We start from the raw sequence: 54,638 nt of genomic DNA on the forward strand, positions 1-54,638 counted from the left end.
GAGCGTGACCTGGCGCTGGTCCTTGTAGTTGAAGTAGGTCAGTTCGGTGTTGAGGTTGAGCTCCACCGTGCTGCCGTCGCTCAGCTGCACGGTCCGCGCCTGGTCGCCTGCTTCAACGTGCTGGTAGTGGTTGGGCAGCCAGCCCTGCTCCCAGCCAACCCAGCCCGCTAGCGGCAACACCAGCAGGGCGATGGCTGCTGCCGAGGCCATGGGCCGCCAGTGGCGGCGTTGCCGCGCCATAGTGCGTACAGGTGGGTTGAAATCGATGACCGTGGCGTTGCGCGGCAGCAGGTCGGCGGTCTGCCAGATTTCCAGCATCGCCTGGTATTCATCGGCGTGGCGCGGGTCCGCTGCCAACCAGCGTGCGAATGTTTCACGCTCGGCCTGGGTGCAATCGTCGGCGTGCAGGCGCATGCACCACTGCGCGGCGGCGTCGGTGATGGCATCGTCTGGGCTGGGATTGAGGCGGTCTTGGTTCATTGCGGCTCCGGGTTTTGCGCATTCTACCCCTGCGAGGGGCCTCCCGAGAACCAAGGTAATGGCGAATGACTATCAGTTATGTGTGTTTTGATCGGTTTCGCCCGGATTTTCCAGCGTTTGAGAACCCTTCCCGGCACCCACCTGGCGTATGGCCCTGGGCTATTCCCATAGCCCCCTAACGAAAGCTTTGACATTTGCTGCCTAGGCAGTAATATTTTTACACAATTGCCCGAGCTGCTGCCGATGTCCCATTTCACCCCGCAAAACTTCCAGTCCTGCGCCATCGGCATGCTGCTGGGCCGCGCGGCGATCCTCAAGGACCGCATTCTCGACTGGCACCTCGAATCAGAAGGCGTTACCGCCGCGCAGTTCAAAGTGTTGATCATCGTCACCCAGTACCAGGTGGATACGCCGGCCGAGCTGTGCCGCTACCTGGGCCTGGACAGCGGCTCGATGACCCGCATGCTCGACCGCCTCGAGCACAAGGGCCTGATCTTGCGCAACCGCTGCGCCGACGACCGTCGCCAGGTACGCCTGGCCCTGACCGCCGAAGGCCAACGCCTGGCCGACCGCTTGCCCGAGATCGGCGCGGCGGCGATGAACGAACTGGTCGGCGTGCTGCAGCCTGACGAACTCAAGACCCTTGAAGGCCTGCTGGCCAAGGTCCTGCTCGGTGCCGGCGACCCTCTGACGATCCGCCGCTTCGGCGATCGTTGATTCCTGTTTCATATTCCAAGGTATTGTCATGGCCAATAACGCAGACACCTCAACTCCCTCCGCCGCACCCGAACCGTCGCGCAAGCGCAAAGTCTGGCTGCTTGGCCTGTTGCTGGTGGTGCTGCTTGCCGGCGCTGGCGCCTGGGCCTGGTACAGCCTGATCGGGCGCTGGCACGAAAGCACCGACGACGCCTACGTCAACGGCAATGTGGTGGAGATCACCCCGCTGGTCACCGGCACCGTCACCAGCATCGGCGCCGATGACGGCGACCTGGTGCATGCTGGCCAGGTGCTGTTGCAGTTCGACCCGGCCGACAGCGAGGTGGCCCTGCAGGCCGCGCAAGCCAATTTGGCCCGTACGGTGCGCCAGGTGCGTGGCCTGTACAGCAACGTCGATTCCCTCAAGGCCCAGTTGCAGACACGCCAGGCCGAGCTGCAGAAGGCCCGGCAGAACTACAACCGGCGCAAGGTGCTGGCTGACAGCGGTGCGATCGCTGCTGAAGAAATCTCCCATGCCCGCGATGACCTGACCGTGGCCCAGGCCGCCGTCAACAGCGCGCGCCAGCAGCTCAATACCAGCACGGCGCTGGTGGACGACACGGTGGTGTCTTCGCACCCCGAGGTCATGGCCGCCGCCGCCGACCTGCGCCAGGCTTACCTGGACCACGCACGCACCACGCTGGTGGCGCCAGTCACCGGTTACGTCGCCAAACGTACCGTGCAGCTCGGCCAGCGTTTGCAGCCGGGCACCGCGACCATGGCAGTCATCCCGCTGGACGAGGTGTGGATCGACGCCAACTTCAAGGAAACCCAGCTGCGCGACATGCGTATCGGCCAACCCGTGGAAATCAGCGCCGACCTGTACGGCAGCGACGTGAAATACAGCGGCACCGTCGACAGCCTGGGCGCCGGCACCGGCAGCGCGTTCGCCTTGCTGCCGGCACAGAACGCCACCGGCAACTGGATCAAGATCGTCCAGCGTGTACCGGTGCGCATTCACCTCAGCCCGGACCAGCTCAAGGCCCACCCGCTGCGCATTGGCCTGTCCACGGTGGTCGAGGTCGACTTGCACGATCAGAGCGGCCCGGCCCTGGCCCAACAGCCGCCGCAGCAGGCCAGCTACACCACCCAGGTGTACGACCGTCAGTTGGACGAAGCTGACCATCTGATCGCTCGGCTGATCCACGACAACAGCGCCCCTGGCAAGACGGCGCAACGATGAGTAACAACGCTGCGGCGCAGTTCACCCCGCCGAGCCTGCTGCTGACCACCATAGGCCTGTCGCTGGCGACGTTCATGCAGGTGCTCGACACCACCATCGCCAACGTGGCCTTGCCGACCATTTCCGGCAACCTGGGGGTGAGTTCCGAGCAGGGTACCTGGGTGATCACCTCGTTTGCGGTGAGCAATGCCATCGCGTTGCCGCTGACCGGTTGGCTCAGCCGGCGCTTCGGTGAGGTCAAGCTGTTCATCTGGGCCACGCTGCTGTTCGTACTGGCGTCTTTCCTCTGCGGTATCTCGCAGTCGATGCCGGAGCTGGTGGGCTTTCGTGTGCTGCAGGGGGTGGTGGCCGGGCCGCTTTACCCGATGACCCAGACCTTGCTGATTGCCGTCTACCCGCCGGCCAAACGGGGGATGGCACTGGCGTTGCTGGCGATGGTCACGGTGGTGGCGCCGATTGCCGGGCCGATCCTGGGCGGGTGGATAACCGACAGTTACAGCTGGCCGTGGATCTTCTTCATCAACGTGCCGATCGGCTTGTTCGCTGCCGCAGTGGTGCGCCAGCAGATGCGAGCACGGCCGGTGGTGACCAGCCGCCAGCCCATGGACTACATCGGCCTGCTGACCTTGATTGTCGGTGTGGGCGCATTGCAGGTGGTGCTCGACAAGGGCAATGACCTGGACTGGTTCGAGTCGTCGTTCATCATCATCGGCAGCCTGATTTCGGTCGTGTTCCTGGCGATATTCATCATCTGGGAGCTGACTGACCGCCACCCGGTGGTCAACCTGCGGCTGTTCGCGCACCGTAATTTCCGCATCGGTACCATTGTGCTGGTGGGGGGCTATGCAGGCTTTTTCGGCATCAACCTGATCCTGCCCCAGTGGCTGCAGACGCAGATGGGCTACACCGCCACCTGGGCAGGCCTGGCAGTGGCACCGATCGGCCTGCTGCCGGTGATCATGTCGCCGTTCGTGGGCAAGTACGCGCAGCGTTTCGACTTGCGGGTGCTGGCGGGGTTGGCGTTCCTGGCCATCGGTGCCAGCTGCTTCATGCGCGCGGGCTTCACCAACGAGGTGGACTTCCAGCACATTGCCCTGGTGCAGCTGTTCATGGGGATTGGTGTGGCGCTGTTCTTCATGCCGACCTTGAGCATCCTGCTGTCGGACCTGCCACCGCACCAGATCGCCGACGGGTCTGGCCTGGCGACGTTCCTGCGCACGTTGGGCGGCAGCTTTGCGGCGTCGTTGACCACGTGGATCTGGATCCGCCGGGCGGACCAGCATCATGCCTACCTGAGCGAGAACATCAGCCAGTTCGACCCGGCGACGCGGCACACGCTGGAGCAACTGGGCGGGGCAAACCCGCAAAGCTATGCGCAGCTGGAGCAGATACTCAACGGGCAGGCCTACATGATGTCGACGGTGGATTACTTCACCTTGATGGGCTGGGTGTTTGCCGGGTTGATTCTGCTGGTGTGGTTGGCCAAGCCGCCGTTTGCTGCCAAGGCGGGGCCGGCTTCAGCGGGGCATTGAGCAGGCGCGGTTTTGGGGGCGGCGCTCAATTTTGCGCAAGCGGTTGGCGCACGCTCTTTCGCCGCGACGCGCTATGCTTGGCCCATGAGCACAGCACTTGCCTTACGCCAACCTTGCCCACCTGGCGCCTGTGACTGCGGCCGCGAGCACCTGGCCGCGCAGCCGCCTGCGGCCCAGCGCATCCTCCTGCTCACCCGCCAGGAGGAGAAGCGCCTGATCGAGCGGCTGGAAAACCTCAAGGACCTTGAAGACCTGCAGCGCTTGCAGGCCAGGATGTACGAGAACCTGGGCATTCGGCTGCATATCGCGCCCGGTTACAACGAGGTGCGTACCATGCGCGGGATAGTCATCGAGCTCGATGACCAGCCTGGGCTATGCCGCAAGACCCGCCAGTCGATCCCGGCGGCTATACGGCGCGGGTTGGAGCGCAATCCGCAGGTGGCTTATCGCTTGCTGGATACCCATGACTTGCTGAGGGATGCTTGAGCCCCAGAAGTTGTCATGCCCAACCGCTAATTTTTCGGATGTTTCCTACGTCTACCAGAGAGCCGCCCTACGCCAAGCGCGTACCGGCATCCATCACTCAAGGAGACAGGCAATGACTTCCGTTTTCGACCGCGACGATATCCAGTTCCAGGTAGTGGTCAACCACGAAGAGCAATATTCCATCTGGCCCGACTACAAGGCGATCCCCAACGGCTGGCGCGCTGTGGGCAAGAGCGGGCTGAAAAAGGACTGCCTGGCCTACATCGACGAAGTCTGGACCGATATGCGCCCGCTGAGCCTGCGTCAGAAGATGGCGGACGCTGCCGCACAGTGACCGCGCTCAACCTGCTGTGCCTGCCTTATTCCGGGGCCAGCGCCATGGTCTACAGCCGTTGGCGGCGCAAGCTGCCAGCCTGGCTGCAGGTACGCCCGGTCGAGTTGCCCGGGCGCGGCGCGCGCATGGGCGAGCCGCTGCACACCGACATGCAGGCCTTGGCCCGGCAACTGGCAGCCGAACAGCGCCAGGCCGCCGCCGCGCCGTATGCGCTGCTTGGCCATAGCCTGGGGGCGCTGCTGGCCTTCGAGCTGGCCCACGAGCTGCAGGCGCTGGGGTGCCCGTTACCGGTGGCGCTGTTCGCTTGCGGTACTGCGGCGCCCACCCGGCGTGAGGACTACGACGGCAAGAACTGGCGCGACCCCAAGACCGATGACGAGCTGCGCAATGAGCTGCGGGAACTCAATGGCACGCCGGAGGAGGTGCTGGCCAATGCCGAGCTGATGAGCCTGACGTTGCCGATCCTGCGGGCGGATTTCCTGCTCTGTGGCCGTTACAGCTACCGCCCAAGGCCTGCCTTGGCGTGCCCGCTGCATGTGCTGGGCGGGCAAGACGACCGCGCCAGTGAAGAGCAACTGCGGGCCTGGGGCCAGGAAACCCAGGGTGCGTTCACCTTGCACATGTTTCCGGGCAGCCACTTCTTCATCCATGAGCAGGAGGACCGTGTGCTCACGGCGCTGGCTGCAGCATTGGAGCCCCATCGGCTTTGCGCCTGATTGACGTTGCCGCTTGCCTTGGGGATGCTAGGCGTTTTCCCAGGCAAGAGGCAGACAATGCTGATCGATCCTCACCAGGCCACGTTGCTGGTCGTCGACATCCAGGAAAAGCTCATTGGCGCGATGAGCGACGCCGAGGGCACCCGCGCCCGGGCACGCTGGCTGCTGGCAGCATGCGCCGATCTCGCACTGCCGATCGTCATCAGCGAGCAATATCCCAAAGGCCTGGGGCACACCCTGCCCGAGCTTCTCGCCGCCGCCCCTGCAGCTGAAATCGTGGAAAAGACCCATTTTTCCTGCGTTGCGGCCCAGTGCCTGCCAGCCAGCCTGTTGGCGCGCGAGCAAGTAATCGTGTGCGGCATGGAAACCCACGTCTGCGTGCTGCAGACCGTGCTCGGCCTGCTGGGCCTGGGCAAGCAGGTGTTCCTGGTCGAGGATGCCTGCGACAGCCGTACCTTGGCCAACAAGGCTGCAGGGCTTGCGCGGATGCGTCAGGCCGGGGCGCAGGTAGTTACCCGCGAAATGGTGCTGTTCGAGCTCATGGGCAACGCCAGCCACCCGCAATTTCGCCACATCAGCAAGACCTATCTGGTCGGGGAGCAGCCCTGAACGGCCGGCTGCTGGCTGCCGGGTTGATGGCCCTGGCGCTGCTGCAGGGCTGCGCCGGGCGTCGTGAGGAAGAGCCTGAGGCCGACCCTGCCAAGGTGCGTGCCCAACTGGTGCGCTTGTTGCCAGCCCAGGCCAGGGACCGCGAGGGCTGGGCCAGGGATATCCAGGTGGCGTTCGAAGCCCAGCGCATCGCCCCGAGCAAGAGCAACCTGTGTGCGGTGCTGGCGGTGACCGAGCAGGAATCGACCTTCAATGCCGACCCGCAGGTCCCCAACCTTGGGCGCATAGCCCGTGCCGAGGTCGACCGCCGCGCGGCGAGCCTGCATATCCCGCGGTTGCTGGTGGACGGCGCGCTGAATACGGCTTCGGGCAATGGCCAGACGTATCAGCAGCGGCTGCTTGCGGTGCGCAGTGAGAAGCAACTGAGTGCGCTGTACGACGAGTTCATCACCGGCCTGCCGCTGGGCCGGACCTTGCTGGGCGGGCTGAACCCGGTGCACACCGGTGGGCCGATGCAGGTCAGCGTCGAGTTTGCCGAGCAGCATGCCAAGGATTACCCCTACACCTACGACGGCACCATACGCCAGGAGGTCTTCAGCCGTCGTGGCGGCATGTATTTCGGTATCGGCCATTTGCTGGGTTACCCCGCGCACTATGAGCGCCAGCTCTATCGCTTCGCCGACTTCAACGCGGGCTGGTACGCCAGCCGTAATGCCGCGTTTCAGGCGGCCCTGAGCAAGGTGACGGGCGTGCCCTTGGCCCTGGATGGTGACCTGATCGCCCCCGGCGCGATCATGCCCGGCAGCACCGAGCAGGCGGCGCGCAAGCTGGGTGTGAAGCTGGGGCTGCGTAACCCGCAGATCCGCAGCCAGCTGGAACTGGGTGACAGCCTGGCCTTCGAGGACAGCAAGCTGTACAGCGGGGTGTTCGCCCTGGCTGACGCAGCCGCAGGCAAGCCGGTGCCGCGCGCCAAGTTGCCGGGGATCGAACTGAAAAGCCCGAAAATCACCCGCAAGCTGACCACGGCGTGGTTTGCGGGGAGGGTGGATGAGCGGTATCAGCGGTGCATGAAACGCTAGGGCTGTCTGCCCTGGCCCGATCGCCGGCAAACCGGCGATCGGGCAGGTACAGGCTGCATCACCCTTTGCTCAGCGCCCCGACCACCTGATCGACACTGGCCTTGAGCCCGGCCACGGCGTCTTGCGGGTCACTTTCCACCACGAGCAACGTGGCCCCCGAGGCCTTGATCACCTCGGCCACTGCCGCATTCGGCTGCCGATGGTCCAGCACCAGCGCCACATCCTGGTTCTTGAGGTTCTCGCCCAGTGCCTTGAGCGCGGCGTTGTCCCACTTGCCCTCGGCCGGCAGTGCCTGTTCCACCACATCCAGGTTCAAGCCGCTGGCCAGGTAGCCTAGGCGCTCGGACAGGCTGACCACGCTGAGGTTATCGATTTGGGCAAGCTTGGTCTGGCTGCTGGCGGTCAATTCCAGCAACTGGCGCTTGAGCCCCGCCAGGTTGCCCTGGATCTTCGCCTTGTCGGCGGGCGCCAGGCGTTCCAGGTCGTTGGCCAGCACGTCGGCCATGCGCCCAAGGTTGGTCGGGTTCAGCCAGGGGTAGGCGTTGTAGGCGTCATCGCCACTGACCGCGATGCCCGGCAGGGCACCGTCCACCGGCCGCGCTGCATCGATTTCGACGATGCGGATATTGCTGCGCCGGGCCATGGGGTACAGCGGGTCGTCACGCCAGATCGAGCGCAGGCCAATCACCGCATCGGCCTGCTGCGCCGCTTTGGCAAGGCTCGCGCCGCCACGGCTGGTGAAGTACGAAGGCTGGCGGCTGGCCGGCAGGTTGGCCGGCGCGGCGCGCTTGAGCTGCACGGCGGTGCCATCGAGCAAGGCCGCAGCCAGGCTGTGGGTCACCGGCAGGGTGGTCAGCACCTCGGTGGCGAGGGCGAACGAGGGCAGGCCGGTGAGGGCCAGCGCCAGGGTGAGCTGTTTCAGGTTCATGCCGGGTTTCCTTGCAGGCGTGGGACGAGGGCGCGGGCCAGGGCCGCGAGGGCGAAGCAAATGCCGGCAACCAGGATGATCGCGGCACCCGACGGTACCGGCAGGTCAAAGACGATCGGCATCAGGATGCCCAGCAGCGTGCTCAGGGTGGCGATCAGAACCGAGATGAAGAAAAAGCCTTTGAGCGACTGGCTGACCAGGCGTGCGGCAGCGGCCGGAATCACCAGCAACGCACCGACCAGGATTGCCCCGATCACCTTCACCGACGCCACCGTTACCAGCGTCACCAGCACCACGAACAGGTAGTCCAGGGTCTTCACTGCCACCCCGCGTACGGCTGCCAGTTGCGGGTTGAAGCTGGCCAGGATGATGCGGTTGTACAGCGGCAGGGCCAGCGCCAGCACCAGGGCAGCGACGATGCCCAGCACCACCAGGTCCTGGGCGCTGACTGTCAGCACCGAGCCGAACAGCACGTTCTCGAGGATGTGCACGTTGATCTTGCCGGCCAGCATCAGCAGTAGGCTCGCGCCCAAAGCCAGCGACACCGAAAGGAACACCCCGATCAGCGTGTCAGGCGACAGCCCGGTGCGGTTGCGCAGGAAGTTGAGCAGGATGCCGAACAGCAGGCAGTAGCCGAGCAGGCTGCCGTAAGGCCCGGTGTAGGGTTCGCCGAGCAGGATGCCGATGGCCACCCCGGTCAGGGCGGCATGCCCGACGGCTTCGGAGAAGAAGGCGAAGCGCTTGACCACCACCAGGGTGCCCAGGCCGCCCAGTACCGGGCCGATCATCAGGCCGGCGAGCAGTGCGTTGATCACGAAACCGTAGGCCAGTGCCTCGGGCAGGTAGCCAGCGCCGGCCCATTCCTGGACCAGTTGGCGGAATGCTTCGTAGCTCATCAGGTGCGGCCCTCGCTGCGCGGGTGGACGGAGAACAGGCTCAGCAGGCGCTCCGGGGTAAGGGCTTGGGCAGGTGGGGCGTCGAACAGTACCTGGCGGCTCAGCCCGGTGACCCGGTCGGCCAGGCGCAGCACCGCTTGCAGGTCGTGTTCGATCCACAGCACGGTGGTGCCGGCCTGGCGCCAGCCCTGCAGCAAGTGCTCGAACACCCGGATGCCGGCTTCATCGAGCGCCGACATGGGCTCGTCGAGCACCAGCAACTGCGGCTCGGGGATCAAACCCTGGGCCAGCAGCACGCGCTGGCGTTCGCCGCCCGACAAAGCGCCCATGCGCCGCTTGCGTTTGTCGAGCATGCCGACCTGCGCCAGCGCTGCGTCGATGGCCGGTTGCACGCGGCGCGAAAGGCCGAGAAAGGCTGGGCGGCGTTGGCACATTGCGGCCATGAAGTCGTCCACGGTCATCGGCAGGCCACGGTCGAACTCCAGCGCCTGGGGGACGTAACCGATCACCTGCTGCTCACCCGGCCAGTGCAGGGTCAGTTGGCCCTGGTGTGGCATCTGCCCGAGCAGGGTCTTGATCAGCGAGCTTTTACCGCCGCCGTTGGGCCCGACGATGGCATGTACGCTGCCGGCGGCGACGCTGAACTGGACCTGCTCGAGGATGCGCGTGCGGCCGAGGGTCAGGTCTATACCAGCGAATTCGATGCCGGGCCCGCCGCGCACCATGAGGTTGGCGGCCGCGGTCATGCGCGGTTCTCCTGAATGGCGCGGACCACGGTGTCGAGGTTGCGCTTCATCTCTACTTCGTATTTGTCCTTGGTGTACTCGCCGTAGGAAATATGCGTCAGCGGATACAGGCGCACACCGGACTCACGCTGGATGGTCTCGACATAGGCCGACGGGAAGTCCATCTCCGAGAAGATCACCTTGACGTCCAGCGCCTTGAGCTGGTCGATGGTTTTCTTAAGCTGTGCCGGGCTCGGTTCGATGCCGTGGGCCGGCTCCACCACTGCCGTGACCTCCAGGCCGAAATCGCGCACCAGGTAGTCGTAGGCTGCATGAATGGTGGCCACACGGAAGTTGGCGCCGGGTGCCTCGGTGACCTTGGCCAGCGCCTCGGCGCGCAAGCCGCGCAGGCGCTTGGCATAGGCGCGGGCGTTCTGGGTGTAGAACCTGGCGTTGTCCGGGTCGAGCTTGCCCAGTTCACGGGCGATGTTGTTGACCTGGGCAATGGTGGTGCTGATGGACAGGAAGGTGTGCGGGTTGACCACTTTGCCGGCACCGCGGGCGGCGATGCCGGTGGCCGCCAGCAGCGGCACGTTCTGGTTGGCTTCGATGGTCTTGATGTCAGGCTTTTCACTGGCAGCGATCATGCGGTCGGCGAAATCGTCATGGCCGACGCCGTTGAGCACCACCACGTCCAGGCTGCCGATACGCTTGATGTCCTCGGCACGTGGCTCGTAGGCGTGCGGGTTGAAGCCTGCGGGAATCAGCGGCACCACTTCGGCCTTGTCGCCGACGATATTGCTCACATAGCTGTAGTACGGGTGCAGGGTAATGCCGATGCGCAAGGGCTTGCCGGTGTCGGCCAGGGCCAGGGCCGGTAACGCGAGGGCCAGGAGCAGGGTGAGGGCGGAGCGCAACATGGGGAATTCCTTGGGTTCAGTGACGGTGTTCGCGGGTGACCCCGGCGTCGTAATGGCTAGCCACTTGCTGCCAGCCAGCGGCGATCAGGGCTGCCTGGCCAAGGTCGTCCGGCATCACCGCGGCGCTGTCGCGGCGCAGCCAGACGTCAGGCTGGGCGCTGTGCTCGTGCGGCACGATCAGCAAAAAGCTGCCGGCGACCTGCGGGGCCTGGCTGCGACCCAGATAGGCGCCAGCCTCCAGCCACTGCCATTGGTGGCTGCCACGGCTCTGGCTGCCGGCGTCTACCACGAACGGTGGCAAGCCTTCCTCGGCCAACGACGCCACACTGGGTACGGCAGCGGTTTCTTCGCGCAGCAACTGAACCTCGTCGAATGCGACGCGAAGGTCGGTATAGATGCCTTGTTCGGCGGGCGTCAGGTCGCGGCGGGCGTCGATCTGGTGGCTGGCGATGGCCTGCTCGTCTTCGCGTTCACCGCGCAGCAGCACCACGCAGGCGGCGACGATGACGATCAGCAGGCTGACCAGCAGCACGTAGAGGGTTTCGTGCCCGGCGCCGGCGGGGCGCACCACCTGGGTACGGCTCAGGGTAGGGCCGCTCATGGTTGCGTGATGTCGGCGTAGTCGACTTCCACCACGTGGCCGGGGCCGGCATCGAACAGCACGTAGAACTCGCCGTCGGGGCGCTTGAAGGTAAGCGTCGAGTCATCGCCCAGCTTGCCGCCGACCAGTACCTGTTCGTCATAGCCGATCACGTCCAGGGTCACGCCCGGGGCGCCGCTGCCGTCCGAGAAGCCACCGGTGCATTTGACCTGGCCGCCATCGAGCTCTTCGCACTCGCACATCGGGTTGTGGGCCAGGGCCGGGCCTGCGGCCAGCACCAGCAGGGGCAGGGCGAGCCTGCGCATCATGTGCTTCATTTCTTGCCTCCTTGTTTTTCGAGCCAGGCCACGGTGGCTGGCGAAGCCTTGCTCAGCGGGACCGATGCCTGATGCATGCTGCCGTCCCAGCCTTCGAGGGTGATCCAGATCTGCGCGTCGGGCTTGGTGCGCGCAGGGATCGGCAGGTTGGTACCCATGCGGTAGGGCGCGCCGAAGAAGATGGTGCCGGCGGCGCGCAGGCTGCGGGGTTTGCCGATGCGCAGGTACACGGCTTTGACGTCGTTGATGCAGGCTTTGCAAAGCGCGGCGTTGAAGGGCTTGAAGTAGCCCGCCGGGCCGTCGGCGCGGGGCGCTTCGCTGCGCAGTTCGGCCAGGTCCAGGCTGTAAGGGCCGACCTGAATATCGCTGATCTGGTTCACGCCCAAGCCGGCATCACCGCGAAACAGCTTGGCGTCGGCGAAATACTTGGGCATGAAGCCCAGCGGGATGAGAATCAGCAGAATGTTCAAGTGAAAGCGCCACTTCAGCCACCACTGCTTGAGTGGGCGGGTGGGCAGGGCCTGGGCCTGGCTCATGGGCGGATCTCCACGGGGGTGTCGCTGGCGGTGGCGCGGGGCGCACGCTCGCTGCGCTTGAGGGCGGCGGCGGTCGCCTGGGCGGTACGTTTGGTCCAGATCAGCAGGCCGCTGAACACCATCAGCGTCAGGATAAGGCCGAAGAAGAACCAGATCAGTTTGACCGGCAGGCCGCCAAAGTCGCCGGTGTGCAGTGGGCGCATGGATTCGGTGACGAACTCCAGGGCGGAGCGGTCGCTGATCAGGAACTGGCTGTCGACGTTACGCGTGTAGGGGTTGATGTTGGCACTCTGGAACATCAGCGGGTACCAGCCCGGGCCGTTCAGCGTGATGTGGCTGTAGGCCGTGGCGGGCAGCGAGATGGCGTTGATTTCAAGGCCCGGAATGGCCAGGCCGGCGATGCGCGCCGCTTCATCCAGGTCGATGCGCGGGGCAGGGCTGCCATCGGCGGTTTGCGGTACATCTTCCCGGGCGATCACAGGTGTGATCGGTTGGCTGGAGATCGTGATGTGGTTATCGAACAGGATCGCCTGGATCAGGAACCAGGTGCCGGTGATGGCAATGACCGCGATGAACCAGATCGACCAGACCCCGGCCAGGCGATGCAGGTCGCCCCAGAAAATGCGCGAGCCGTGGCCGGTGCGAATGGGCTTGAAGAAGCCTTTCCAGAACTTCTTGTACACCACCAGGCCAGTCACCAGCGAAGCGAGCATCGGCAGGCCCAGCAGCGAGACCAGGTACCAGCCCCAACTGAAACCGTTGGTGAAGGGCACCAGCCACCAGCCGTGCAAGGCACGGGTGAACGCCTCGAAGTTGAAGTCCGGGACCTTGCCCTGGATGGCCCCGGTGTAGGGGTTGACGTACAGCGTCGGGCTGCTGCCGTCGGGCAGGGTAACCCCAGCGTTGAGCGCAAAGTGCGAACCGTCCGGCTGCCTCAGTGTGCGCACCACCATATCCGGTTCGGCCTTGTGCAGGGCGTCGAGCACTTGCTGGAAACTCAGGCGTTCGGCGCTGTCGTCGGGCTTGTTGGCGCGCACATCGGCGTTGGCCAGCCAGACGATTTCCTGGCTGACCACGGCGAGCATGCCGGTGAAGCAGACGATCAGCACGAAGAACCAGATCGGCAGGGCGAGCCAGCTGTGGACCAGGAACCACAGCTTGGACTTGGATTTTTTGGTTGATTTGGCCATCGGTCGGTCTTCTGAAAATGAGGGTCGAGCATATGCCCAACCACAGGGGCTGCATCTATAAAGACGAATGAGAATGGAAATCCTGCCTATTTAAATGCAAGCAAATGTTTCAGAAAAGCAAAAGCCGACAGGGCGCGGGGCGCCGTGTCGGCTTGAAGGCCGCAGAGGGTCAGGCGCTGGTGAGGGCGACCGGCGGTTGCGCTTTGCCGTGTCGGCGGGCGAGGTCCTGGTACAGCGCCTGGCCGATTTCGGCGGCACGGGACGGCAGTACCGACAGCAGGGTGTCGCTCAGGCCATGGCTGCCCTCACAGAAGCCTTGCAGGTAAACCGACGCTTCAAGGTCCGGGCTGGACAGTACCCGGTAGTTGCGGTCGACGTTGAAATCCTCGAGGTAACCGGCCAGCGGTGCCAGCAGGTCGCGATGCGAGCGGCGCTCGTAGCCGGTGGCCAGAATGACAGCATCGTAACGGTGGGTCTGATGCTGGTCGGTGGCCAGGTCGCGCAGGGTGAGTTCGATGCCGTCGCGGGTGGCGACAACCGCTTCCACCTGGCGACGGCACAGCACGTTGTGGCGTACCTGATGCGAAACCTTCTGGCGGTAGAGGATGCCGTAGATGCGCTCGATCAGGTCCAGGTCGACCACTGAGTAGTTGGTGTTGTGGTATTCACCCAGCAGCTTGGCGCGCTGCTCGGCCGGCTCGTTGTAGACCAGGTCGGTGTAGTCCGGCGAGAAGATTTCGTTGACGAACGGGCTGTCGTCCGCAGGCTTGAGCGCTGAACCGCGCAGTATCATGTCGACCTTGACCGACGGGTAGCTGTCATTGAGGTCGATGAATGCTTCTGCGGCGCTCTGGCCAGAGCCGATTACCGCGATGCGCATCGGTTTGCCCTCGGCGCATGGCAACCTGCTCAGGCTGCTCAGGTACTGGGAGTGGTGGAAGACGCGCGGGTCGTCCTTGAAGGCGCCGAATTTTTCCGGGATTTTCGGCGTACCGCCCGTGCCGACCACGACCGAACGGGTACGCCGGGTGTATTCACGGCCCTGCGCATCTTGAGAGACCAGGCGCAAATGCTCGACACGGCCAGCCTTAACTTCCGGCTCGATGCGCAGCACTTGCTCGCCATAGACGGCTTGAGTGGCGAAATGCTCGGCGGCCCAGCGCAGGTAATCGTTGTACTCCAGGCGGCAGGGGTAGAAGGTGCCCAGGTTGATGAAATCGGCCAGGCGCTGCTTCTGGTGCAAGTAGTTGACGAAACTGTAGGGGCTGGTGGGGTTGCGCAGCGAGACCAGATCCTTGAGGAAGGATATCTGCAGCTCGCTCTGGGTCGCCAGCGTTTCACCATGCCAGCGGTATTGCTTCTGCTTGTCGATGAACAGCGCGTCGAGGGCGCGGGCTTGGGTGTGGGCGAGTTCCTCCAGGGCGATGGCCAAGGCCAGGTTGGAAGGGCCAAAGCCCACGCCGATCAGATCCTTGATGGTTTCCGGGTTTGAAGACTGGCTCATGGCTGCGATCCCATAATGGTCGAATGTGTGCGCCCGCCGGGGCTCCGGCGCCTGCGTGAGTACATTGGTTGGAACGAGCCATGTACCGGGGAATTTACTGGGGGCATTGCGCACAGCTTGTGCAGCCGGGCTAAAGAAGTGCGCCGCGTGGCCGATAGGCAGGTCAACGCAAGGACCTATTTCAAGGCAGGGACCGGAACATGGCAGGTATCGCGGCAATCACCATCAACAACGTTTCGGCGCAGGCCGCCGGCAGTGCTGAAACGGTAAAAAGCGAAGACGCACAGAAAAGTGGAGCGTCGGCCGCGTCGGCAGAAACGCCCAAGGCTCAGGGTGGCGGCGGTGCGCAAGGTGCGCAGCAAAGCGATGAGAGTTCGGAGCCTGCGCACATCAAGCAATTGCGCGAGATGATCAAGCAGTTGCAAAAGCAGTTGGCCGAAGAGCAGAAGCAGTTGGCCAACCTGATGGCGCAGAAAATGGAAGAGACAGCCAAGACCGCTGCCGTGAGTGCCAGGCAGGCGAGCATTACCACGCTCAATGGCCAGATCATGACCGCCACGTCGCAACTGCTCGAAGCGTTGCAGGAGACGGGTGGCAGCACTGCGGGTACGGTCGTCAGCACTCAGGCCTGAGCCTGTGTGAACCGGCCCGCCTGCGGATAACGCCGCAAACGGGCCAGCCCCTTGAGGCGTTACTCTGCGGCCAGGCGGCTCTTGTTCTGCCGGTCCGACTTGTACTGCATTGCCACTGCCGGTGCCGGCTTGGCTGTGCCCGTCTCCAGCCACTGGCGCATGCGGCTTGCATCGGCAAAGTGGGTGTACTTGCCGAACGCATCGAGGATCACCATGGCCACCGGGCGGTTGTCCATGCGCGTCAGCAGCACCAGGCAATGGCCGGCCTCATTGGTGAAGCCGGTCTTGGTCAGCTTGATGTCCCAGTTGCTCTTGTTGACCAGGTGGTCGGTATTGCGAAAACCCAGTGTGTAGTTGGGTTTGCGGAAGGCCACGGTTTTTTCGCGGGTGGTCGACAGCTCGCTGAGCATCGGGTACTTGCGCGATGCCATCAGCAGCTTGGCCAGGTCGCGGGCGCTGGAGACGTTCTGCGTCGACAGGCCGGTCGGCTCGACATAGCGGGTGTGCGCCATGCCCAGGCTGCGAGCTTTGGCGTTCATTGCCTTGATGAAAGCCGGATAGCCCCCTGGATAGTGGTTGGCCAGGGAGGTGGCGGCGCGGTTTTCCGACGACATCAGGGTAATGAGCAGGGTTTCGCGGCGGTTGAGTTGGCTGCCCAGGCGCACGCGCGAGTACACCCCTTTCATGTCCGGGTTGTTGGCGATGGTCATGGTGAGCATCTCATCCATGGGCAGCTTGGCGTCCAGCACCACCATCGCGGTCATCAGTTTGGTCACCGAGGCAATCGGCACCACGCGGTCGGCGTGGCTCGAATACAATTCCTTGTTGGTATTGAGGTCGATCAGCAGGGCGCTGCCGGAAGCCAGATGCAGCTTTGAAGGGTCGCGTTGAATCTGGGCTGGGGGTTGTGCAGCAGCGGTCGACGGTAGGGTCGCGGTACCTGTGAGCAACAGCAGCAGGCTGAGGATGGACAGGGATGTTTTCACGTTCAGGCTCACTAAAAGTTGGTATGTCGTTGGCTGTGCAAGGGTTTCCCCCAAAAACCGCTCGCATTCTGGAGTATGGCTCAGCGGCTGTCGAATGCTCGTGGAGCCACCCGGTCGAAATGAAAAAACCTTCATGCTGTAACGGTTATTCTGCCTCCGTTCGTCGGTTTCGCGCCGGCAAAAAAAGACCCGCCAAAAGGCGGGCCAGAACAGGGCAAAGAGCAACGCACAACACATTCGTTTCAAGCGAGCAGGCAATCGTCCTTCAGTCGATCGGCAAGGGCCTGGGCTGATGCACGGGTGGCCAACGGTCCGCTCACCGCTTCACCGTTGCGCACCAGGTACCAGCATGCCAGCAGGCCCTGCTCACGCAGAGTAGAGGGGACGGCGCTACCGACGACGGACATGATCTGGATAGTGGCCATGTGGACCTCCTGTAAAACATGCCGCTACCTTACGCAGTGGCCGGCTCGGTTTGAAATCGACTCGCTCAATAGTGCTCATCAGCTTTATCAACTGTTCACTACTATGGCTCTTGCCTCTGTCAGCTGAGCGCAGGGAAACGGTAAAGGTTGTGTAAGGGACGATGAACGGGCGGGTCTGTTACGCTGAACAAACGTTTCAGTTACGAACAAGGAGCAGGTCATGACGGCAACTCCCAGCAGGGACACCGTGCTGTGCATTTCCCTGGCCGGCCGGCCAGGTCACTTTGGCGTTCGCTTTCATAACCACCTTTACCGGCAGTTGGGCCTGGATTACTACTACAAGGCGATGAGCACCGATGACTTGCCGGCCGCTGTGGCGGGTATCCGCGCGCTGGGCATCCGCGGCTGTGGTGTTTCCATGCCGTACAAGGAGGCCTGCATGGCCTTGGTCGATGAGGTTGACCCGTCAGCGGCAGCCATCGAGTCGGTCAACACGGTGGTCAACACGGCAGGTCATCTGAAAGCCTATAACACCGACTATCTGGCAGTGCGGCAGTTGCTCGAACAGCATCGTGTCGACCCGTCTACAGCCTTTGCCCTGCGCGGTAGTGGTGGCATGGCCAAGGCGGTGGCCAGTGCGCTGCGCGATGCCGGGTTCAAGGAGGGCATCATCGTCGCCCGCAACGAGCAGGCGGGGCGCCAGTTGGCCGACGTTTGTGGCTATCGCTGGGTCGCTGAGCTGGGTGACCGGTGCCCGCCGATGCTGGTGAACGTGACGCCGATCGGCATGGCGGGCGGGCAGGAGGCCCATGAGCTGGCGTTCAGCGAGAACGCCATTGCTGCGGCGCAGCGGGTCTTCGATGTGGTGGCGATGCCGGCGCAGACGCCCTTGATCCAGCGGGCGCAGGCGCTGGGCAAGCCGGTGATTACCGGCCTGGAGGTGATCGCGTTGCAGGCACTGGAGCAGTTCGTGCTGTATACCGGCGTGCGACCTGCCCGAGAGCAGGTCGAGGCTGCAGTGGCGTACGCCCGGGACGTCTAGCTCTTCTTCTGCGGCCTCCTCGCGGGCAACCCGGCGAGAAGGCCGTCTGTGCGCAAAATCAGAACGCCTTGTGCCCCTTGTCCAGCTGCTCGTCCACCAGGGCCCGGCCATGGGCCAGCGACACATGCTGAGCGTTCTCAAGGTCAGAGAAGAACTTCATCGGCATGGATAAACGCTTGCTGGTATGGCCTTGCGGATCGGTGATCAGGCAGCCCGCAGAATAGGGCAGAGGGGAGTCGGGGTGAGGCATCACGCTGGCGGTGATGGTGTGGTCGCGGTATTCACAGTGAAGAGATTGCATCGTCCTTACCTCGCTGTGGCTAGTGAAGCTGTTACTTCCATATACCACAGCGAGGGGCCGGGAGTTCCCGGCCTGACGAGCGCGAGCCGACGAAGCTCACACTTTCGGATCAGCCCTTGAGCTCAGAGGGCTGAATCACTTCGACCCAGTAACCGTCCGGGTCTTTGACGAAGGCCAGATGGTTCATGCGGCCGTCTGCCAGGCGTTTCTGGAACGGCACGTTCAGCTCTTCGAAGCGGGCGCAGGCAACACGCACGTCCGGCACCGAAATGCAGATGTGGCCGAAACCACGTGGGTCGGTGTTGCCGTTGTGATAGGCGAACGCGGGGTCGTTCTCTGTACCGTGGTTGTGGGTCAGCTCAAGCACGCCGGGGATCGATTTCATCCACTGATGGCGCTCGGCGTCGTCGGCTGGAATCTGCGCCGGGTCTACCAGGGCCAGGAAGTACAGGCTGAATTCCGCTTCCGGGAAGTCGCGCTTGTCGACCAGGCGAAAGCCCAGCACACGGGTGTAGAAGTCCAGCGACTTCTCGATGTCCTTGACCCGCAGCATGGTGTGGTTGAAGACGAATTGGGCAGTGGCGGCGTCGGGCTGCGCGGTGACGCCAGGCAGGTTTTGCAGATCGTGCAGGCTCATGGGTACTCCAGAGACGAGGCTGGCACCGGGGCCAGCGGAACAGACAGGAGGGCCATGATACGGCAGTGAACCGATTGCGCAAATGAAAGCGCCCTGCACGAGTGCAGGGCGCTGGAATTAGAGGCCCGCGTGTGCGGGCGCGTGATGGGGTCGCTAGTCCTTTAGCTGTCTCGATATTGAGCCAGCCCTTGTGAAAAAAGTGTGAAGCAAGCGTTGACGTTTCATCAGCGCAGCCAACTTTCCACCGTGCCGGCCCCGTACTGTTCTTTCCACGCCTTCAGCCCGCGATGGTTACCACCTTTGGTCTCGATCAGCTCGCCGGTGTGCGGGTTTTCATACACTTTCACCACGCGTGGGCGGCGTTGTTGCTTTGGCGCATTGGTTGCGCCCCGGGTGACGGCCTTGGGGTCGAGGATGGCGATGATATCGCGCAGACTTTTGTCATAGCTTTTCATCAGGCCGACTAGTTTCTGCTCGAATTCGATTTCACGTTTTAGGCCGGTATCCTTTTTCAGCGCCTCCAGTTGAGCCATCTGTTCCTGGAGCGCTTTTTCGGCAGCACGAAACTCTGCAAGTCTGGACACTGTAATCACTCCTGTACGTCATCTGTGGCGGGGCGTGACGAACATTGAAGAGAAATAACGCCGGCCACGCGGGTGGGTTAAACTGTTCGCTGATGACGAGTGTAGACACTTGTGACAATTGGGTAAACCGCAAACTTTTCCAAATAAGACGGGAACTTTACAAGTTTTCCGGGCGCATAATTCCGGTGGGTGCAGGTCGTCGGCCCGGCGCATTTAGACCATGGTCCAATGGTGCGCGCCAGAGCCTTTTCGCGATCATTTCTGATGATGGCCGAGCATTGTTCGGCCGCGTCTTGTCTGCGCCGCGTGCGTTCGCCGTGCATTGTTTCTGTCTTTCTCTGGATGTTCCCTCGCATGTTTGCCTCTTTTCCTCTCGCCCCCGGGCGCCGAGTTGCCGGCCTGTTGCTGATGTGTGCCGGCACGCACGCCCAGGCCGCCGGTTTTCTTGAAGACAGCCGTGCCAAGGTCGAAGCACGCACCGTTTATTTCAACCGGGATTTTCGTGACGGCAACAGCACTTCCAGCCAAGGTGCGTCCAAGCGGGAAGAGTGGGCACAAGGCTTCATTCTCAACGTGCAGTCGGGTTATACCCAAGGCCCCGTAGGCCTCGGTGTGGATGCATTGGGCATGTTCGGTATCAAGCTGGACTCCAGCCCGGCGGACAGTAACAGCGGTTTGTTGCCTTCTTCTGGCCATGACCCCAGGCACGCTGCTGACCAATACGCGAAGATGGGCCTGGCCGCCAAGGTCAAGGTGTCCAATACCGTGCTCAAATACGGCTCGTTGATGCCGGATGTTCCGTTGTTGAAATACAACGATGGGCGCCTGTTGCCGACGATGTTTCACGGCGCCATGCTCACTTCAGAAGAAGTGCGCAACCTGAAATTCACGCTGGCCCGCCTGAACAAGTACACCGCCCGTGATTCCACCGACCGCCAGGACATTCGCGTGCATTGCAAGAACAAGCGCTATGCCTGCGATACCCAAGCCGACCACTTCGACCTGGCAGGTCTGGATTACCGGTTCAATGATCGGTTCAGTGCCCAATACCAAATGGCCAAGCTGGAAAACATCTACCGTCAGCACTTTCTCGGTCTGGTTGCCAGCCAGCCGCTTGCAGTCGGCAGCCTGTCGGCCGACCTGCGCCTGATCAAGAGCGATGACATCGGTAACGCCCGAGCAGGCCAAATCGACCATCGCGCCTTCAGTGGCATGCTCGGCTATAGCCTTGGCGGCCACAAGGTCAGTGCAGGCTGGCAGCGCATGTATGGCGAAAACGCCATGCCGTACCTCGATGGCAGCAACCCGTACCTGGTCAACTATGCGCAGGTCAACGACTTCGCCGCCGCGCAGGAGCGCTCATGGCAGTTGCGTTACGACTATGACTTCAAGGCCTTGGGCGTGCCGGGCCTGACGTTCTTCACCCGCTATATCAATGGCGACCATATCAAGGTCCCGGGCAGTAACGCCCAAGGCAAGGAGTGGGAGCGCGACACCGAGCTCAAGTACCAGGTACAGAGCGGTACCTTCAAAGATGTCAGCGTGCGCCTGCGCAATTCTACCTACCGCAGCAACTACGAAAAGTGGGCGCGTGACATGGACGAAACACGGGTCATCGTCAGCTACAACTTCTCGATCTTCTGAGTGCGCTTTGCCAAACACCGGCGGTCGGCCGACAATGGCTGCTGGTTTTTGTTCAGGGCCAAGCCATGAGAGACCTGTTGTTGATTGGTATCGGCCCGGGCGACCCGCGCCAGGTGACCTACGAGGCTGTCGAGGCGTTGCGTCGCGCCACCGTCTTCTTCGTACTGGACAAGGGTTCGGACAAAGACGAGCTGGTTAGCCTGCGCAAGGCCATTGTTGAACACTACAGGCCGCAGGGCGGCTACCGCCTGGTACAGGTGGCGGACCCGCAACGCGATGCTGACGCGGCCGACTATGTGGCTGCGGTCCAGGACTGGCATCGCCAGCGCGCGGCGCTGTATGCCCGGCTGATAACCGATGAAATGTGCAGTGAGGATATCGGCGCCTTTTTGCTTTGGGGCGAGCCTGGCTTGTATGACAGCACCCTGCGCATTCTGCAGTTGGTTCGCGAGCGTGGTGTGGCACTGCGCCTGCAGGTCATCCCAGGCATCAGCAGTGTGCAGGCGCTGGCGGCGCGGCATCAGGTGCCGCTGAACCGTATAGGCGAGCCATTGGTGGTTTTACCGGGGCGGCGCCTCGCGCAACAGGGGCAGATTGACAACGTGGTGGTGATGCTTGACGGGCAATGCGCATTTGCCCAGGTCGACGACCCTGGGTTGGTGATCTATTGGGGGGCTTACCTGGGAACGGAGGACGAAGTGCTGATCGCCGGGCCTTTGCAGGCGGTGAAGGGGCGGATTCTACAGGTGCGAGAAGAGGCGAGGGGGCGCAAGGGGTGGATCATGGATACCTACCTGCTGCGGCGCGAGTCATGGACTTGAGCCGGCCTCTTCACGGGTAAAACCGCGAAGAGGCGCCACCGATGTCACGGCGTACCCAAAATCCCCACCACTTTATCGCGCAACTGCTCGATGCTGAACGGCTTGCCAATCATGTGCATCCCGTCGGGCACATCGAGGCTTTCGGCGTAGCCGCTGGCAAACAGCACTGGCAGCGCTGGCCGGATGGCGCGGGCCTGTTTCGCCAGTTCTTCGCCGCGCATGTCCGGCAGGCCTACATCGGTCATCAGCAGGGCCAGCGCCTTGTCTGGGTCTTGAAGGATCTTTAGCGCGGCACTGGCGCAGTCCGCCTCGAGGGTCTCATAGCCCAGTTCGTCGAGCACATCGACCATCAACATACGGACGATGTCGTCATCTTCGACTACCAAGAGGTGCATTTTGTGATCCTGTACCAGAAGAATGTCTTTATTCTGTGCGCCGGCCAGCGTCAGAAGTTCCGTGAGGATACCGATCGTTGCGATTGGATGGAACGATTGCTGAAGGTAACCTTCAAATACTGGCTAAATGCCCTGTCGCGGCCAGCAAAGCTGGTTAGACTCGCTGTTAACCGGTGAGCGCGGCGGCATACAAGAACAGGCTTTATCCGCCACACCGTTCAATGGACTTTTTCGCTCGGGCGTTTTCAAATGATTCAAGCAGCCTCGATGGACCAGCAAAGCTTCCGCAAGCTGTTGAGCCGCAACATTGGCTTGCCCCTGGGGGTGGGCCTGCTCGGTGCCGTGGCTTTCGTCGCGGTGATCAACTACCTGCTGTCGGCCATGCAGTGGGTCGAGCACACCGATCGGGTGATCGGCAATGCCAACGAAGCGGTCAAGCTGTCGATCGACATGGAAACCGGCATGCGCGGGTTTCTGATCACCGGTGACGAGCGCTTCCTGGATCCTTACGAGGTCGCCAAACCGAAGATTCAGGGTAGCCTCAACAGCCTGCGCGGCATGGTCGAGGACAACCCTCAGCAGGTCGACCGCATCGACCGCTTGATCGCCCTGCAGCATGCCTGGAATGAGTTTGGCGGCGAGATGATCAACCAGCGCCGCGATGGCGGGGATTACCGACAGTCGGTCATCAACGGTCGCGGCAAACGCATCACCGACGAGATCCGCAAGGAATTCGACGACCTGATCGGCACTGAACAGCAGCTGCGCATGGCCCGCAACGAGAAGGTCAGCAACGTTACAGTGACCGCCATTTCAGCGTTCGTGCTGTTGATCGTTGGCCTGAGCGCCTTGTTGGCTTACCTGGGCCGTCGCGACCTGATGGCGCTGTCTACCAGCTACGATGACAACCTCAAGGCCCAGCAGCGCTCGGCCGAGCGCCTGGAACACCAGGCTTGGCTGCGCAACGGCCAGACCCAGCTGGCCGAACAGGTGCTGGGGCAGCTGACCCTGCCGATGCTCGGCGAAAACATCCTGCGCTTCTTCGCCAGCTACCTGGGCAGCGTGGTGGGTGCGCTGTACGTGCGCGACGGCCATGGGCGCCTGGTGCGCGTCGCCAGCTATGGCCTGGACGCCGAGGAGCAGGGCCGCGAACAGGTGCTGGCCGCCCACGATGGCCTGCTGTCGCAGGCAGTGCGCGAAGGCCGCCTGCTGCGCCTGGATGACCTGCCCGAAGACTACTACCGCCTCAGCTCCGGCCTGGGTAGCGGCTTGCCGCGCAGTGCCTTGCTGATGCCGGCCATCGACGATGGCCAGATCAACGGCGTGATCGAACTGGGCTTCCTGCGCCCACTGCAGGAGCGGGACGATGAGCTGATGGAGCGGGTTGGTGGCAACCTCGGCATGTCAATCGAAAGCGCCCGTTACCGCCAGCGCCTCCAGGAAGTGCTGGCCGAGACTCAGCAGCTCAACGAAGAATTGCAGGTGCAGCAGGAAGAACTCAAGACTGCGAACGAGGAGCTTGAAGAGCAGTCCCGCGTGCTCAAGGAGTCCCAGGCCCACCTGGAGACCCAGCAAGCCGAGCTTGAGCAGACCAACGAGCAACTGTCCGAGCGTACCGATGCCCTGGACCGCAAGAACGACGAGCTGATGCAGGCCCAGCAAGAGTTGCAGGCCCGCGCCGATGAGCTGCAGCGTTCGAGCAAGTACAAGTCCGAGTTCCTCGCCAACATGTCCCACGAGTTGCGCACGCCGCTCAACAGCTCGCTGATCCTGGCCAAGCTGCTGGCGGAGAACGGCGAGGGCAACCTCAGCGCCGAACAGGTCAAGTTCGCCGAGTCCATCTATTCGGCCGGCAATGACCTGCTCAACCTGATCAACGACATTCTCGACATCGCCAAAGTCGAGGCCGGCAAGCTTGAAGTGCGCCCCGAGACCACTCAGCTGGAGCGCCTGGTCGAGGGCCTGCGCGGCATGTTCCTGCCGCTGGCCGAGCACAAGGGCCTGGCTTTCGAGGTCAACGTCGAGCCTCATGTACCGGTGACACTGTTCACCGACCGCCAGCGCCTGGAGCAGATACTCAAGAACCTGCTGTCCAATGCGATCAAGTTCACCGACCACGGCCAGGTCAGCCTGACCATCAGCCACCAGGCAGGCACCGGCATTGTCTTCGCCGTGCGCGATTCCGGCATCGGTATCGCCGCCGACCAGCAGCAGGCGATCTTCGGCGCCTTCCACCAAGTCGATGGCAGCAGCAACCGCCGATACGGCGGCACCGGGCTGGGCCTGTCGATCTCCCGCGACCTGGCGCATTTGCTGGGTGGGCAGATCAGTGTCGACAGCAACCCAGGCCAGGGCAGTGTGTTCAGCCTGACCATGCCGGAACGTTACGAAGCCGAGGCCGAGGAAGTCGAGGCGCACAGCCTGCGTCCGGCGGTCGACACGCTGCCGCCAGTGCCCAAGGTGGCTACGGCAGTGGCGCCGAAACTGCCGGCACCGACCTTCACCGATGACCGCGAGCACGCCCCGTTCGGCAACCGCTGCATCCTGGTGATCGAGGACGAGCCGAACTTCGCCCGTATCCTCTTCGACCTGGCTCACGAACTGGGCTACAGCTGCCTGGTGGCCCAGGCCGCCGACGAGGGCTTCGCGCTGGCAGCCCAGTACATTCCCGATGCGATCCTGCTGGACATGCGCCTGCCCGACCACTCCGGCCTCACCGTGTTGCAGCGCCTGAAGGAGCTGGCCGCCACCCGGCATATCCCGGTGCACATCATATCGGTGGAAGACCGCGTCGAGGCGGCCATGCACATGGGGGCGGTGGGTTACGCGGTCAAACCGACCAGCCGCGAAGAGCTCAAGGAAGTGTTCGCTCGCCTGGAAGCCAAGCTCACGCAGAAGCTCAAGCACATCCTGCTGGTGGAGGATGACGACCTGCAGCGTGAGAGCATCGCCCGCCTGATCGGCGACGACGATATCGAGATCACCGCCGTGGCCCTGGCCCAGGACGCCCTGGCGTTGCTGCGCGAGAACATCTACGACTGTATGATCATCGACCTCAAGCTGCCCGACATGCTCGGTAATGAGCTGCTCAAGCGCATGACTGCAGAAGATATCCGCTCCTTCCCACCGGTGATCGTCTATACCGGGCGCAACCTCACCCGCGAAGAAGAAGCCGAGCTGCTCAAGTATTCACGCTCGATCATCATCAAGGGGGCCCGCTCGCCAGAGCGTTTGCTCGACGAAGTGACGTTGTTCCTGCACAAAGTCGAATCGCAGCTGTCCCATGAACGCCAGCGCATGCTCAAGACCGCGCGCAGCCGTGACAAGGTGTTCGAAGGCCGCAAGGTGCTGCTGGTGGACGACGATGTGCGTAACATCTTCGCCCTCACCAGTGCCCTGGAGCACAAGGGCGCCATCGTCGAGATCGGCCGCAACGGGCGTGAGGCCATCGAACGCCTGGAGCAGCATGACGATATCGACCTGGTGCTGATGGATGTGATGATGCCGGAAATGGACGGCTTCGAGGCTACCCGCCTGATCCGCCAGCAGCCGCGCTGGCGCAAGTTGCCGATCATCGCCGTAACCGCCAAGGCGATGAAGGATGACCAGCAGCGCTGCCTGCAGGCTGGCGCCAATGATTACCTGGCCAAACCGATCGACCTGGACCGCCTGTTCTCGTTGATCCGTGTGTGGCTGCCGCAACTGGAGCGAATTTGATTAGCGAGCGCAACACCGACATCGAGATCAGGCTGCTGATCGAGGCGATCTACCTCAAGTACAGCTACGATTTTCGCAACTACTCCGGCGCTTCGATCAAGCGCCGGATCCTCCATGCCCTGCGCCAGTTCGATTGCCTGACGGTGTCGGCCCTGCAGGAGCGGGTGCTGCACGACCCGGGCATGTTCATGCAGTTGCTGCAGTTCCTGACGATCCCGGTCAGCGAGATGTTCCGCGACCCGAGCCACTTCCTTGCCCTGCGCAACGAAGTGGTGCCGCTGTTGCGCACCTGGCCGTCGATCAAGATCTGGATCGCCGGCTGCAGCACCGGCGAGGAGGTGTACTCGATGGCCATCCTGCTGCGCGAGGAGGGGCTGCTCGAGCGCACCATCCTGTATGCCACCGATATCAACCCGCGTTCCCTGGACAGGGCCAAGCAGGGCATCTACTCGATGCAGAGCATGCGCGAGTACGAAGAAAACTACCGCCTGGCCGGCGGGCGGCGCGATTTTGCCGAGTACTACACCAGCGCCTACGGTAACGCCATCATGGACAGCAGCCTGCGCGACAACGTGACCTTCGCCGACCACAGCCTGGCCACCGACAGCGTGTTTTCCGAAACCCAGCTGGTGTCCTGCCGCAATGTGCTGATCTACTTCAACAAGGACCTGCAGGACCGCGCCCTGGGGCTGTTCCATGAGTCCTTGTGTCACCGTGGCTTTCTGGTGCTGGGCAGCAAGGAATCGGTGGATTTCTCCGCTTACAGCGACCGCTTCGAGCCGCTGGTCAAGCCCGAACGGATCTTCCGGAAATCATGAAGGGCGTGAGCGCGGTGGTGATCGGTGCCTCGGCGGGCGGCGTGCAGGCGCTGTTTCAGGTGCTCGGCGGCCTGCCGCCGGCATTCGTGACGCCTGTGCTGTGCGTGCTGCACCTGCCCGATGACCGCCACAGCCATCTGGCCGAAGTGCTGCAGCGGCGCCTGCACAGGCCGGTACGTGAGGCTCGGGACAAAGAGGTCATCGCCCCTGGCCAGATCTACGTGGCGACGCCTGGTTATCACCTGTCGGTCGAGCAGGATTTGAGCCTGTCGCTGAGCCAGGAGGAGCCGGTGCATTTCTCGCGCCCGGCCATTGACTTCCTGTTCATCTCGGCTGCCGATGCCTATGGCGCGGGCCTGCTGGGTGTATTGCTCACAGGCGCCAACGAGGACGGTGCCAAAGGCCTTGCCTACATCAAGAACAGCGGCGGCCGGACCGTGGTCCAGGACCCCCGCGACGCCCAGGTGGCGCTGATGCCGGAGGCCGCATTGGCGCTCCACCAGCCCGACCTTATTCTTTCTTTGAGCGGCATCGGGCAATTGCTCGCCAACCTGGAATCCAGCGCATGCTAAGCCACATCACCGCCAAACTGCTGATCGTCGACGATCTGCCGGAAAACCTCCTGGCCCTGGACGCCCTGATTCAGGGCCAAGACCGTGAGGTGCACCAGGCCCAGTCTGCGGAAGCCGCATTGTCGTTGTTGCTGGAGCACGAATTCGCCCTGGCCATTCTCGACGTGCAGATGCCGGGCATGAACGGCTTTGAACTGGCCGAACTGATGCGCGGCACGGAAAAGACCCGCAATATCCCGATCGTCTTCGTCACCGCTGCCGGGCGCGAGATGAACTACGCCTTCAAGGGCTACGAAAGCGGCGCGGTGGACTTCCTGTACAAGCCGCTAGATACCCTGGCGGTGAAAAACAAGGTCACGGTGTTTGTCGACCTTTACCGCCAGCGCAAAGTGCTCGACAGGCAATTGCAGGCCCTTGAGCGCAGCCGCCAGGAGCAGGAGCTGCTGCTGACGCAGTTGCAGGTGGCGCGCAGTGAGCTGGAGCATGCGGTACGCATGCGCGACGACTTCATGTCGATCGTAGCGCACGAGGTGCGCACGCCGCTCAATGGTCTTATCCTCGAGACCCAGCTGCGCAAGATGCACTTGGCCCGCGGCAGCCTGGAGGCGTTCAGCGCCGACAAGCTGCAGGCCATGGTCGAGCGCGACGAACGGCAGATCAATAGCCTGATCCGTCTGATCGAAGACATGCTCGATGTGTCGCGCATCCGCACCGGCAAGCTGTCGCTGCGGCCAAAGCTGTTCGACCTCGGCCAGCTGGTGCGTGGCCTGGTGGAAAACTTCACCGCCCAGGCCACCGCGCTGGGCACGCATATCGATCTGCAGCGCTGCGATGGCCTGCAGGGTGAGTGGGACGAATTCCGGATTGAACAAGTACTGGCCAACCTGTTGTCCAATGCCTTGCGTTATGGCGAACGCCAGCCGGTCGAGGTTCGGGTATTCGAGCAGGCGGGCATGGCCTGCGTGCAAGTGCAGGATCACGGCATTGGCATCAGTGGCGTGAACCAGCAACGGATCTTCCAGCAGTTCGAGCGCGTGGCCACCCAGCAGGCCAGCGCCGGGCTGGGGTTGGGGCTATATATCTCGGAGCAGATCGTCCAGGCCCATGGCGGGCAGATCCAGGTGCAGAGCGAGGAAGGCAAGGGCGCCACCTTCAGCCTGCAATTGCCGCTGACGCGGCTGACCGAACAAAACGACCAGGTGCGGGCAACCTCTGCCTGAGCCTGGGGTCCGATGGCCAACTGTATGAATTTCAAGGCGTTGTTGTCATGAGTGAAGATGCACAAGATGTGGTTTTGGTGGTCGAGGATGAACCGGCAATCCGGATGATCCTGCGTGACTACCTGGCAGGCGAGGGCTACCACGTACTGGTGGCCGAGGACGGTGAACAGGCGTTCGCCATCCTGGCGAGCAAGCCGCACCTGGACCTGATGGTCACCGACTTCCGCTTGCCCGGCGGCATTTCCGGCGTCGAGATCGCCGAGCCTGCGGTGAAACTGCGACCGGACCTGAAGGTGATCTTCATCAGCGGCTACCCGGCGGAGATTCTTGAGTCGGGCAGCCCCATCGCCCGCAAGGCGCCGATCCTGGCCAAACCGTTTGACCTGGATACCTTGCACAAGCAGATCCAGGACCTGTTGCGCTGAGGCCGTGTACCGGGGCTGACCGCCCCGGCTATTGTCCCTGATGCAAGGCACAATCTCGTCATTGAGCCTTTTCACTGAAGCTCAACAGGCATATGGTGTACGCCGTCCATATTCCCTGGAGCTGTCATGTCCAATCTTTTCCCTTCCGTTCGCCCCCGCCGCCTGCGCCAGAACGAGTCGCTGCGCACGATCTTCCAGGAGACGGAATTCCGCCTCGAAGACCTGATCCTGCCGATCTTCGTCGAGGAAGGCATCGACGACTTCGTACCGATCAGCAGCATGCCGGGGGTCAACCGTATCCCCGAGAAACTGCTGGCCCAGGAAATCGAACGCTACGCCCGCGCCGGCATCAAGTCGGTGATGACCTTCGGCGTTTCGCACAACCTCGATGCCACCGGTAGCGATACCTGGAACGAGAACGGCCTGGTGGCGCGCATGGCACGCATCTGCAAGGACAGCGTGCCGGAAATGGTGGTGATGTCCGACACCTGTTTCTGTGAGTACACCAGCCACGGCCATTGCGGCGTGCTGCACGACCATGGTGTGGACAACGACGCCACCCTGGCCAACCTGGGCAGGCAGGCGGTGGTCGCTGCCGCGGCCGGTGCCGATTTCATCGCACCGTCGGCGGCGATGGACGGTCAGGTTCAGGCCATCCGTGGTGCACTGGATGCCGCGGGCTTTCACGACACCGCGATCATGGCCTACTCCACCAAGTTCGCCTCGTCGCTCTATGGCCCGTTCCGTGAAGCCGGTGGCACCACGCTCAAGGGCGACCGCAAGAGCTACCAGATGAACCCGATGAACCGCCGCGAAGCGGTGCGCGAGTCGCTGCTCGATGAGCAGGAAGGCGCCGATGTGCTGATGGTCAAACCGGCGGGTGCCTACCTGGACGTGATCGCCGACATTCGCGCTGCGTCGCGTTTGCCGCTGGCGGCTTACCAGGTCAGTGGTGAGTACGCGATGATCAAGTTCGGCGGCCTGGCCGGCGCCATCGACGAAGGGCGAGTGGTGCGCGAGAGCATCGGCGCGATCAAGCGTGCCGGTGCCGACCTGATCCTGACCTACTTCGCCATGGACCTGGCCCGCGAAGGCATCTGAGGCCGGAACACGCGAGAAATCGCTGAGCGTGGAATTATTTTGTGTCCCTGTGTATCTGATGCCAAAGAGCCTCATTAACAGGGACACAGGGATGAAATCACGCAAGAAAACCGTCAAGCCGATCGGCTTGAAAGACATCACCATCGTCGACGACGCCAAGATGCGCAAGGCGATCACTGCCGCCGCGCTGGGCAATGCCATGGAGTGGTTCGACTTCGGGGTATACGGCTTCGTCGCCTATGCCTTGGGCAAGGTGTTCTTCCCCAACGCCGACCCCAGCGTACAGATGATCGCGGCCTTGGCCACCTTTTCGGTTCCGTTCCTGATTCGCCCGCTGGGCGGGCTTTTCTTCGGTGCCCTGGGCGACAAGTTCGGCCGACAGAAAATCCTCGCCGCGACCATTGTGATCATGTCGCTCAGTACCTTCGCCATCGGCTTGATACCGTCCTACGCCTCTATCGGCATCTGGGCGCCGATCCTGCTGCTGCTGGCGAAAATGGCCCAGGGCTTCTCGGTGGGTGGTGAATACACCGGCGCCTCGATCTTCGTCGCCGAATACGCACCCGACCGCAAGCGCGGCTTCCTCGGCAGCTGGCTGGACTTTGGCTCGATCGCCGGCTTCGTCCTTGGCGCGGGCGTGGTAGTGCTGATTTCCACCTTCCTGGGCGAGGAAAAATTCCTTGAATGGGGCTGGCGCCTGCCGTTCTTCCTGGCCTTGCCGCTGGGCATCATCGGCCTCTACCTGCGCCATGCGCTGGAAGAGACCCCGGCGTTCCAGCAGCATGTCGAAAAACTTGAACAGGGCGACCGCGAAGGCCTGGCCTCGGGGCCCAAGGTGTCGTTCAAGGAAGTCGCCACTAAACATTGGCGCAGCCTGGTGACGTGCATTGGCGTGGTGATCGCCACCAACGTCACGTACTACATGCTGCTTACCTACATGCCCAGCTACCTGTCGCACAACCTGCACTACAGCGAAGACCACGGTGTGCTGATCATCATCGCGATCATGGTCGGCATGCTGTTCGTGCAGCCGATCATCGGCCTGCTCAGCGACAAGTGGGGCCGCCGCCCGTTCATCATCGTCGGCAGTGTCGGCCTGTTCGCCCTGGCCATCCCGGCCTTCATGCTGATCAACAGCGGTGTGCTCGGGGTGATCTTCGCCGGCTTGCTGATCATCGCCGTGTTGCTCAACTTCTTCATCGGCGTGATGGCTTCGACCCTTCCAGCGATGTTCCCCACCCACATTCGTTACAGCGCCCTGGCCAGCGCCTTCAACATTTCGGTGCTGATCGCCGGCCTGACCCCAACCCTGGCTGCCTGGCTGGTAGAGAGCACCGGCGACCTGTACATGCCGGCCTACTACCTGATGGTGGTTGCCGCCATCGGCCTGGTTACCGGCCTGACCATGAAAGAAACCGCCAACAAGCCACTGCGTGGCGCCGCCCCGGCGGCATCGGATATCGATGAAGCGCGTGAGCTGCTGCAGGAGCACCACGACAACATCGAGCAGAAGATCGAAGACATCGACGAACAGATTGCCGAGCTTGAGGCCAAGCGCAAGTCGCTGGTGCAGCAACACCCGCGCATCGAGTAAGGTACAAGGCCAGTTCTCCCAGTAGATAAACTGTATGGCCGAAGGGTTTTCCGCGCTGCCGCCGCTCAATGGGCTACGTGTTTTCGAGGTGGTGGCGCGCCACCTCAATTTCCGCCTGGCAGCCGACGAACTTGGTGTAACTCAGGCCGCCGTGGCGCAGCAGATCCGCGGGCTTGAAGCGAACCTGGGGATCAAGCTGTTCGAGCGCTTGCCCAGGGGCCTGAGCCTGACAGGCGCCGGCCAGCGTTACAGTGTCGATATCCGCAGCGCCTTTGCCTTGATCGGCAGCGCCACCCAGGCGTTGCGCCCGGATGCGTCGCACCTGACGGTGAGTGTCACACCGACCTTCGCGGCAAAGTGGCTGATCCCCAGGTTGTCGTCTTTTGCGCAGCAGCACCCGGACATCGATCTGCAGGTGCTGGCCACCGACCGGCTTTGCCAGTTCCGTCCAGAGGGCGTGGATATTGCCGTACGTTACGGCGTGCCACCGTTCGGGCCGGCACTGCATACCGAGCTTTTTCTGGCCCAGCGCGTGGTAGCTGTCGCCAGCCCGGCGCTGCTCGAGCAACTGGGCAAGCCCGAGGATCTGGAGCAGTTACAGCGTTACCCGTTGCTGCATGATGCCCACAACTTCTGGCCGGACTTCATCGCCGAGGTATTCCACCGGCATTTGCCGCCGGGTGCGAAGAATGTGCGGTTCAACCAGACGTCACTGGCCATCGATGCAGCGATTGCCGGGCAGGGCCTTGCCCTGGCCAGCGAGTTTTTCGTCCACAGCGACCTGCGCGCCGGGCGCCTGGCCCTTGCCTTTGACCAAGTGTTGGACTTGCAACGGGCGTTTTACCTGGTGTGGCCGCGTAATGCCCACCAACCGCCGGCACTGGCAACGGTGCGGGCATGGCTGCTGGCGCAGGCGATGCTTTAATACAGTAGAAAATCTATCGTTTAGTCGAAGCTTTTCTGGCTCTCTGGCAACGCAGGCCTGGTGCTAGTCTGGGCCCATTACCCATGCACACCGCAGGGTTGACCCGGAGGCTTCATGTCCAACGAAAAAGTAGCAATCGTGATCGCCGGCGGCAGCGGTATGGGCGCCGCGGCAGCCAGGCGCCTGGCTGCCGACGGCTTCAAGATCGGTATCCTGTCGTCGTCTGGCAAAGGCGAGGCGTTGGCCGAGACGCTGGGCGGGATTGGCGTGACCGGCAGCAACCAGTGCAACGACGACATCAAGCGCCTGGTCGATGCCGTAGTCGCCAAATGGGGCCGTATCGATGTGCTGGTCAACAGTGCAGGCCACGGCCCGCGCGCGCCGATCCTTGAAATCAGCGATGCAGACTGGCACCAGGGCATGGAGACCTACCTGCTCAATGTCATCCGCCCGACGCGGCTGGTCACGCCAATCATGCAGCGCCAGCAGGGTGGGGTAGTGATCAACATTTCCACCGCCTGGGCCTTCGAGCCGAGTGAAATGTTCCCCACCTCGGCCGTATTCCGCGCGGGCCTGGCGGCGTTCAGCAAGATCTTCGCCGACACCTATGCTGCGGACAACATCCGCATCAACAACGTACTGCCGGGCTGGATCGACAGCCTGCCGGCCACAGACCAGCGTCGTGGCAGCGTGCCGCTCAAGCGCTATGGCAGCAGCGAGGAAATCGCCGCCACCGTGGCCTTCCTGGCCAGCGATGGCGCGGCATACATCACCGGGCAGAACATCAGGGTCGATGGCGGTATTACCCGCAGCATCTGATCAGGCACGGGCCAGCGTGGCTTTGAGTGTGCGCTCCACCACATCGACCAGGACCATGGTCTGGTGGTCCACTTCGATGTTGATCAGTTCACCGGCCTGGTAGTTGGCGAAAGTGGTCTGGCGCAGGGTTTCCGGGATCAGGTTGATGGTGACCAAGGTGTCGTCCACGTCGGCGACGGTCAGGCTGCAGCCGTTGACCCCGAGAAACCCGCGTGGGAACACGTATCTGGCCCACTGCGGCGGCATGCGGAAGGTGATGAAGGCGCCGGTTTCCTTGATCGACAGCTCGACGATCTCGGCGGTGGTGGCGACGTGGCCGGCCATCAGGTGGCCGCCGACTTCGGCGTTCATTTTCGCCGAGCGCTCGATGTTCACGCCTTGGCCTGCCTTGAAGCAGCGCAGGTTGGTGCGCTCCAGGGTGGCTGTCATGGCGTCGAACTTCACTTGGGTGCCGTCAATTTCGGTGACCGACAAGCAGGTGCCCTCGACACTCACGCTGGCGCCGATCTTCAGGTCGTCGAGCAGTTCTGGGGTAAGGTCGATGGTGAACTCGTTGTGGCCCGGGTAGGTGGTCACAGCAAGCAGGGGGCGGACGGCCTGGACGATGCCGGTGTACATGGAATTTGCTCCTGGGCGCGGTAAATGATGCCCGGAAACTATGCCCCTGGAGCTTTAAAAGCAAGCCGGGCGGACCGTGAGCGCCGGCAACCCGGCGCCCACAGGTGTAGCTGATACAGCCTCAGACGTGCCCACTGCTGTTGACGATTCTCAAGCACAAGGCTTCATACGGGTCTAGGTTGATCATCAGCCGCCCATCCTCGGTCAGGTCGCCTTCTACCGTCTCGTTGATCATGTCCACCACCGTCCCGGGCGTGAAGCCGGTCAGCAGCAGCTCTTCAGCGATCACCTCCTGCCCGAAGTTCAGCGCACTGATCTGGATGCCACGCCCGGCCGGCAGCTCGTGCACCATCACCAGCAACCCCGGGCTGCTGACCTCGGGCACCAGTACCTGGCGGCTGCTGGCAATACCGTAGGCCTGGCGCACGGCGAGCAGTTTTTTAACTTTGCTGGCGAACGAATCGCTGCTTTCCAGCTGTTGGTCGAGGCTGCCGTACAGTGCGCGTGCGCGCGGCATGCCACGCACCGATGCCTCGGCCTGCGCATCGAGCCCGGCCAGGTCGTAGCCGCCACGGTGTATCCAGCGGGTATCGCCATCGGCCATCTTTTGCGCCACCGCCTCGGCCGGCAGCGGCAGGGCGCCGACCAGGTCCCAACCGGACAGTGCGACCACACCGGGCTGCATGGCGTTGTACATCACCAGCAACAGGTGCACCTTCTGGATCAGCTCGACATCCGCCGGGCCAATCTGGTCCAGGTCACGGATGCCCAGCGCCGCCGTGATCAGGCTGGCGGTGGTGCAGGAGATGCCGTTGGTGACAAAGCGCAAGTTGTAAGGGGCGTGTTCGCCCGAGAGGCGTTCGTAGATTTCCTCGCGGATATGTTCGCGCAGGATGTTGCCGGGCAGGGTCTGGCCCCGGTACAGGTACATGTCATGGGCGTGCAGGGTCCAGAAGTGCACCAGTTCGACGGTGAGCTCGTCGTGGTTCTGCAGGGCGTGGATCAACGACGCCGGGTCGATGCCAAAGCTGTGCATTTCCTTGAGCATCAGGCGCAGGAACTCGGTATCGCCGGTCAACAGTGCATGCTGGTACGCCGGGCGGGTGATGAAGTCATAGGACAGGTCGGCGCCGCCTTTGGACATCTGTGCGATGTCGTCCAGGGTCAGGTTCAGTTCCTGGAAGCTGAACCCGCCGGCCTTGCGGATCATGCCGCCGATCAGTTGGTTACCGACGATCGACAGCGGGTGGCTTTCCGACCAGGCGGTGCCACTGGCGCAGGTCTCGACCCCGAGAAAACCGTTGGCATCCAGGCGCAGGCCGCGCGCGCCCAGGCAATCCAGCGCGTGCAGGGCGTCGCCGATGATCATTTGCTGGGCGGCAAAGCTTGGGTCCAGCCAGTTCAGCGACGGCTGGCCATCCTTGAAGTAGTGCAGGTAGACCCAGCGCCGGGTCTTGCCATCGACACCGGTGATCGGTGGCGTTGCGCTCCAGTCGGTCTCCTTCACGCCAGGCTCGAAGAAGATCACCCGTTGCAGCTGGCCGACGATGTAGTGGTGTGCCTTGAGTTCGTCGCACTGTGCGGGCAGCAGGTTGACCGAGTCGCGGCCAGGGGGCACGTCTGGCAGCAGCGGCCAGTCTTCCTCGCGGATCTCGACCATGTGGTACAGCCCTGGATAGGCGCCGTGGGCCAGCTCGGCCAGGCGGAAATCGGCGCCCTTGCCGGTGTGCGAGGGGATCAGGTCGTCGATGGTCACGGCATTGTGCGCCGCCGCCATGCGGCTCATCTGTACCAGCTCCTGTTCACTGCCGTAGAGCGGGTCGATGTCGAAGCTGATGCGGTCGAAGTTGCCGTCCACGCTGGGGGTGAAATCGCGCCCGCTGACACCGCCGGACTGTTTGATGGGGCCGGTATGAATGCCCTGCACGCCAATTTCCGACAGGCGCTTCCACAAGGCTTCGTGGCCCAGCGCGCCGAGCACCGAGCAGCCTTCAGGCGCGATGATCGCGTCGGGGTAGACGGTGAGCCATACCGACGCAATGTCGGTGGCGCGGCGTGGCTGCGTTTCGGCGTAGGGGTTCATCCACAGGCGAGACTGGCCGGAATACAGCCGGGCCCGCTCCTGCGAGGCCTTGAGCATGGAGCGCTCTTCGAGCCATTTGACGTATGACGGGTCTGGTTGAGTCATTTCGCGTCCTCTCTGCGTGGCGGCACCGGCCAAGTTATGACGACGACGGCGCCGGAACGTTCGGCTCAGGTCTCAAGGCACTGGCCATTCAGCGCCGAGCCGACAACTGTTGCGGCGCCAGAAAAGCACCATGGAAGTAGTCGCGCAAGGCCTGCATCGCCGGGCTGAATGCCCGCTCGCGGTGCCAGGCCAGGCCCACGCTCATGGGCGTTACCGGGTCGCTGATGGTCACGGTCTCGATGCGCTTGCCTTCGAGCGACCAGGGCCGGTGCACCAGGTCCGACAGGATCGCCACGCCGCTGCCATTGGCGACCATGCTGCGCACCGCCTCGACCGAACTGGTGCGCACCCGCACGCTGGGCCGCTGGCCGGCCAGCTCCCAGTAACGCATGGCGCTCTGCTCGGCTTCGTCCACGGTCAGCAGGATGAACGGCTCACGCGCAACATCGGCCAGGCTCACCGTAGAGCGCTCGCACAATGGATGGTGGCTGGGCAGCCACAGCCGGCGCTCGGAGTTGAACAGGGTTTCGGACACGATATCCGGGTGGGTGAGGTTGGCGGTGAGCACCACCGCCATGTCGAAGCGGCCTTCCAGCAGGCCTTGTTCGATGGCGCTGCGCTCCTGCTCGTGTACCTGCAGGTTTACGTCCGGGTGCCAGTGTTCCAGGCGTTGCAAGTGGTGCGGCAGGAAATAGCCGATCACCGTGTAGCTCGCCGCCAGGCGCAGCAAGCCACTGGCGCGCACGTCCGGCAGCGGGCTGTTGAGTGCGTCATCGACACTACGCAGGATCACATAGGCGCGGTTGAGAAAATGCCGGCCCGCATCGGTCAGGCTCATGCCTTGCGCCGAGCGCTGGAACAACAACACCCCGAGCATTGCCTCCAGTTCCTTGATCGCGGTAGTGACCGCCGATTGGGAAATGTTGAGGTGGATGGCGGCCTGGGAGATCTGGCCGATCTCGGCGGTGGCGACGAAGTAGCGAACCTGGCGCAAGGTCAGTGACACAGGAGACTCCTGGGTATCTGTTTTTCAGAAGACACCCTATCTGTTTATAGATCTTCCCAAGGGGGTTGTGGAGAATCTAACGTGACCTTCACACCGTCACAAGCACCGGGAGCGTAGGCATGCAGGCAGTAGACTTCAATTCTGACATGGGCGAGGGTTTCGGCCCGTGGACCATCGGCGACGGCGTCGACAACGAACTGATGGCCTTCATCAGTTCGGCCAACATCGCCACCGGCTTTCATGCCGGCGACCCTGGCACCATGCGTCGCACCGTCGAGCGGGCCAAGGCGCTGGGCGTGGCGGTAGGCGCTCACCCGGGGTTTCGTGACCTGGTCGGGTTTGGCCGCCGGCACATCAACGCGCCGGCCCAGGAACTGGTCGACGACATGCTCTACCAGTTGGGCGCGCTGCGTGAAATCGCCCGTGCGCAGGGCGTGAAACTGCAACACATCAAGCCCCATGGTGCCCTGTACATGCACCTGGCCCGTGATGAGGAAGCCGCCCGGTTGCTGGTGCAGAACCTGCAGGTGATCGAGCCGCAGCTGTTGCTGTACTGCATGCCTGGCTCGGTGATCTGCCGGGTTGCGCAGGCACTCGGCCAGCCGGTGGTGCGTGAGTTCTATGCTGACCGCGAGTACGACCTGAGCGGCTCCATCGTGTTTACCCGCAATGTGCGTGGCCATGAGCCGCAGGCGGTCGCCGAGCGCGTGCTGCGGGCTTGCCGCGAGGGCGTGGTACGCACGGTCGAGGGCCAGGACCTGGCCATCGAATTCGACTCGATCTGCCTGCACAGTGATACTCCCGGCGCGCTCGACCTGGTCGAAGCCACACGCGCAGCGCTTGACGCCGCCGGCATCGAGGTGCGCACGCCCCGTTGAGGTTCAAGGCACCCGGTGCCCAGACACCGGTGCCGCTGCACTGCATTGTTTTTGCCTGCCTTACGATAAAGATTCCAAAAAAGGAGCAGACATGGCCGAGCCGCTTGCCAGTACCCCGATCCGCTACAGCTTTGGTGCCGACGAGCACCTGTTTGCCGAGGTCAGCGACAGCATGTCGCTCGAGGCCTTCTTCAAAGGCATGGCCGTCACCCGGGCGGTGGAGCGCCTGGCGCTGGAGGGCGTGCTGGACATTTGCCTGGCCAACGCCTCGTTCCAGATCCGCTTCGACCCCGACCGCATCGCCCCCGATGTACTGCTTGCAGCGGTGCGCGGTGCAGAGGCCGAGGCGGTTGCCGAACGCGCGTTGCACACCCGGATCATCGAGATCCCGGTGCTGTACAACGACCCCTGGACCCATGAAACCCTCATGCGCTTTCGCGACCGCCACCAGGACCCGAACAGTACCGACCTCGAATACGCGGCGCGCATCAATGGCCTGGCCGATGTCGATGCGTTCATCGCCGCGCACAGTGGCGCGCCTTGGTTCGTGTCGATGGTCGGCTTCGTCGCCGGCCTGCCGTTCATGTTCCAGATGGTCGAGCGCGAGCGCCAGTTGCAGGTGCCCAAGTACCTGCGCCCACGCACCGACACGCCAAAGCTGACCTTGGGCCACGGCGGTTGTTTCGGTTGCATCTATTCGGTGCGCGGGGCAGGGGGCTACCAGATGTTCGGCGTTACCCCGGCGCCGATCTACGACCCGCAGCAGGGCCTGAACTACCTGAAGGAGCACATGGTGTTCTTCCGCCCAGGGGACATCGTGCAGTTCAAACCCATCGACCGTCAGGCCTACGACCAGGCGGTGGCGGATGTCGAGGACGGCCGTTTCGACCTGCGCATTCGCCCGGTAGAGTTTTCCCTCGATGCTTTCCTGGCCGACCCGGTCGGCTATCCCAAGTCGTTGCAGGAGGTGCTGGCATGATCAAGGTACTCAAACCTGGCCTGGCAACCTCGGTGCAGGACCTGGGCCGTGAAGGCTATTACCACCTGGGTATCCCGCCCTCCGGTGCGCTTGATCAATATGCGTTGCGCGCAGCCAATCAGCTGGTCGGCAACCCGGCGGGTACTGCTGGCCTTGAATGTGCGCTGGTGGGGCCGGAGCTGGAGTTTCTGCAGGATGCGCTGGTGGCGGTGTGTGGCGCACAGATGCCGGTGCTGCTCGATGGCCGCGAACAGCGCCCTGACACTTCGTTTGCAGTCAGGGCAGGCCAGGTGCTGCGCTTCGCCTTCCCCACAGCCGGGGCACGTGCCTACCTGGCAGTCGCGGGCGGCATCGATGTGCCAGAAGTGCTGGGTAGCCGGTCCACTTACGCCTTGGGCGCGCTGGGCGGTTTTCACGGTCGCAAGCTGCTGGCAGGCGATGTATTGCCGGTCGGTGTGCCCAGCGCCAAAGCCCGTGCCGGAGCCAGCTTGCCAATGGCGCTGCGCCAGGCACTGGGAGGGGAAGTGGTGTTGCGCGTGGTACCGGGGCTGTACTTCCACCGCCTGACTGATGCTGCGGCGAAAAGCTTTTTCACCGATGCCTGGACGGTGGGCTCCGAGGCCGACCGCATCGGCTACCGCTACAAGGGCGGCAACGCGCTGACTTTCCAGCCGCGAGAGCAGCCATTCGGCGCAGGTTCGGACCCGTCCAATATCGTCGACAGTTGCTACCCGATCGGTTCGATACAGGTGCCAGCCGGGCTGGAACCGATCATTTTGCACCGCGATGCGGTGTCTGGCGGTGGGTACGCCATGATCGGCACGGTGATCAGCGCCGACCTGGACCTGATCGGGCAGATGCAGCCGAACCAGCAGGCGCGGTTCCTGCCGGTGAGCATGGAAGATGCGCTTGAGGCGCGGCGGTCGTACAAGAAGAGGCTGGGGTATCTGAGCAAATTGTTCAGCTGATTCGTGGGGTGCCTGTACCGGCGTCTTCGCGGGTTGTGCTGCGAAGCGTCCGGTACAGGCTGGCAACCCGTCAGGTCAGAAGCTGTATTTGGCCGTCAGCATCATGTTGCGCGGCGCGCCCCAGGTGTCGCCGGCATAGTTGACCGAGGTGGCCACGGCCGAGTAGTACTTGCGGTCGAACACGTTGTTGGCGTTGAGCTGCAGGTCGAGGTGCTTGTTGACCTGGTAGCCGGCCATCAGGTCGGTGACCGCGTACGATCCCTGGACCAGGCGGTACTCGCTGCCATCGGCAACGGTGAAGTCGTTGTAGATGCGGCTCTGCCAGGAGATGTTGCCGCCGATGCGCAGCTTCTCCAGCGGGCCCTCGAAGCGGTAGGTGGTGGTCAGCTTGAACAGGTGCTCCGGGGTGTCGGTGTCGAAGCGCTGGTTGACGTTGCCGGGGTTGGCGGCGTCTTTAAGCGTGTGGACGCGGGCATAGGTGTAGCCGGCACCGACCTGCCAGTTGCGGGTCAGCGCACCTTGCAGCTCCATGTCGATACCCTGGCTGCGCACTTCGCCGGATGCGACGTAGCAGTTGGTAGGGTCGCTGCAGCCGGCCAGGTCGGTCTGCGAAACGCCACGGTTTTCCTGGTCGATACGGAACAGCGCCACGCTGGCATTGAGGGCGCCATCGAAGTACTCGCCCTTGACGCCGATTTCATAGTTCTTGCCCTCGACCGGCTTGAGCGGGCTGCCGGAAGCGTCCTTGTACTCCTGCGGGTTGAAGATGTCGCTGTAGCTGACATACACCGAGTGATGATCGTCCAGGTCGTAGATCAGGCCGGCATAGCGGGTGACGTTGCGCGTGACCTTGTAATCGGCGCTGGCGCTTTCCTTGTTGTCATAGTCATACCAGTCCAGGCGGCCGCCCAGGATCAGCTTCAGCGGGTCGGCCAGGCTCAGCCGGGTGGTCATGTACACGCCTTCCTGGGTGGTGACTTCGCGTACGTTGTTGGTGTGTACGAAGTTCGGCTTGCCGCCATCGATCGGCCAGTTGGTGTCGTATGGGCTGTAGTTGCGTGTGTCCATGTCGTAGATGCGCTTGCTGGCGCCCACCACCAATTCATGGGTGCGGCCGAAGGCTTGGAACGGGCCGCTGACGAAGCCGTCAAGGCCGGCCTGGTTTTCCTGGTGCTTGGACTGGTAAGCGGTGCGGGACAACGGCGCATTGAGCCCTGCCCAACGCGACTGGTAGGAGCCGGTGAAGGTGCCGTCCTGCTGGGAATAGTTGGCGTTGACCTGAAGTTTCCAGTCATTGGCCAGGCGCTGCTGCACTTCGGCGAATACGGTGTTGATCTCCTGGTCCTTGTTTTCCCAGTCGCTGCCTGGGTTGTAGGAACGCGAGAAGTCCATGTGGTGGCCGTTCAGGGCGGTTGGCATGGCGCCCCAGAAGTTGTTGGTCTGGTCTTTCTGGTGAGAGAAGCCGAGGGTCAGTGTGGTGTCTTCGGACAGGTCCGCCTCGGTGATTGCATAGAACAGGCCGTGGTCTTCTTCGACATCATCGATGTAGCTGTTGGCTCCCCGGTATGACGTCACCACGCGGCCGCGCAGTGTGCCGCTGTCGTTGAGCGGGCTGGAGGCATCGATTTCGCCGCGGTAGTCGTCCCAGCTGCCAGCGGCGCCGGTCAGGGTGACCTTCTGTTCGGCCAGCGGACGCTTGCGTACCAGGTTGATGGCCGCCGAAGGGTTGCCGGAGCCGGTGATCAGGCCGGTCGCGCCGCGGACGATCTCGACGCGGTCGAACATGGCCAGGTTAGGCTGGGCGCCCACGGTGTAGGGCTTGTAACCGCTCGGAATGCCGTCGTACATCAGGTTGTCGATGTCAAAGCCACGCGAGATGTAGTTTTGCCGACCTGGACCGCCGGAATAGTCAAGGAACAGCCCTGGCGTGGCCTTGACCACGTCGTTGATGCTGGTCATCGCCTGGTCGTCCATGCGCTGACGGGTGATCACGGTCACCGCCTGCGGCGTTTCGCGCAGGCTCAATGGCAGCTTGGTGGCGGTGGCCATGGAACCTGTGGTGTAGGACTGCGAACCCTCGGTGGTGCTGCCCAGCCGATCGGAGCTGATCTCGGTGGCGCCCAACACCAGCGTGGTGGGCTGGTCGTCTTCGGCCAGGGCCGGTGTGACGATGGCCATGCACACGGCCATGGCGAGCAGGTTGCGGGCAGGGAGATTGCGCGAGGGCGCGAGTGGCGACGGCATGGGGGGTGGGTTCCTGTACATTGTTAAACGTTATTAAAGATGTGTATGAGAACGATTAACAATCAGTTTGTCAGGATTTGCCTGCCCTTGAAAGATTGGGATGTAGGAATTTTTACCTTTTTTTCACATTTGTGGCGGTGGCCAGGCGGCTTCGTGCAGAGGGGATCAGGGTTCAGCGCGGTTTATCGTCTTGCCCAGCTGCACAGCCACTTCCGCTGCCTGGCCATCACGTTGCTTGCCTTGGCGCGCCAACCCTTCCAGTTGCGGGATCAGCATGCCTTCGGGCAAATGTCGCCAGAAACGCCCCGGCATGTGCAGGCGCAAGGCATCCGGGTTGAGGCGGGCGGGGTTGAAGGTATGGCGGTAGTAGGTCCGCCACAGCTCGGCACCCGGGTCATCGGCATTGCGCGCCCACTGCCGCCAAGCGTCCGGGCAGTGCCGCTGATATTCGAAACCTTGGCCGTCGAAGCGAATACCGTCCCCCGGTGTGGCGATCAACCAGCGCTGGCGCCCCAGGCGGTCGGCGAAGTGCGCGCTGGCACTGTGCAGAATGTCATGGGCCGGCTCGTGATAGGCGACCAGGTCCAGTTGCAGCTGCTCGGCAAGTGCTGGCGGCAACGGCACGAAACGTACGAACGCATGCAGGTGGTGTGCTTCACGGCTGACCTGCTTTATACGCCGGTGCAGTTCACTGCCCAGGCGGTCGCCTGCAAGCATTGCCGTGCGGTCACCGTGGGCCACGCGCCAGAGCACTTCGTACAGCAGGTTCCAGCGTTGCTCGCCCCGGTAGCGCGATGCCTGTTCCAAAAGGCTCAACAGCGCTGCCGGTACCTTGGCGCGGAACGGGCCGGGCCCGCCTGGCAGGGGGGCAGGCACCGCCAGCAGGTCGTCGATCGGCCCTTGCGACCAGGTCACTTGCGCCGGGTCGATGCCGTGCCCGAGCAGCGTGCGGGCCTGGTCGCGCCAGGTGCTGAAGTGCTCGTCACAGTCGAGCGCGATCACCCCCACAACCCCATCTGCACCGGTGCCTGTGGTTCACGCAGGCGCTCGCGCAGCAGGCCGCTGCGCAGCTCCGCCTGGCCTGGGCGGTAGTCGCTGGTGATGATGAATGGCCGGGCCTTGTCGAGCACGCAGCGCAGTTGGATCAGGTCGTCGTAGCGCACGCGCCGTTCACGGCGCAGCGCCACCAGCCGCTGCACACTGCGCAGGCCGATGCCGGGGATGCGTGCCAGCAGTGCCGGCTCGGCACGGTTCACATCCAGCGGAAACACCTCACGGTTGGCCAGCGCCCAGGCAAGCTTGGGGTCTATGTCCAGCGCCAGGTTACCCTCCTGGCCAAGCAACTCACCCGCTTTGTAGCCATAGCCGCGCAACAGGAAGTCTGCCTGGTACAGGCGGTGCTCGCGCAGCAGCGGTGGGGCTGCCAGCGGCACGCTGCCGGGGCTGTCGGGTATCGGGCTGAAGGCTGAGTAATACACGCGCTTGAGGCCGTAACCCTGGTACAGCGACTCGGCGTTGCGCAGCAGTGTGCTGTCGTCAGTGGCGTCGGCGCCGACGATGACCTGGGTGCTTTGCCCGGCCGGGGTGAAACGCGGTGCCTTCGGTTCGCCCGCCACGGCTTGCTGCCCCTGGTGGATCACGCCCATGGCCTGGCGAATGGTGTGGGCGTGTTTTTCCGGGGCCAGGCGCTTGAGGCTGGCATCGGTGGGCAGTTCGATATTGACGCTGAGGCGGTCGGCCAGGCGCCCGGCTTCCTCGATCAGCAGTGGGTCGGCGTCGGGGATGGTCTTGAGGTGGATGTAACCCCGGAAGTTGTGCTCCTCACGCAGCAGGCGCGCCACGCGGATCAACTGTTCCATGGTGTAGTCGGCCGAGCGGATGATGCCGGAGCTCAGGAACAGGCCGCTGATGCAGTTGCGCCGGTAGAAATCCAGGGTCAGGCGCACCACCTCCTCGGGCGTGAAACGTGCCCGCGGCACGTTGCTGGAGCGGCGATTGACGCAGTATTGGCAGTCGTACAGGCAGAAGTTGGTCAACAGCACCTTGAGCAGCGAAACGCAGCGCCCGTCCGGTGTATAGCTGTGGCAGATGCCCATGCCATTGGTGGCGCCCAGGCCCTCGCTGCCGCGCGAGCTGCGTTTGGGCGCGCCACTGCTGGCACAGGACGCGTCGTACTTGGCGGCATCGGCGAGGATGCCAAGCTTGGCAATGAGCTGCATGAGGGTGTCTCGTGATACTGAATATTCATACAGTATTTTGAGAATGGACTGAATGCAAGTGGCGCAGCAGCCCTGTCAAACGTTCCGACCCGCTCAGTCAGGACATCTAAACTTACAAACAGCCCGCCGCGGTTTCCATCACGGCGGGCTCTCACACCTTAATCCGACCACCGCGACCCCGGACCGGACATCCCTCGCTGACGGTGGCCTTCTTGCAGAGGAGGGCAGGTCATGGACGAGGCAAAGCTTCAGGATTTCATGGGCAAGCTGGTGGGAGACATGGGCGCTGCGGCGACCCTGGCCAATGTGATACTCGGCGACGAACTGGGGTTGTACCGGGCCATGGCCGATAGTCAGCCGGTCACCCCCGAAGTGCTGGCGGCCCGGACCGGCTGCCACCCACGGCTGGTGCGCGAATGGCTCAACGCCCAGGCCGCGTCCGGCTATATGGTCCATGAGCAGGGCAGTTTCGTGTTGCCCGAGGAACAGGCCATGGCACTGGCACTGGAGGACTCACCGGCCTATATGGCGGGTGGCGCGGCGGTGGTGGCCGCGCTGTTCCATGACAAGGACAAGCTGGTGGCTGCCATGCGCGGTGATGGCGGGCTGGCCTGGGGCGACCATCACCCCTGCATGTTCAGCGGTACCGAGCGTTTCTTCCGGCCCGGCTATCGCACCTTCCTGGTGGCCGACTGGCTGCCGGCGCTCGACGGTGTGGTGGCCAAGCTGCAGGCCGGCGCGAAGGTCGCGGATGTCGGTTGCGGGCATGGCGCTTCGACGCTGGTCATGGCTCAGGCGTTTCCAGCATCGACCTTCATCGGCTATGACTACCATGCGCCGTCCATCAGCACGGCCCGCGAACGCGCCAGTGAGGCCAGCTTGACCCAGCGGGTGAGTTTCCAGCAGGCGTCGGCCAAGGATTACCCGGGCAGCGATCATGATCTGGTGTGCTTCTTCGATTGCCTGCACGACATGGGCGACCCCGTTGGCGCTGCACGGCATGCCTACCAGGCGTTGAAGCCCGGCGGCACGGTGATGCTGGTGGAGCCCTATGCCGAGGACACGCTGGACGGCAACCTGACGCCGGTCGGTCGCCTGTTCTATGCCGCGTCGACGTTCATCTGTACACCGAATTCGTTGTCCCAGGAGGTTGGGCTGGGGCTGGGTGCACAGGCCGGGGAGGCGCGCTTGCGGGCGATGTTCGAGGAGGCGGGGTTCACGCAGTTCCGGCGGGCGACACAGACACCGTTCAACCTGATACTGGAAGCCAGGAAGTAGGCGTAGATCAATGCTGGCCTCATCGCCGGCAAGCCGGCCACTGGCTAACCACTGCTCTGAAGGCCAGTGGTGTTCCTGTGGGAGCCGGCTTGCCGGCGATGAGGCCGGTGCAGACAAAAAGAAGGGGCGCCCAGTTGGCGCCCCTTCTCTTGCTGCTTAGGCTTCAGCGTCCCAAGGACGATCGCCTTTTTCATCTTTCACGCGGGTCGGCAGGCCCATGACGTCCAGCGCCTTGAGGAACGGCTCGGCTGGCAGCTCCTCGACGTTGACCATGCGCTTGGCATCCCACTCGCCACGGGCAACCAGCAGGGCTGCAGCCACTGGCGGTACACCGGCGGTGTAGGAGATACCCTGGCTGTCAGTCTCGGCGTAGGCCTCTTCATGGTCGGCCACGTTGTAGATGAACACTTCACGCGGCTGACCATCCTTGGTGCCCTTGACCAGGTCACCGATGCAGGTCTTGCCGGTGTAGCCCGGGGCCAGCGAAGCCGGGTCAGGCAGCACGGCCTTGACCACTTTCAGCGGCACCACTTCCAAGCCTTCAGCGGTCTTGACCGGTTGCTCGGAAAGCAGGCCAAGGTTCTTCAGCACGGTGAACACATTGATGTAGTGCTCGCCGAAGCTCATCCAGAAGCGCACGTTCGGCACGTTCAGGTTCTTCGAGATCGAGTGGACCTCGTCGTGACCGGTCAGGTACAGGTTCTGCGAACCCACCACCGGCAGGTCGTCGGTACGCTTGACCTCGAACATGGTGTTGCTGGTCCACTGGCTGTTCTGCCAGCTCCATACTTGCCCGGTGAACTCGCGGAAGTTGATTTCCGGGTCGAAGTTGGTGGCGAAGTACTTACCGTGGGACCCGGCATTGACGTCGAGAATATCGATCGAATCAATGCTGTCGAAATACTGTTGCTGCGCCAGTTTTGCGTAGCTGTTCACCACACCCGGGTCGAAACCGACGCCGAGAATGGCGGTGATGTTCTTCTCTTGGCATTCTTCGAGGTGTTTCCACTCGTAGTTGCCGTACCAGGGCGGCGTCTCGCAGATCTTGCCCGGTTCTTCGTGGATCGCGGTGTCCAGGTAGGCGACACCGGTATCGATGCAGGCACGCAGCACCGACATGTTGAGGAAGGCGGAGCCCACGTTGATCACGATCTGCGATTCAGTCTCGCGGATCAGTGCCTTGGTTGCCTCGACATCGAGGGCGTTGAGCGAGAAGGCCTGGATGTCGGCGGGTACCTTGAGGCTACCCTTGGCCTTGACGCTGTCGATGATGGCCTGGCATTTGGAGATGTTCCGCGACGCAATGGCAATACGACCGAGTTCGTCGTTATGCTGCGCGCACTTGTGGGCCACCACCTTGGCGACACCTCCTGCACCAATGATAAGAACGTTCTTCTTCAATTTATCCCTTGCTCCTTACTTGATAGCCGGTCTTACGACAGGCTGGAAACGTAGTCTTCGAAACCGAACTCGCGCACCACTTCGACGCTGCCGTCGAGCTGCTTGACCGCGATGGATGGCATCTTCAAACCGTTGAACCAGTTTTTCTTGACCATGGTGTAACCCGCCGTGTCGATGAACGACAGGCGATCGCCGATGGCCAACGGACGATCGAATTGGTACTCGCCGAAGATGTCACCGGCCAGGCACGATTTGCCGCAGACCATGTAGGTGTGCTCGCCATCGTTGGGGGCCATCTTGGCGTTCAGCCGGTAGATCAGCAGGTCGAGCAGGTGTGCTTCGATCGAGCTGTCGACCACGGCCAGGTGTTTGCCGTTGTACAGGGTGTCGAGCACGGTCACTTCCAGCGAGGCGCTGTTGGTGATGGCCGCTTCGCCCGGCTCCAGGTAGACCTGCACGCCGTACGCCTGCGCGAAGGCTTTCAGGCGCGCGCAGAACGCATCGACGGCATAGTCTTCACCGGTGAAGTGAATGCCGCCACCCAGGCTGACCCACTCGACCTTGTGCAGCAGGTGGCCGAAGCGCTCTTCGATGTGCGTCAGCATCTTGTCGAACAGGCCGAAGTCACCGTTCTCGCAGTTGTTGTGGAACATGAAGCCGGAAATCTGCGAGATGACCTTCTCGATCTTCTCCGGGTCCCACTCACCGAGGCGGCTGAACGGGCGGGCCGGGTCGGCCAGCAGGTAGTCGGAGCTGCTGACCTGCGGGTTGACGCGCAGGCCGCGGACCTTGCCTTCGGACTGCTCGGCGAAGCGCTGCAGTTGGCCGATCGAGTTGAAGATGATCTTGTCGCAGTTCTCGAGCATTTCCTCGACCTCGTCGTCGGCCCAGGCCACGCTGTAGGCGTGGGTCTCGCCGGCGAACTTCTGGCGGCCGAGCTTGAGCTCGTACAGCGACGAGGACGTGGTGCCGTCCATGTACTGCTGCATCAGGTCGAAGACCGACCAGGTGGCGAAGCACTTGAGGGCGAGCAGCGCCTTGGCACCGGAGTGTTCGCGCACGTAGGCGATCTTCTCCATGTTGCTCAGCAGCTTGGTTTTATCGATGAGGTAATACGGCGTCTTGATCATTTAAAGGCCCCCGGCCAGGCCGGCCAAAAAAAGGACACGCATTGTGCCTTCACTTGCTGCATACCGAAAGGGCGAGATATGCATTTCGTCGAGGTCGTTGCCGACAGGCCGGAATTTTTCCGATTGCGGCGAGCTCATTGGAACAGGCCAGTATGACCATCCTAATCACCGGCTGCGCATTTGAAGGAGAATCCGATGAGTAGCTGCAACGCAGCAGACCCGCACAGGAGCCATGAATGAAAACTGGCGTCATCTCCGACACCCACGGCTTGCTGCGGCCCGAGGCGCTTGATGCGCTGGCCGGTTGCGAACTGATCGTGCATGCCGGTGATATCGGCAAGCCTGAAATCATTGAGGTACTCCAGGCGTTGGCGCCCGTGCAGGTGGTGCGCGGCAACAACGACCTGACGCTGCCCTGGGCAGCTCGATTGGCCGATCAGCGATACTTCGACATGCAGGGGTGGCAGACACTGCTGGTGCACGACATTGCCGATGTACCGGCCGAACTGGATGAGGCGGTGCGCGTGGTGATCACTGGGCATTCGCACAAGCCATTGATCGACTGGCGGCAAGGGCGCTTGTACCTGAACCCCGGGAGTGCCGGGCCGCGGCGGTTCAAGTTGCCGGTCACGGTGGCGGTCATTGAAATCGAGGGCGAGCACCTGGCGCCGCGCATCATTCAATTGCTTGGGTGATGCTCTGCCCTGATCGCTGGCCTGCCGGCGATCAGGGCCGTGAAGGCAACCTCAGGCGACCTGCTTCAACCAGTCCTGAATCTGTTTCAGCGTGGCCGTAGCCCCCCCACAAACGACCACCAGCACATTCTGGTAACCGTCCAGCTTCGCGGCCTCATAAGCCAACGCCAATGCCGCCCCGCAGGCAGGCTCCACCAGCACCCGGTGGTCCGCCAGAAACCGTTCGCAGGCTTCAAGCGCCGCGCGATCACTGACCAGAACGCTGTGCACCGGGTGCTCCTGCACGCACGCCAGGGCCTGGTCGGCAACACGCTTGGCGCCCAGCGAGGTCGCCACCGATGTGAGGCGCTCCAGCTCTACCGGGTGACCTGCCTGTACCGCCGCGTGCAGCGAGGCCGCCCCGTCGGTTTCCACCGCCAGCACAGGGACATCGTTCCAGCCGTTGCGCCTGAGCCCTTCGACCACGCCACTGAGCAGGCCGCCGCCGCCCACCGACAGCACCACCGCATCGGGCTTGTACCCGGTTGCCGCAACTTCATCCACCAGGCTGGCATGCCCGGCCCACAGCAGCGGGTCATCGAAGGGGTGAATGAAGGCATCGTCCGGCCCGACCAGGGTTTGCGCCAACGCGTTGGCCTCCTGCCACGAGCTGCCATGCACCACCACCTTGGCACCCTCCTGGTGCAACAGTTCCTTGGCGCGTTCGGTGGTGGTCTCAGGCACTACCACCGTGACCGGCACACTCAGTTGGCGCCCGGCGTAGGCTACCGCCAGGCCGGCATTGCCACCGGACGAGGACACGAAGTGGCGGGCGCCCCGGGCATGGTGCACTTCGCAGGCATGGCCCACCCCGCGCAGCTTGAACGAGCCACAGGGCTGAAGCGCGTCGAGCTTCAGCCAGATCGAGCGGCCAGCGGCCAGTGACAGCGGGCGGGATTCGATCAGAGGGGTGTGGATATGCAGGGTCATCGCGTAGCTCCATGCTTCGGGTAGGGGTCAATGGTAACGCGGGATGCCAGGTGTATGTCGTTGAATTCGTGGTGATTGCACCCTGCGTGTCAGCAAGCCTCGGCCACAGCGCTATTGCTGACGCTGCGCCCCAGCACCAGCACCGTGACGAACCCGCAGCCCACCAGCGCCGTGGCCAGACTCAGCAGCACCGAGCTGCCCAACTGGTCGACGATCTGCCCGCCGAAGAACGAGCCCAGCGCGATGATCACCTGGAACATGGCGACGAACAGTGGCATGCCGCGTTCGACATCCTTGGGTGCAACGACAAACATCCAGATGCTGGCACAGGCCGGGAAGGCGCCGAAGGCGAAGCCCCAGAGCGCGATCAGCATCGCCGCGCCAGTCATCCCGGTGGCGAAGTGGGGGAACAGGGCGGTGCTGATGCCGATCATCAACGCGACCAGCAACAGGGTGTGACGCACGCTTTGGTTGGCGGCGAAACCGGCAAAAATGTTCCCCATCACCCCGGCCACGCCATACAGCAGCAACAGCGAACCGATGGTCGGCCCATCGAAACCGGAATTCTGTTTGAAGAAGGGCGCGACGTAGGTGTACGCGGCAAAGTGCGCCAGGCCGATCAGCAATACCGCAATCAGGCCCACCCGGGCTTGTGGGTTGATGAACAACGCCGGCAGGTCACTGATGCGGATGGCCTTGTCCGGGTTGAGCCGCGGCAGCAGCAGGATCTGCGCCAGCAGCACCGGTACGCCTACCAGGGCGGTGACCAGAAAAGTCATGCGCCAGCCCAGCAGGCCACTGAGCCAGGTGCCTACCGGCACGCCCAGCACAGTGGCCAGGGTCACACCGACCATGATGATCGAGGTGGCCTGGGCAACGCCCACCCCCTTGGGTGCCAGGCGGCCGCTCAGGGCAATGGCGGTAGCCCAGAAACCGCCGATGCTGATGCCCAGCAAAACGCGGCCGAACAGCAGCAGGTTGAAGTCGCTGGCATAGGCCACCACCGCATTGGCAATGATCATGATCAGCGTCAGGCCGATCAGCAGGTAGCGCCGGTCCAGTGCACCGATGCCCACCGACAGCAAGGGCGCGGCGAGGGCGGCCATGATGCCGGGCAGGGTGACCATCAGGCCGGCGTGGCCTGCACTGATGCCCAGGTCACTGGCGACATCGTTCAAGACGCCTACCGGCAGAAACTCGCTGGTTACCAAAGCGAAGGCACCCACGGCGACCGAGAGTATCGCCAGCCACTGCTGTTTGACGCTTTGCTGACTGTGTTCGGGGAGGCCACTTGGGGCCGGGCTGGTATTTGACATGGTGCGGGGTTCCAGAAGGGGAGTGTCGCCTTGAGCAGGCGCGTGGAGCGGGGAGAATTCGGGGAGGAGTATACGGGGCCTGTCTGCCAGGCCGACAGGCGGGTCTTTCGATAGTGATCATCAGTGCGATTGATAAGGCGCCCATGCAGGCGCCTTTCTGATTGCTTGTGTACTGCACCCTCACGTCATCGGGTGTTGACGCCACCCTCTGCAAAACGTGGAGCCAGGCGCGCTGCTGCTGCTTCGAACGCGTGCGCTATCTGATCGACGACTTCATCGCTGTGCTCGAACGACAGGTAGATACGGCCATACGGAGAGGGCATCACCAGCACGCCCTCGGCACGTAGCGCCAGGTGCAGCGCCTGGCTGAACGCGGCGTCGGCGAAGGCGGCGGCTTCTTCATAGTCGGATGGCGCGCGTTCGCATGGCCAGATGGCGAATACGTTGCCGTAGCCACTGGTGCTGATGGTGATGCCCTGGGCCGTGAAGATCGCCTGCACGGCGTGGCGCAGCTTCTCGCCACGCTCGATCAGCTGTGGGTAAGCGGCGCTGTCCAGTTTTGCCAGCGTGGCGAGCACCGCTGCGCAGGCCATCGGGTTGCCGCTGAAGGTTCCGCCGCGCAGCACCTTGCCCTCTTCGAAGCCCGCCAGAATGTGCGGTTTGCCGACGATGGCCGATACCGGCACGCCGTTGCCGATGGCTTTGCCGACGCTGGCGATGTCCGGGTCAAGGCCTGCCTGCAGGCTGGCCAGGCCGGCATGCAGGCGAAAGCCCATCAGCACTTCGTCGCTGATCACCAGTGCACCATGGCGATGAGCCACGGCCTGCACATGCTGCAGGTAACCTGGCGCTGGCATGATGCAGCCGGCGTTGGCGAGCATCGGCTCCAGCAGCACGGCAGCGATGTCCTGGTCCTGCGCGAACAACCGCTCCACATCGTCGAAGTCGTTGAAACGCAGCAGTGTGGTACGGCCTGTCGAGGGGCGCTCGCCATTTGCGAACGCGGCTTCGGGCGAGCCGACGTTGCCGAAACTGACATCGTCGAACCAGCCGTCGAAACCGGCTGCCATCTTGACGATTCGCCCGCGCCCGGTGTAAGCGCGGGCAGCGCGGCAGGCCAGGTGCACGGCCTCGCTGCCGGAGTTGGTGAAGATCACGCGGCTGAGTGCGCCGGTGTGCGCTGCCAGCGCACTGGCTGCAGCATGTTCGCGCACGTGGGCCCAAGAGGGCGATGCGGAGTCGCCCAGGGCCTGGGCCACCTGCGCATTGACGCTGTCATCGGCATGGCCGAGCAGTACGGCGCCGAAGCCCAGTGCGGTATCGATGTAGCGCTGGCCCTGGTCATCCCACAGGTACGGGCCTTTGCCGTTGCGGATGAACAGGGCCTGACCGTCGAGTGCCGGCAGGATACGGGCGGCGCTGGAAACATCGCCTACGAGATTGCGCATGAGTACCTCTGTGTAATGGTGCGCAGCAGGGCTGACGGCGGGTCAGGTTCTGCTGGCAGGATTTCGTCCCCTCAGCGGGTGTTCCACGGGCTGCTGGCGAGCTTCTGTTCGAGAAAGTCGCGGAACACGCGGATTCGCGGGCTGAGGTGTTTGCGATTGGTGTAGATCATGTAGAGCGGTTCGACGCTGTCCTGGGCGTATGCCTGCAGCAGAGGGACCAGGCGGCCCTCCTGGATGTCCTGGCCAATATGAAACTCCGCCAGGCGCACGATGCCGGCGCCGCCCAGCGCCAGGTCGCGCAGCAGGTCGCCCTGGGCGAACGTGGCCTTGGGAACCACCGGTACGGTGATGGCCTGGCCATCGACCACGAACCCCCAGGTGTTCCACACGCTGCTGAAACCAAAGGAAAAACAAGTGTGCTGCAACAGCTGCCCAGGGTGTGCAGGTGTGCCGTGCGCGGCCAGGTAGGCGGGCGATGCACAGAGGATCCAACGGCTCTGGCCGATCTTGCGGGCGATGCGCGAGGAGTCGGGCAGCACGCCACTGTGGATCGCCACGTCCAGCCCTTGGTCGAACTGGTCGCTGAACTGCGCGCCAACCTGGATATCCACGGTCAGCCCCGGGTAGGCAGCCAGGAACTCCGGCAGCCAGGGGATGATCTGGTGCTTGGCGAAGGTGGTCATGGTGTGGACCCGCAGCGTGCCGCTGACGCGGGTAGGAAACGCCTCGGCCAGCGAGTCGGCTTCGGCCATGGCATTGCTGACTGCACGGGCACTGACCAGGTAGGCGGCACCTTCCTCGGTCAGCGTCAGGCTGCGGGTGCCACGCTGAAACAGGCGCACCTGCAGGCGGTCTTCCAGGCGCGAGATCAGCTTGCTGATGGCCGACGGGGTCATGCCGCAAGCACGCGCCGCAGCAGAAAAGTTGCCGTGTTCGGCAGCGCCGAGGAAGGCCAGCAGTTGTGAGTAGTTGTCCATGTTCTGCCTCCGGTGATCAGCAGAATGCTGGCAGCGCCGCGTCGGGGTGGCAACCCGCGTGCATCGGGATACGCGGGTCGGGTGGCAGGCTGGCCGTTCAGCGAATGAACTGCTCGATGTAATCGTCCGGCAGGCCGAGCGCCTTGTAGTGGGCGCGGGCGGCCTCAAGCTTGGTGAACACGTCCTCGTACCCCACGGCGACCCCTTGTGGGTCGACATAGGTGTAACCGCCTTGCACGTGGAACCAGGTGATCATCTCTTCGACGTCCTGCGGCACGAACAGGGTGTGCGTTTCGCCTGGTGGCTCGAAGGCAAACGAGCCTTCCTCGGCGACCCAGTCGTGCTCCAGGTAGTACCAGCGGCCCTTGAGCACCAGTGCATGCACGCCGCCGGTGTGGCGGTGACGCGACAGCACACCGCTCTGGCGCACCCGCAGCAGGTTGATGTAATAGCCGCCAGAGACGCTCAGCAGCAAGGGCTTGAACGATACCGAAGCGGTCACCGGGACCCACAGTTGGTCGTCTTCGAGCCACTTGCCGAGTACACCGGGGTGGACCATGTCGGGGGACATGAACGGTACTTGCGGCAGTTGATAGGGGATGGCCAGTTCGTCGGGTTTGGGGGCAATGCTCATGAGGGCTTCCACAGTTGAGTTTCTTGAATCCCCGGCCCGTTCAGGGCCGGGGTTGCAGGCAGCTTAGGGATGCGCTGCAGGGCGAAAAAGGGCTTGCTCGGCACAGCTGCTGTGACGCGGGGTCACGGCTGGCAGGCCTCGAACTGCAAGGCGCTGCGCTGGGCCGACAGCGCCGGCTGGCGCTTTTGCAGGTAGACGCCGATGGCCACCAGCACGGCCGTCAGCCCCAGGGTGCTGAGC

Annotated in this window: 56 protein-coding genes (2 of these 56 running past the window's edge); 26 read left to right on the forward strand and 30 right to left on the reverse strand. The window is 63.2% G+C overall.

The features are described from left to right. On the reverse strand, positions 1-480 hold the 5' portion of the coding sequence (locus NGJ21_RS15290; protein WP_119688742.1) for a FecR family protein. Its footprint begins 531 nt before the window's first position; the window shows 480 of its 1,011 coding nt (coding positions 1-480); the start codon lies at positions 478-480; its stop codon lies off the left edge, out of view. Between the two features lie 243 nt (positions 481-723). Between NGJ21_RS15290 and NGJ21_RS15295 the strand changes: the two genes are divergently transcribed. The 8 genes from NGJ21_RS15295 to NGJ21_RS15330 all read left to right on the forward strand — a co-directional run bounded on the left by NGJ21_RS15295 (position 724) and on the right by NGJ21_RS15330 (position 7,175). Then, positions 724-1,197: a MarR family winged helix-turn-helix transcriptional regulator gene (locus tag NGJ21_RS15295; protein WP_039603231.1), complete on the forward strand. Its 474-nt coding sequence runs from the start codon at positions 724-726 to the stop codon at positions 1,195-1,197. A 28-nt stretch (positions 1,198-1,225) separates the two neighbouring features. Beyond that, entirely contained in the window at positions 1,226-2,419 is a 1,194-nt protein-coding gene (locus NGJ21_RS15300; protein WP_046785624.1) for an HlyD family secretion protein, read from the forward strand. Next, positions 2,416-3,951: a DHA2 family efflux MFS transporter permease subunit gene (locus NGJ21_RS15305; RefSeq protein ID WP_046785623.1), complete on the forward strand. Its 1,536-nt coding sequence runs from the start codon at positions 2,416-2,418 to the stop codon at positions 3,949-3,951. The genes NGJ21_RS15300 and NGJ21_RS15305 overlap by 4 nt, the downstream gene beginning before the upstream one ends. Positions 3,952-4,035: 84 nt before the next feature. Then, positions 4,036-4,437 carry a hypothetical protein gene (locus NGJ21_RS15310; RefSeq protein ID WP_119689145.1) on the forward strand — a complete coding sequence of 134 codons (402 nt, stop codon included), beginning with the start codon at positions 4,036-4,038 and terminating at the stop codon, positions 4,435-4,437. A gap of 112 nt (positions 4,438-4,549) precedes the next feature. Further along, positions 4,550-4,771: an MbtH family protein gene (locus tag NGJ21_RS15315; RefSeq protein WP_012313972.1), complete on the forward strand. Its 222-nt coding sequence runs from the start codon at positions 4,550-4,552 to the stop codon at positions 4,769-4,771. Beyond that, entirely contained in the window at positions 4,768-5,487 is a 720-nt protein-coding gene (locus NGJ21_RS15320; RefSeq protein ID WP_251962336.1) for a thioesterase II family protein, read from the forward strand. Before NGJ21_RS15315 ends, NGJ21_RS15320 begins: the two co-directional genes overlap by 4 nt. Positions 5,488-5,544: 57 nt before the next feature. Then, positions 5,545-6,096: a hydrolase gene (locus NGJ21_RS15325; RefSeq protein ID WP_046785619.1), complete on the forward strand. Its 552-nt coding sequence runs from the start codon at positions 5,545-5,547 to the stop codon at positions 6,094-6,096. Positions 6,097-6,122: 26 nt separating this feature from the next. Next, a complete protein-coding gene (locus NGJ21_RS15330) occupies positions 6,123-7,175 on the forward strand; it encodes a DUF1615 domain-containing protein (protein WP_115275181.1) in 1,053 nt (350 codons plus the stop codon). 58 nt (positions 7,176-7,233) lie between these two features. Here the strand turns inward: NGJ21_RS15330 and NGJ21_RS15335 are convergent, their stop codons facing one another. The 9 genes from NGJ21_RS15335 to NGJ21_RS15375 form a co-directional block, all read right to left on the reverse strand. Next, a complete protein-coding gene (locus NGJ21_RS15335; RefSeq protein ID WP_251962337.1) occupies positions 7,234-8,103 on the reverse strand; it encodes a metal ABC transporter substrate-binding protein in 870 nt (289 codons plus the stop codon). After that, positions 8,100-8,999, reverse strand: a complete 900-nt coding sequence (locus tag NGJ21_RS15340) for a metal ABC transporter permease (protein ID WP_251962338.1) — start codon at positions 8,997-8,999, stop codon at positions 8,100-8,102. Before NGJ21_RS15340 ends, NGJ21_RS15335 begins: the two co-directional genes overlap by 4 nt. Continuing rightward, positions 8,999-9,745: a metal ABC transporter ATP-binding protein gene (locus tag NGJ21_RS15345; protein ID WP_046785615.1), complete on the reverse strand. Its 747-nt coding sequence runs from the start codon at positions 9,743-9,745 to the stop codon at positions 8,999-9,001. Before NGJ21_RS15345 ends, NGJ21_RS15340 begins: the two co-directional genes overlap by 1 nt. Next, complete coding sequence (locus NGJ21_RS15350) at positions 9,742-10,644, reverse strand: metal ABC transporter substrate-binding protein (protein ID WP_012313979.1); 903 nt, start codon at positions 10,642-10,644, stop codon at positions 9,742-9,744. Before NGJ21_RS15350 ends, NGJ21_RS15345 begins: the two co-directional genes overlap by 4 nt. 16 nt (positions 10,645-10,660) lie before the next feature. Continuing rightward, the gene (locus tag NGJ21_RS15355) at positions 10,661-11,230 is read right to left on the reverse strand and encodes a DUF6162 family protein (protein WP_115275567.1); all 570 of its coding nucleotides are present in this window, start codon (positions 11,228-11,230) and stop codon (positions 10,661-10,663) included. Positions 11,231-11,241: 11 nt separating this feature from the next. Then, a complete protein-coding gene (locus NGJ21_RS15360) occupies positions 11,242-11,562 on the reverse strand; it encodes a hypothetical protein (RefSeq protein ID WP_039601114.1) in 321 nt (106 codons plus the stop codon). Further along, a complete protein-coding gene (locus NGJ21_RS15365) occupies positions 11,559-12,098 on the reverse strand; it encodes a PA2404 family protein (protein WP_046785613.1) in 540 nt (179 codons plus the stop codon). Before NGJ21_RS15365 ends, NGJ21_RS15360 begins: the two co-directional genes overlap by 4 nt. Then, positions 12,095-13,288: a PepSY-associated TM helix domain-containing protein gene (locus tag NGJ21_RS15370; RefSeq protein WP_115275179.1), complete on the reverse strand. Its 1,194-nt coding sequence runs from the start codon at positions 13,286-13,288 to the stop codon at positions 12,095-12,097. The genes NGJ21_RS15365 and NGJ21_RS15370 overlap by 4 nt, the downstream gene beginning before the upstream one ends. A gap of 169 nt (positions 13,289-13,457) precedes the next feature. Beyond that, complete coding sequence (locus NGJ21_RS15375) at positions 13,458-14,792, reverse strand: lysine N(6)-hydroxylase/L-ornithine N(5)-oxygenase family protein (protein ID WP_251962339.1); 1,335 nt, start codon at positions 14,790-14,792, stop codon at positions 13,458-13,460. A gap of 200 nt (positions 14,793-14,992) precedes the next feature. Here NGJ21_RS15375 and NGJ21_RS15380 point away from each other — a divergent pair, with 200 nt between their 5' ends. Continuing rightward, positions 14,993-15,424: a kinetochore Spc7 family protein gene (locus NGJ21_RS15380; protein WP_046785610.1), complete on the forward strand. Its 432-nt coding sequence runs from the start codon at positions 14,993-14,995 to the stop codon at positions 15,422-15,424. A gap of 59 nt (positions 15,425-15,483) precedes the next feature. Here the strand turns inward: NGJ21_RS15380 and pbpG are convergent, their stop codons facing one another. Continuing rightward, positions 15,484-16,410: a D-alanyl-D-alanine endopeptidase gene (gene pbpG / locus NGJ21_RS15385; protein WP_042111355.1), complete on the reverse strand. Its 927-nt coding sequence runs from the start codon at positions 16,408-16,410 to the stop codon at positions 15,484-15,486. A 242-nt stretch (positions 16,411-16,652) separates the two neighbouring features. Beyond that, entirely contained in the window at positions 16,653-16,835 is a 183-nt protein-coding gene (locus NGJ21_RS15390) for a hypothetical protein (RefSeq protein WP_012313987.1), read from the reverse strand. 220 nt (positions 16,836-17,055) lie between these two features. Between NGJ21_RS15390 and NGJ21_RS15395 the strand changes: the two genes are divergently transcribed. Beyond that, a complete protein-coding gene (locus NGJ21_RS15395) occupies positions 17,056-17,877 on the forward strand; it encodes a shikimate 5-dehydrogenase (protein ID WP_046785608.1) in 822 nt (273 codons plus the stop codon). 58 nt (positions 17,878-17,935) lie between these two features. Here NGJ21_RS15395 and NGJ21_RS15400 read toward each other — a convergent pair whose 3' ends face one another. The 3 genes from NGJ21_RS15400 to NGJ21_RS15410 all read right to left on the reverse strand — a co-directional run bounded on the left by NGJ21_RS15400 (position 17,936) and on the right by NGJ21_RS15410 (position 19,399). Next, positions 17,936-18,178, reverse strand: coding sequence for a hypothetical protein (locus NGJ21_RS15400; RefSeq protein ID WP_039601125.1), 243 nt, complete (start codon positions 18,176-18,178; stop codon positions 17,936-17,938). Positions 18,179-18,287: 109 nt separating this feature from the next. Next, a complete protein-coding gene (gloA, locus tag NGJ21_RS15405) occupies positions 18,288-18,815 on the reverse strand; it encodes a lactoylglutathione lyase (protein ID WP_046785607.1) in 528 nt (175 codons plus the stop codon). A gap of 224 nt (positions 18,816-19,039) precedes the next feature. Then, entirely contained in the window at positions 19,040-19,399 is a 360-nt protein-coding gene (locus NGJ21_RS15410; RefSeq protein WP_046785606.1) for a histone-like nucleoid-structuring protein, MvaT/MvaU family, read from the reverse strand. A gap of 354 nt (positions 19,400-19,753) precedes the next feature. Here NGJ21_RS15410 and NGJ21_RS15415 point away from each other — a divergent pair, with 354 nt between their 5' ends. Both NGJ21_RS15415 and cobF read left to right on the forward strand, forming a co-directional pair. Further along, positions 19,754-21,043: an OprD family porin gene (locus NGJ21_RS15415; protein ID WP_251962340.1), complete on the forward strand. Its 1,290-nt coding sequence runs from the start codon at positions 19,754-19,756 to the stop codon at positions 21,041-21,043. A gap of 65 nt (positions 21,044-21,108) precedes the next feature. Next, positions 21,109-21,864, forward strand: a complete 756-nt coding sequence (gene cobF / locus NGJ21_RS15420; RefSeq protein WP_251962341.1) for a precorrin-6A synthase (deacetylating) — start codon at positions 21,109-21,111, stop codon at positions 21,862-21,864. A gap of 44 nt (positions 21,865-21,908) precedes the next feature. Here cobF and NGJ21_RS15425 read toward each other — a convergent pair whose 3' ends face one another. Then, positions 21,909-22,259, reverse strand: coding sequence for a response regulator (locus tag NGJ21_RS15425; RefSeq protein WP_251962342.1), 351 nt, complete (start codon positions 22,257-22,259; stop codon positions 21,909-21,911). A 249-nt stretch (positions 22,260-22,508) separates the two neighbouring features. Here NGJ21_RS15425 and NGJ21_RS15430 point away from each other — a divergent pair, with 249 nt between their 5' ends. The 9 genes from NGJ21_RS15430 (at position 22,509) to NGJ21_RS15470 (ending at position 33,450) form a co-directional block, all read left to right on the forward strand. Continuing rightward, positions 22,509-25,976, forward strand: coding sequence for a response regulator (locus tag NGJ21_RS15430; RefSeq protein ID WP_115275171.1), 3,468 nt, complete (start codon positions 22,509-22,511; stop codon positions 25,974-25,976). Beyond that, positions 25,973-26,794: a CheR family methyltransferase gene (locus NGJ21_RS15435; protein WP_046785602.1), complete on the forward strand. Its 822-nt coding sequence runs from the start codon at positions 25,973-25,975 to the stop codon at positions 26,792-26,794. The genes NGJ21_RS15430 and NGJ21_RS15435 overlap by 4 nt, the downstream gene beginning before the upstream one ends. Continuing rightward, positions 26,791-27,366 (forward strand): chemotaxis protein CheB, encoded by a 576-nt coding sequence (locus NGJ21_RS15440; RefSeq protein WP_119688753.1) that lies wholly within the window; start codon positions 26,791-26,793, stop codon positions 27,364-27,366. Before NGJ21_RS15435 ends, NGJ21_RS15440 begins: the two co-directional genes overlap by 4 nt. Next, positions 27,360-28,586 (forward strand): hybrid sensor histidine kinase/response regulator, encoded by a 1,227-nt coding sequence (locus NGJ21_RS15445; RefSeq protein ID WP_251962343.1) that lies wholly within the window; start codon positions 27,360-27,362, stop codon positions 28,584-28,586. Before NGJ21_RS15440 ends, NGJ21_RS15445 begins: the two co-directional genes overlap by 7 nt. Before the next feature lie 47 nt (positions 28,587-28,633). Next, positions 28,634-29,011 carry a response regulator gene (locus tag NGJ21_RS15450; RefSeq protein ID WP_012313999.1) on the forward strand — a complete coding sequence of 126 codons (378 nt, stop codon included), beginning with the start codon at positions 28,634-28,636 and terminating at the stop codon, positions 29,009-29,011. 126 nt (positions 29,012-29,137) lie between these two features. After that, positions 29,138-30,112 carry a porphobilinogen synthase gene (hemB, locus tag NGJ21_RS15455; protein WP_046785599.1) on the forward strand — a complete coding sequence of 325 codons (975 nt, stop codon included), beginning with the start codon at positions 29,138-29,140 and terminating at the stop codon, positions 30,110-30,112. Positions 30,113-30,203: 91 nt separating this feature from the next. Further along, positions 30,204-31,706 carry a glycine betaine/L-proline transporter ProP gene (gene proP, locus NGJ21_RS15460; protein WP_251962344.1) on the forward strand — a complete coding sequence of 501 codons (1,503 nt, stop codon included), beginning with the start codon at positions 30,204-30,206 and terminating at the stop codon, positions 31,704-31,706. Positions 31,707-31,740: 34 nt separating this feature from the next. After that, entirely contained in the window at positions 31,741-32,631 is an 891-nt protein-coding gene (locus NGJ21_RS15465) for a LysR substrate-binding domain-containing protein (RefSeq protein WP_119688755.1), read from the forward strand. A gap of 114 nt (positions 32,632-32,745) precedes the next feature. Next, the gene (locus NGJ21_RS15470; RefSeq protein ID WP_119688756.1) at positions 32,746-33,450 is read left to right on the forward strand and encodes an SDR family oxidoreductase; all 705 of its coding nucleotides are present in this window, start codon (positions 32,746-32,748) and stop codon (positions 33,448-33,450) included. Here NGJ21_RS15470 and NGJ21_RS15475 read toward each other — a convergent pair whose 3' ends face one another. The 3 genes from NGJ21_RS15475 to NGJ21_RS15485 form a co-directional block, all read right to left on the reverse strand. Then, positions 33,451-34,068 (reverse strand): riboflavin synthase subunit alpha, encoded by a 618-nt coding sequence (locus tag NGJ21_RS15475; RefSeq protein ID WP_251962345.1) that lies wholly within the window; start codon positions 34,066-34,068, stop codon positions 33,451-33,453. Between the two features lie 121 nt (positions 34,069-34,189). Then, entirely contained in the window at positions 34,190-36,256 is a 2,067-nt protein-coding gene (gene treS, locus NGJ21_RS15480; protein ID WP_125922868.1) for a maltose alpha-D-glucosyltransferase, read from the reverse strand. Positions 36,257-36,344: 88 nt separating this feature from the next. Then, on the reverse strand, positions 36,345-37,262 hold the full coding sequence (locus NGJ21_RS15485) for a LysR family transcriptional regulator (RefSeq protein WP_046785595.1): 918 nt from the start codon (positions 37,260-37,262) through the stop codon (positions 36,345-36,347). A 119-nt stretch (positions 37,263-37,381) separates the two neighbouring features. On the opposite strand from NGJ21_RS15485, the gene NGJ21_RS15490 reads away from it, so the two are divergent. The 3 genes from NGJ21_RS15490 (at position 37,382) to NGJ21_RS15500 (ending at position 40,087) form a co-directional block, all read left to right on the forward strand. After that, the gene (locus tag NGJ21_RS15490) at positions 37,382-38,140 is read left to right on the forward strand and encodes a 5-oxoprolinase subunit PxpA (protein ID WP_119688758.1); all 759 of its coding nucleotides are present in this window, start codon (positions 37,382-37,384) and stop codon (positions 38,138-38,140) included. 91 nt (positions 38,141-38,231) lie between these two features. Beyond that, positions 38,232-39,119: a 5-oxoprolinase subunit B family protein gene (locus NGJ21_RS15495; protein ID WP_012314008.1), complete on the forward strand. Its 888-nt coding sequence runs from the start codon at positions 38,232-38,234 to the stop codon at positions 39,117-39,119. Next, entirely contained in the window at positions 39,116-40,087 is a 972-nt protein-coding gene (locus NGJ21_RS15500) for a 5-oxoprolinase subunit C family protein (protein ID WP_251962346.1), read from the forward strand. Before NGJ21_RS15495 ends, NGJ21_RS15500 begins: the two co-directional genes overlap by 4 nt. A gap of 75 nt (positions 40,088-40,162) precedes the next feature. On the opposite strand, the gene NGJ21_RS15505 is transcribed toward NGJ21_RS15500, so the two are convergent. The 3 genes from NGJ21_RS15505 to NGJ21_RS15515 all read right to left on the reverse strand — a co-directional run bounded on the left by NGJ21_RS15505 (position 40,163) and on the right by NGJ21_RS15515 (position 44,550). Then, positions 40,163-42,331: a TonB-dependent siderophore receptor gene (locus NGJ21_RS15505; RefSeq protein WP_251962347.1), complete on the reverse strand. Its 2,169-nt coding sequence runs from the start codon at positions 42,329-42,331 to the stop codon at positions 40,163-40,165. A 165-nt stretch (positions 42,332-42,496) separates the two neighbouring features. Further along, the gene (locus NGJ21_RS15510; protein WP_251962348.1) at positions 42,497-43,339 is read right to left on the reverse strand and encodes a TIGR03915 family putative DNA repair protein; all 843 of its coding nucleotides are present in this window, start codon (positions 43,337-43,339) and stop codon (positions 42,497-42,499) included. Continuing rightward, entirely contained in the window at positions 43,330-44,550 is a 1,221-nt protein-coding gene (locus NGJ21_RS15515) for a putative DNA modification/repair radical SAM protein (RefSeq protein ID WP_115275162.1), read from the reverse strand. Before NGJ21_RS15515 ends, NGJ21_RS15510 begins: the two co-directional genes overlap by 10 nt. Positions 44,551-44,781: 231 nt before the next feature. Here NGJ21_RS15515 and NGJ21_RS15520 point away from each other — a divergent pair, with 231 nt between their 5' ends. Then, the gene (locus NGJ21_RS15520) at positions 44,782-45,828 is read left to right on the forward strand and encodes a class I SAM-dependent methyltransferase (protein ID WP_251962349.1); all 1,047 of its coding nucleotides are present in this window, start codon (positions 44,782-44,784) and stop codon (positions 45,826-45,828) included. A 156-nt stretch (positions 45,829-45,984) separates the two neighbouring features. On the opposite strand, the gene NGJ21_RS15525 is transcribed toward NGJ21_RS15520, so the two are convergent. Both NGJ21_RS15525 and NGJ21_RS15530 read right to left on the reverse strand, forming a co-directional pair. Then, complete coding sequence (locus tag NGJ21_RS15525) at positions 45,985-47,229, reverse strand: saccharopine dehydrogenase family protein (protein WP_039602482.1); 1,245 nt, start codon at positions 47,227-47,229, stop codon at positions 45,985-45,987. Between the two features lie 32 nt (positions 47,230-47,261). After that, a complete protein-coding gene (locus tag NGJ21_RS15530; RefSeq protein ID WP_251962350.1) occupies positions 47,262-48,359 on the reverse strand; it encodes a carboxynorspermidine decarboxylase in 1,098 nt (365 codons plus the stop codon). Positions 48,360-48,595: 236 nt separating this feature from the next. On the opposite strand from NGJ21_RS15530, the gene NGJ21_RS15535 reads away from it, so the two are divergent. After that, entirely contained in the window at positions 48,596-49,054 is a 459-nt protein-coding gene (locus NGJ21_RS15535) for a metallophosphoesterase family protein (protein ID WP_251962351.1), read from the forward strand. A 51-nt stretch (positions 49,055-49,105) separates the two neighbouring features. Here NGJ21_RS15535 and NGJ21_RS15540 read toward each other — a convergent pair whose 3' ends face one another. The 6 genes from NGJ21_RS15540 to NGJ21_RS15565 form a co-directional block, all read right to left on the reverse strand. Then, positions 49,106-50,023: a pyridoxal-phosphate dependent enzyme gene (locus tag NGJ21_RS15540; RefSeq protein WP_251962352.1), complete on the reverse strand. Its 918-nt coding sequence runs from the start codon at positions 50,021-50,023 to the stop codon at positions 49,106-49,108. A gap of 89 nt (positions 50,024-50,112) precedes the next feature. Beyond that, positions 50,113-51,339, reverse strand: a complete 1,227-nt coding sequence (locus NGJ21_RS15545; RefSeq protein ID WP_046785584.1) for an MFS transporter — start codon at positions 51,337-51,339, stop codon at positions 50,113-50,115. A 185-nt stretch (positions 51,340-51,524) separates the two neighbouring features. Further along, positions 51,525-52,787: an aspartate aminotransferase family protein gene (locus tag NGJ21_RS15550; RefSeq protein ID WP_251962353.1), complete on the reverse strand. Its 1,263-nt coding sequence runs from the start codon at positions 52,785-52,787 to the stop codon at positions 51,525-51,527. 71 nt (positions 52,788-52,858) lie between these two features. Beyond that, positions 52,859-53,764: a LysR family transcriptional regulator gene (locus NGJ21_RS15555; RefSeq protein ID WP_046785582.1), complete on the reverse strand. Its 906-nt coding sequence runs from the start codon at positions 53,762-53,764 to the stop codon at positions 52,859-52,861. Between the two features lie 97 nt (positions 53,765-53,861). Continuing rightward, positions 53,862-54,398: a 2,4'-dihydroxyacetophenone dioxygenase family protein gene (locus NGJ21_RS15560; RefSeq protein WP_046785581.1), complete on the reverse strand. Its 537-nt coding sequence runs from the start codon at positions 54,396-54,398 to the stop codon at positions 53,862-53,864. A gap of 122 nt (positions 54,399-54,520) precedes the next feature. Further along, positions 54,521-54,638, reverse strand: the 3' end of a protein-coding gene (locus tag NGJ21_RS15565; RefSeq protein ID WP_251962354.1) for an amino acid permease. The gene runs 1,292 nt beyond the window's last position; the window shows 118 of its 1,410 coding nt (coding positions 1,293-1,410); its start codon lies off the right edge, out of view; its stop codon occupies positions 54,521-54,523.

Origin of the sequence: Pseudomonas sp. Marseille-Q5299, from assembly GCF_943737035.1 — a bacterium.
GTDB lineage: Bacteria > Pseudomonadota > Gammaproteobacteria > Pseudomonadales > Pseudomonadaceae > Aquipseudomonas > Aquipseudomonas putida_E.

Bases quoted from the DNA above. Each gene is read 5' to 3' on its own strand.
- NGJ21_RS15445 (WP_251962343.1), top strand. From the start codon at position 27,360: ATGCTAAGCCACATCACCGCCAAACTGCTGATCGTCGACGATCTGCCG.
- NGJ21_RS15495 (WP_012314008.1), top strand. From the start codon at position 38,232: ATGGCCGAGCCGCTTGCCAGTACCCCGATCCGCTACAGCTTTGGTGCC.
- NGJ21_RS15425 (WP_251962342.1), bottom strand. From the start codon at position 22,259: ATGCACCTCTTGGTAGTCGAAGATGACGACATCGTCCGTATGTTGATG.
- NGJ21_RS15555 (WP_046785582.1), bottom strand. From the start codon at position 53,764: ATGGACAACTACTCACAACTGCTGGCCTTCCTCGGCGCTGCCGAACAC.
- NGJ21_RS15475 (WP_251962345.1), bottom strand. From the start codon at position 34,068: ATGTACACCGGCATCGTCCAGGCCGTCCGCCCCCTGCTTGCTGTGACC.
- NGJ21_RS15520 (WP_251962349.1), top strand. From the start codon at position 44,782: ATGGACGAGGCAAAGCTTCAGGATTTCATGGGCAAGCTGGTGGGAGAC.
- hemB (WP_046785599.1), top strand. From the start codon at position 29,138: ATGTCCAATCTTTTCCCTTCCGTTCGCCCCCGCCGCCTGCGCCAGAAC.
- NGJ21_RS15550 (WP_251962353.1), bottom strand. From the start codon at position 52,787: ATGCGCAATCTCGTAGGCGATGTTTCCAGCGCCGCCCGTATCCTGCCG.
- NGJ21_RS15500 (WP_251962346.1), top strand. From the start codon at position 39,116: ATGATCAAGGTACTCAAACCTGGCCTGGCAACCTCGGTGCAGGACCTG.
- NGJ21_RS15440 (WP_119688753.1), top strand. From the start codon at position 26,791: ATGAAGGGCGTGAGCGCGGTGGTGATCGGTGCCTCGGCGGGCGGCGTG.
- NGJ21_RS15465 (WP_119688755.1), top strand. From the start codon at position 31,741: ATGGCCGAAGGGTTTTCCGCGCTGCCGCCGCTCAATGGGCTACGTGTT.
- NGJ21_RS15375 (WP_251962339.1), bottom strand. From the start codon at position 14,792: ATGAGCCAGTCTTCAAACCCGGAAACCATCAAGGATCTGATCGGCGTG.
- NGJ21_RS15505 (WP_251962347.1), bottom strand. From the start codon at position 42,331: ATGCCGTCGCCACTCGCGCCCTCGCGCAATCTCCCTGCCCGCAACCTG.
- NGJ21_RS15490 (WP_119688758.1), top strand. From the start codon at position 37,382: ATGCAGGCAGTAGACTTCAATTCTGACATGGGCGAGGGTTTCGGCCCG.
- NGJ21_RS15515 (WP_115275162.1), bottom strand. From the start codon at position 44,550: ATGCAGCTCATTGCCAAGCTTGGCATCCTCGCCGATGCCGCCAAGTAC.
- NGJ21_RS15400 (WP_039601125.1), bottom strand. From the start codon at position 18,178: ATGCAATCTCTTCACTGTGAATACCGCGACCACACCATCACCGCCAGC.
- NGJ21_RS15390 (WP_012313987.1), bottom strand. From the start codon at position 16,835: ATGGCCACTATCCAGATCATGTCCGTCGTCGGTAGCGCCGTCCCCTCT.
- NGJ21_RS15560 (WP_046785581.1), bottom strand. From the start codon at position 54,398: ATGAGCATTGCCCCCAAACCCGACGAACTGGCCATCCCCTATCAACTG.
- NGJ21_RS15315 (WP_012313972.1), top strand. From the start codon at position 4,550: ATGACTTCCGTTTTCGACCGCGACGATATCCAGTTCCAGGTAGTGGTC.
- NGJ21_RS15470 (WP_119688756.1), top strand. From the start codon at position 32,746: ATGTCCAACGAAAAAGTAGCAATCGTGATCGCCGGCGGCAGCGGTATG.
- NGJ21_RS15340 (WP_251962338.1), bottom strand. From the start codon at position 8,999: ATGAGCTACGAAGCATTCCGCCAACTGGTCCAGGAATGGGCCGGCGCT.
- NGJ21_RS15370 (WP_115275179.1), bottom strand. From the start codon at position 13,288: ATGGCCAAATCAACCAAAAAATCCAAGTCCAAGCTGTGGTTCCTGGTC.
- NGJ21_RS15380 (WP_046785610.1), top strand. From the start codon at position 14,993: ATGGCAGGTATCGCGGCAATCACCATCAACAACGTTTCGGCGCAGGCC.
- NGJ21_RS15535 (WP_251962351.1), top strand. From the start codon at position 48,596: ATGAAAACTGGCGTCATCTCCGACACCCACGGCTTGCTGCGGCCCGAG.
- NGJ21_RS15335 (WP_251962337.1), bottom strand. From the start codon at position 8,103: ATGAACCTGAAACAGCTCACCCTGGCGCTGGCCCTCACCGGCCTGCCC.
- NGJ21_RS15360 (WP_039601114.1), bottom strand. From the start codon at position 11,562: ATGAAGCACATGATGCGCAGGCTCGCCCTGCCCCTGCTGGTGCTGGCC.
- NGJ21_RS15305 (WP_046785623.1), top strand. From the start codon at position 2,416: ATGAGTAACAACGCTGCGGCGCAGTTCACCCCGCCGAGCCTGCTGCTG.
- NGJ21_RS15395 (WP_046785608.1), top strand. From the start codon at position 17,056: ATGACGGCAACTCCCAGCAGGGACACCGTGCTGTGCATTTCCCTGGCC.
- NGJ21_RS15330 (WP_115275181.1), top strand. From the start codon at position 6,123: ATGGCCCTGGCGCTGCTGCAGGGCTGCGCCGGGCGTCGTGAGGAAGAG.
- NGJ21_RS15450 (WP_012313999.1), top strand. From the start codon at position 28,634: ATGAGTGAAGATGCACAAGATGTGGTTTTGGTGGTCGAGGATGAACCG.
- NGJ21_RS15345 (WP_046785615.1), bottom strand. From the start codon at position 9,745: ATGACCGCGGCCGCCAACCTCATGGTGCGCGGCGGGCCCGGCATCGAA.
- NGJ21_RS15365 (WP_046785613.1), bottom strand. From the start codon at position 12,098: ATGAGCCAGGCCCAGGCCCTGCCCACCCGCCCACTCAAGCAGTGGTGG.
- NGJ21_RS15530 (WP_251962350.1), bottom strand. From the start codon at position 48,359: ATGATCAAGACGCCGTATTACCTCATCGATAAAACCAAGCTGCTGAGC.
- NGJ21_RS15540 (WP_251962352.1), bottom strand. From the start codon at position 50,023: ATGACCCTGCATATCCACACCCCTCTGATCGAATCCCGCCCGCTGTCA.
- cobF (WP_251962341.1), top strand. From the start codon at position 21,109: ATGAGAGACCTGTTGTTGATTGGTATCGGCCCGGGCGACCCGCGCCAG.
- NGJ21_RS15325 (WP_046785619.1), top strand. From the start codon at position 5,545: ATGCTGATCGATCCTCACCAGGCCACGTTGCTGGTCGTCGACATCCAG.
- NGJ21_RS15295 (WP_039603231.1), top strand. From the start codon at position 724: ATGTCCCATTTCACCCCGCAAAACTTCCAGTCCTGCGCCATCGGCATG.
- proP (WP_251962344.1), top strand. From the start codon at position 30,204: ATGAAATCACGCAAGAAAACCGTCAAGCCGATCGGCTTGAAAGACATC.
- NGJ21_RS15545 (WP_046785584.1), bottom strand. From the start codon at position 51,339: ATGTCAAATACCAGCCCGGCCCCAAGTGGCCTCCCCGAACACAGTCAG.
- treS (WP_125922868.1), bottom strand. From the start codon at position 36,256: ATGACTCAACCAGACCCGTCATACGTCAAATGGCTCGAAGAGCGCTCC.
- NGJ21_RS15430 (WP_115275171.1), top strand. From the start codon at position 22,509: ATGATTCAAGCAGCCTCGATGGACCAGCAAAGCTTCCGCAAGCTGTTG.
- NGJ21_RS15310 (WP_119689145.1), top strand. From the start codon at position 4,036: ATGAGCACAGCACTTGCCTTACGCCAACCTTGCCCACCTGGCGCCTGT.
- NGJ21_RS15415 (WP_251962340.1), top strand. From the start codon at position 19,754: ATGTTTGCCTCTTTTCCTCTCGCCCCCGGGCGCCGAGTTGCCGGCCTG.
- gloA (WP_046785607.1), bottom strand. From the start codon at position 18,815: ATGAGCCTGCACGATCTGCAAAACCTGCCTGGCGTCACCGCGCAGCCC.
- NGJ21_RS15300 (WP_046785624.1), top strand. From the start codon at position 1,226: ATGGCCAATAACGCAGACACCTCAACTCCCTCCGCCGCACCCGAACCG.
- NGJ21_RS15350 (WP_012313979.1), bottom strand. From the start codon at position 10,644: ATGTTGCGCTCCGCCCTCACCCTGCTCCTGGCCCTCGCGTTACCGGCC.